This window comes from Citrobacter braakii (assembly GCF_002075345.1).
Taxonomy (GTDB): domain Bacteria; phylum Pseudomonadota; class Gammaproteobacteria; order Enterobacterales; family Enterobacteriaceae; genus Citrobacter; species Citrobacter braakii.
The window spans coordinates 1-57,671 of sequence record NZ_NAEW01000010.1 but is presented as its reverse complement, the minus strand read 5'-3'; the positions used below and the strand labels follow the sequence as shown (position 1 = coordinate 57,671).

Below are 57,671 nucleotides of genomic sequence, written 5' to 3'. Positions count from 1 at the left end.
CAGCACTTTGCGTACCGCAGGTTGATGGAGGTTTTCCGGATTTTCGCTAAACGTCGCCAGCGCCTGCTGCACAAAGCCCCATAACGCGGCTTTGTGTTGTTCTTTAACTTCCAGCGCCGACTGGTTGCGCAGCATATGCAGCACTCTTTCCGGGTTATGCAGGAAGTTGGCCTGACGGGCAATCGCCTCTTCCGAAATGACGACACCCAGAATGGTGTAATCATCCGGCGTACTCAGTTCAAACTCTGTCCCGCCAGGGCGGGTGGCAATTTCAGCGTTCCCCAGACACTGGGTGCCAATAAATCCCTGTTCGCCGCGCGTGGCCGGAATACCAAACCAGAAAGAGTTCGGCCAGACAAGACACGACTGACGTAACGCCAGTCCGGTGTATTCACGGAACACCTGAATATCGTCGAGCAGGATTTCCGTGAACTCGCCATGAAATTTTCCCGGATGCAACTGGTCGTAGATCTGCTGCCATGCGGTAATCGTCAGCGCATGCTCATACACATCCGTTGTTCGCCGCTGGTGAACGTTGTCCACCTCCACTTTCGGCGTAAGTTTAACGTCTTCGGGTAATGCTTCATGATAAAGATGGTGCAGGTTTGCAGTACGGTTCTTTTTCATGATCTTTTAAGCCGGAAGCTTCAACGAAGCCCCCGGCCCTCCGACAGGTTAATTTTTTAAGCGATAGCGACTACTGCGTTTACGCAACGCTCCGTCAGAAAAGAGCTGTTCCAGCGCCTTTCTGGCTTCATCAAGTGACCAGCCAAAGTGGGCAGCCACTTCCCCTGCCGTCATTCCTTGACGGACCGATGCCAACAGCGTCAGAAGTTGATCAGAGGATTCAGGCGTCAACGGGGCGTCCTGCGTCTTCTGCGTTTTTACATCTGTTTTCACTTCTGGCTTCTGTTCTGGTTTCTTCGGCTGGCGCTTAAAACCGCCGATCAGCCACTGGGTATCATCGTCCGGTCGGCCGATTTCCTTACGGCTGATAACACGGCCTGTACGCGCAGCAGCGGCGCTACCGGCATCCAGCGCTGCGCGGCACGCCGCCAGATCGCCTTCCACCACCAGCGTCAACCGGCCAGGATCGAGCACTTCGTGGCTAAGCAGGCGCACGTTCGCGGCTTTCAGCATGGCATCCGCCGCATCCACGGCAGCGACCATGCCATCCACTTCCAGTAATCCCAGTGCATTGATCATCACAACCTCTCTTACGCGCGCTGGATTGGGTTACGGGCAATATCCAGAACGGCATCGGCAAAGGCGTTACATGCAGCTTTACAAGCGGCCTGGCTACCGGTCATAAACGCAGCCGAATAGTTGGTTTCTGACGGCGGCGGAACGTAGGTCACCAGTTGTACATCAGCCGATTTCAGCGCAGCATCAATACCAAATGTCGCTTCCAGCGGCGGCGCCACCAGGTACGCCATCGGATCGCCAAGCCGGCATCCTGCGGTCGCCGAGAGATACGAGCCGGTACGCGAAACCACATGCGCCAGGAAGGCGGTATCTTCTGCGTCATTCGCCCACTGAAACGCCGCGCCGCTTTCAATATTGGCTACCATCGCGTCCAGACCTGCACGAACTTCTGCCGGGTTGGGTCCACCGAGCATAATCAGCACTTCACCCGAGGTTGGAGAGGGACTGTGCGCCGCGCCGGCATACAGCGAGCGGCCATAAACCACTTCCACCATTGCCTGTTTTGTCGCTTCGTCTGCGGCAATATACGCCACGTCATCAGAATCTGCTGTGATGAGTCCGAGGCTACGTATATGTGGCGGTAATTTAAGTTCACGGGCAAAACCGTCATTTACCGAGGCAATCACGCGCATTGCGGTGACTGAAGGTCTAATCAAATCTAATGCTGGCATGATGCCTCCTTAACGGGTCATATTGATGCCGGATGCTTTTTGCTCCAGCATGCGCTTGGCCAAATCCACAATGACCGCCGCCGCTTCAACCGGTGGCGTACCGCCCTGGTGAATGTTCGAGATACAGGTACGGTCAGCTTCAACGGTCGTCGCCACACGCGGCGAATAGACGGCGTAGCAAGAAAGGCTTTCCGACTGGCCCAGGCCCGGACGTTCCCCAACCAGCAGGATCACCGCTTTCGCGCCCAGCAGTTCGCCGATCTGATCTTCGATTTTCACGCGACCATAGCGAACAAAGAACGGCGTCCCGACCTTCAATCCGGCCTGTTTTAAGCCAGACAACAGCGGCGGCAGGATCTCTTCGTAGTTTGCGGTGATAGCGTCCGTAGACAGGCCATCAGAGATAATCACCTGCACATCCGGGTTCATTACACACTGTGATTTCAGCGCTTCAATGGCTTCCGCACTCAGACGGCGCCCCAGATCCGGACGCGTCAGATACAGGTTTTTGTCACTGATTTCCGAGCGCACTTCTAGCAGCCCCTGGGCTTTTACCCACTCTTCCGGCACTTCTTTCAATACCGTATCTTTCGAACGCGAGTGGTCGGCCAGGAAGCGCAGCAGCGCCTGGGTACGCGGACGTGGACCGGCTCGACCGGTACATACACGCGCCGCAGTGCTGCGACGCAGTTCAGTCAACACCTCTGCGCGGTGCGGATTCTCAACGCCAATCCACGCTTTAGCCTCGGCTGAGCCTAAATCCATCGCACAGCTTTCACCGGTCGGCGCGGCGCACTGGGTGGTGCTGCATTGCGCTTGTACTGCCGGCGCTTGCGCCTGCGGCTGCGACTCACCCATTGACGCCATCACGCTGCGTACAATTTCTTCAATCTGTTTTTGATCCATCGTGTGTCATCCCCGCGTCATCAGAAGAACAGTGACGGATCGCCCGCCCGTTTGGTCAGGCGACCGTTTGCCATAATGCCCATGGTTTCCAGCCAGCGTTCAAACTCCGGCGACGGACGCAGGTTCAGCAACTGGCGCACGGTCGCGGTGTCGTGGAAGGCGGTGGTCTGATAGTTGAGCATGATGTCGTCACCGAGCGGCATGCCCATGATGTAGTTGCAGCCAGCGGTGGCGAGCAGAATCATCAGGTTTTCGTTGAGGTTCTGGTCAGCATCAGCATGGTTGGTATAGCAGCAGTCGCAGCCCATTGAGATGCCGCTCAGCTTGCCCATAAAGTGATCTTCCAGACCCGCGCGAATAATCTGACGGTCGTTGTAGAGATACTCCGGCCCGATAAAGCCGACAACGGTGTTCACCAGGAACGGATCGTAGTGACGCGCCAGACCGTAGTTACGTGCTTCCATCGTCACCTGATCGGCACCGAAGTTAGCGCCAGCAGAAAGCGCAGACCCTTGTCCGGTTTCGAAGTACAGGCAGTTTTCCCCGGCGATACGGTTAAACTCAGCGCCCACTGCACGCGCTTCATCCAGCATGGCCAGCTCAACGCCAAACTCTTTTAAGCCTTTCTCGCTGCCGCAGATACTCTGGAAAATCAGCCCGCCCGGCGCGCCGCGACGAATGGCTTCGATCTGGGTAGTAACGTGCGCCAGGACGCAGCCCTGGGTCGGGATATTGAATTTGTCGATGACGCCGTACACGGTATCAAGTACGCGGCTTAAGTTTTCCACGTCATCGGTTACCGGGTTAACGCCAATCACCGCATCGCCCGCCCCGAAGGACAGCCCTTCGTAGATTTGTGCCGCAATACTCTGCACGTCATCACGGGTGTCGTTCGGCTGTAAACGACAGCTGAAGGTGCCCGGCAGACCAATGGTGGTGTTGGCCTTTTTGATCACCGGCATTTTCTTACCGCCGTAGATCAGGTCCGCGTTAGAGCAGATTTTTGCAACCGCTGCGACCACTTCCGACGTTAATCCTTTGCGCGTAAACGCAATGTCATCAACGGAGGTTTCATCGCTCAGCACGTACTCGCGCAGCTCGCTGATACTCCAGTTTTTGATGCGGTTATAGGCCGTTTCGTTGACGTCGTCCTGAATCAGACGCGTCACGCAGTCCTCTTCATAGGAAATCACCGGGTTGTTGCGGATATCCGCTACCGTCATTTCCGACAGCACCTGTTTGGCCGCCACTCGCTCTTGCGAACTGGTTGCAGCTACCCCTGCCAGCACATCCCCCGAACGCAGTTCGTTGGCTTTTGCCAGCACCTCTTTAACATCCTTAAACTGATAAACATTGCCGAACAATGTGGTCTTTAGTTTCATAAGTCGTTCCCTCAGGAAGGAAATGCGAGTGATTTCACCGTCACCGGCACAACCGATCCGCCAAAAAGAGGCGTACCAATGTCGATATAGTCCCCCGCCCGGACAACCACCTCATCGATGACTGCCAGCGGGTGTTGCTGTAACTGTGGGCGTAACAGCATGCCCAGGGCTTTACCAAAATCCTGCTCGGCTACCACCAGCAGGGGATGCGGATTCGGATGGCGCGCGACAAAGGCCAGTAGCGCATCAATAACCGTTAACAGCGCGGCGTAGCGCACCGGCAGCGAACCGGGTAGCGCCAGCACGTAAGCGTCTGTTTGCGGGTCCAGATCGAGCTGCATCAGCGCTTGTTGCCAGGCGGCCACCAAATCAGCCTCATCAACCGGAATCGCCACCGGCAGATTGCGCAGCGGAAGCGCCACACCTTCCAGCCAGATGGTGCTGCCCGAAAGCGACAGCGTATGCGCACCGGCGCCAATCACCGTGGCTCGCACGGTTTGCGCCGGGAACTGCACGTTCATCTCACGCAGGCGCGGATGTTCATGCAGCGCCGTCGCTAACAGCGGCCCAATATCGGAAAAACAGAATGGATCGGCAGGCTGGTTGCGGTAGCACTCACCCACCCCGCCGGACAACGTAATCACTTCCGGCTTCACACCCGTCGGCAACAGACTGGTTTGCATCAGCGCCTGCGCGAGCGGTGACAGCGTGCCGTCAATCACCTCAACGATCAGCGCCGCCATCCGTCGGGCCACCTGAACAAGCTGCGCCGCATTGAGGGTCCGGGCGTCGGTGCCTGGACCAAATACGTCATCAACAATCATCTGTCCTGGCTGATGCGCATGCACCACCCGCCCCTGACCGTCCGTTTCCAGCAGTCGTCCGCCGACGTTCAGGCAGGCCGAACCGCTGACTTTTCCGGCATCGAACAGGACGTAGTTCGACGTCCCGCCACCGATGTCGATATTCAGTACGCGGCACAACTTCTGCTCTGACAGGGTTTGAGCCCCTGCGCCGTGACCGGCAATCACTGATTCCAGATGCGGGCCGGCGCTGGCAACCACAAAGTCTCCCAGCGACTGAGAGAGCGTCATCACCGCTGGTCGCGCGTTGCGGGTTTTGGCACTTTCTCCGGTAATGATGATCGCGCCGGAATCGACGGTCTCAGGCGCAATCCCCGCCGCCTGATACTGGGCGAGGATCAGCGCCTTAAGTTCGGCCTCTTTCAGCCCGCCCTGCTTATCAACGGGGGTAAAGAACACCGGGCTTTGCCAGCTAATTTCGCGTTTGATGAATTCGTAACGCGGCACCTGCGACACTGCCGCACGGTTGACCAGCTCAAGGCGTGAGAAGATCACCTGAGTGGTGGTGGTGCCGATATCGATACCGACGCTGAGTAGCTGGCGAGTATTCACGATTGCGCCTCCGGGTTGGTTTCTGCTGGTGCCGGAACATCTTCGTCTTTCGGTACCAACAGCATAGCCACACCAATCGCCGTCACGCCGCCAATCAGCTTGCCGACAATCATTGGGAAGATCATCGCGTTCATGTTGGCCGCGGCGAAACCTAAGTGGTCACCCAGTGCGAAGGCTGCGGAGACCGCAAAAGCGCAGTTGATCACTTTGCCGCGGGTATCCATATTCTTCATCATGCCGAACATTGGGATGTTGTTCGCCAGCGTCGCCACCATGCCCGCAGCCGCGATATTATTGATTTTTAACAGGTTACCGACGCTCATCAGTGGCTTTTCAAACCAGCGGGTCAGCAGCAGTACCATTGGGTACGCACCCAGCAGCACGCAGGAGATAGAACCGATAACTTCGATGGCGCGCATCACTTCACCCGGCTTGTCACCCGGTGCCATGAAGATAGGATCAAGACCCGGAATCAGTTCCCAGCCGAGCAGGAATTTGATCACCGCTGCCGCCAGACCGATGGTGATCAGCGCCACCAGGAATTTCGCGAAGATCTGGAAGCCGTTGATCATTTTTTCCGGAATGAATTTCAGTCCCAGCGCCACCAGCACGGCAACGATCAGCACTGGGATCATGTTCATCAGGATCAGTGCGAAGGTGAACTCCACCGGCTGCCCGTTGATTTCGACACCGGAGTACATCGCGATCAAACCACCCGCAATACAGCCAATCGGAATGGTGACGATCCCAGCCAGCACGCCCAGCGCCAGATAACGACGGTCGGACGGTTCAATAATCCCCAGCGCAACCGGAATAGAGAAGACCAGCGTCGGCCCCATCATCGCCCCGAGGATCAGGCCAGAGTACAGCCACGCCGCAACGTCGCCGCCCGCCAGTTCTTTCGCCAGGAAGAAGCCGCCCATATCGCACGCCAGCAGCGTTCCGGCAAACATCGACGGGTTCGCGCCCAACATTTCGTACAGTGGAATAATCACCGGCCCGAGCACATGCGCCAGTACCGGTGCCAGCGCGGTCATACCAACCATCGCCAGACCCAGCGCGCCCATCGCCATAAAACCTTCTTCAAACTGGCCGCCCGATCCCTCAATACTCTTCCCGAACTTACCGAGGAAGCGTGCCGAACCGCCGAACTGCGACAGGATCCTGTCCACGGCGGCAATCAGCATAAAGAACATCATGATGTACATGATGATTTCGTTAATTCCCATAACCTTCACTCCCTGTCATATGTGTATTTATTGTGCCGCCGCATACAACGCGATAATGTCGGCCTGCGTGGCGGTGCGTGGGTTACTGCGAATACAAATATCCTCCAGCGCGGCGTGAGCCCATGCGCTGTAATGCTCGGGCTTTGCCCCAACGTCAGAGAGTCGTTTGGTCTGGCCCACTTCGCTAATCAGCTCGCTGACGGCGTTGATGGCATCGCGATCGTCCGACTTCTTGTTGGTTAACGCCCGTCCGATATGGCTGAAACGCTCACGACACACCATGCGGTTGAACCCCATTACTGTGGGCAGCAGCATGGCGTTAGCCTGTCCATGTGGAATGTGCAGCGTCGCACCCGGCTGGTGCGCCATCGCGTGACACAGGCCCAGCCCCGCGCTGGAAAACGCCATCCCGGCCATACAGGAAGCCAGTAGCATGCTTTCTCGCGCCGCCAGATCCTGACCATAGCCAACGGCCTTCGGCAGCGATTTACCTATCATCGCAATCGCGCCAATCGCCAGACTGTCGGTAAACGGCGTCGCGTTCAGAGCGCTATACGCTTCAACAGCGTGCGTCAGCGCATCGATCCCGGTCATCGCCGTTACGTGTGCGGGCACACCTTCCGTCAGCGCGGCGTCAAGAATCGCCACATCCGGCATCAGGGTTGCGTGGGCCAGCACTTTTTTAAGCCCGGTCGCGGCGTCGATAATCACCGTGACATTAGTGGTTTCTGAACCCGTTCCGGCGGTAGTCGGTACGGCAATCAGCGGCAGACGCGGGCGTAACGCGCTGCTCTCATCCATGTCTGCCAGCGTCTGGGTGGGATTGGTCACCAGCAACGCCACGGCTTTTGCGGCATCCAATACGGAACCGCCACCAAAGGCCACTACGCCATCGCACTTCGATTCACGCAGTTGCGCGACCGCCGCGCAGACGTCCGTAATGCACGGTTCGCCCACCGGACATGGCCACAGCGTCATCGCCACGCCTTTCATCGCCAGGCTGCGTTCCAGTGCGGCGGTCATCCCCGCCTGGTGCAGGAAACTGTCGACCATGACGAACATATGCGTCAGGCCGCGCGTTTGTGCTTCCTGTCCGCAGGTACTGAGCGCTCCCAGTCCACACAACGTAACCGGTGGAACGCTAAACGTTTTTACGCGTTGCAGATTCAGGGTATCGAATGCCTGAAAGAGCGCGGTCTGCAATTCAGCTTGCATAGATTCCTTCCGCTTTTTCTTTTCCGCTATTTGCAATCGCCAGCGGGGTCATAAACAGGCTGTGCTGGGGTAAATGCACCTGCAGTTCCGGGAAACGCTTACGAAACAGTTCATCAACGCCCGGCTGCATACAGGAACCACCGGCCAGCCATAAATCTGCCACGCCCTGTCCGGCAATATGGTGAGCCACAATTTCCGCCATTTTTTCGTAGACCGGCTTAACCACCGGCCAAATTTCTTTACCGTTGCTGCGTTTGTACTGCTCCGCCTCTTCCAACTGGATGCGACGGTTCCCGGCAAGCGTCAGAGAAATGTGGTGCCCGCCGGTCGCTTCATCGGCGGAGTAAGTCACCTTGCCTCGCTTCACAATCGCAATCCCGGTGGTACCGCCACCGATATCCACCACGCCAGCGTTATCAAGCTGCAACAGGTCTGCCACCGCGGTCGGTTCGTCGAGCACATGACTGACTTCAAGCCCGGCAGATTCCAGCACGTTGATCGAGATCCGTGGGTCAGTTCCCGGTGGAAACGAGGTTGCCGCGTGGGTAAAGCGGCAACCCAACTGTTGTTCGAGCGTATCGAGATGGCGACGAACGATGGTCACCGCACCGAAGAAATCCCAGACGATGCCATCGCGCACGACGTCGGCCCAGTCCAGGCAAACTGCAACCGGCTGTCCGTCACTGTCGACAACCATCGACACCACATCACACGTCCCCAAATCCACGCCCAGCCACAGCGGTGAATCGCTCTTTACGGGCGTCTGGTTACATAGCGTTGCCGCTTTTAGCAATCTGGGTGTCAGCCAACGTTGTTCGTCGTGCGCCATGTCGTTCACTCCTTATACAATTCTGAAGGCATCCACCAACACACAGCGACGCAGACGCACAAACGTGCGTGCGCTGGTCACCCCTTCCCCGGTTGGCGTGGTAATGGTCATCGTGGTCCAGCCTTCGCCGCCGAGTCCAAGACCGGCAATGCACGGTCCGTTCTTAACGAAAATGCTGGTATCAATGGCGTTTGCCATGCGGTTCATGTTGTCGATATTGCGCGAGTGCATCGCCGCCGTATGGTGACAGCCGCCTTCAAGCTTGACCGCCAGTTCAATGGCCTCATCGACGTTGGCGACCCGCACGACCGGCAGAACCGGCATCATCAGTTCGGTTACGGCAAACGGGTGAGTCGCAGAGGTTTCGACGAATAACAGCCGGGTTTGCTCCGGTACGTTCAGACCAATCGCCGCAGCGATTTTTCCTGCGTCGCGGCCTACCCAGTCACGACTGACCGTGCCTTTACCGCGTTCATCGACATTTTTCAGCAGCACCGGTTGCAGCTGTTCGGCCTGAGCCGTGGTCAGCTTGACTGCATGCTGGCTTTCCATCAGACGCATCAGCTCATCAGCGACGCTATCGACCACGATCAGCACTTTTTCGTCGGCGCAGATAATGTTGTTGTCAAACGAAGCGCCTTTGACGATCGACTGCGCAGCACGTGCCAGATCAGCCGTTTCATCAACCACCACCGGCGGATTTCCCGCACCGGCGGCAATCAGACGTTTGTTGGTGTGCTTACGCGCGGCATCCACTACGGCTTCACCGCCGGTCACCACCAGCAGGCCGATGCCTGGGTACTTAAACAGACGCTGGGCGGTTTCGATATCCGGATTGGCCACGGTAACCAGCAGGTTTGCCGGTCCGCCTGCAGCAACTACCGCCTGGTTAAGCAGAGTGATAGCGCGCTGAGACACGCCCTTGGCAGCCGGATGCGGTGCGAAGACCACGCTGTTGCCAGCCGCAATCAGGCTGATGGCGTTGTTAATAACGGTCGCAGCCGGGTTGGTGGACGGTGTCACCGAGGCCACCACGCCCCACGGCGCGTTTTCAATCAGCGTCAGGCCGTTATCACCGGTCAGAACCTGTGGAGACAGGCATTCCACGCCCGGCGTGGCGCGTGCCTGCGCCACGTTTTTGGCAAATTTATCTTCAACGCGTCCCATGCCGGTTTCTGTGACGGCAAGTTCCGCTAATTCTCGGGCATGTTTTTCGCCCGCCTCACGTAGAGCCGTGATAGCCAGTTGGCGCATGGCAACGCTTTTCAGCCCTTGCTGGGCCAGTTTTGCTGCCGCCACTGCGTCATCCAGGGAGGCAAAAACGCCCATTTCTTGAACGGCACTGACGGGTTGGCTGCTGTCTTTCATTTTCAGCAGCACCGCTTTCACGACCTGTTCAATATCCTGTTGATTCATGATTTTCTGCCTTATTTATGGAAGATCACCTGACCACCTGCCACCACTTCATCAACAATGCCAATCACGCACAGATCGACAGGTGATGATTCGTTACGGTGCGCCTGACGGGCTGAGCTTCCGCTGACCAGCAGCACCCACTCTCCGGTTCCCGCCCCAATGCTGTCGATAGCAACAGCACATTGCCCGTCGGGATTTCCGCAGGCATCAATCATTTCCACCATCAGCAACTTGTCGTGCGCGAGCCCCTGATGGCGTACGGTACAAACAATTTGTCCTGTGACGATTGCCAGTTTCATACGCGCCTCCGTGGCATATTTCAGGTAAAACCTCCCCCTACCCTCCGCAGAAGGTAATGTGAAAAGGAGAGAGGGTGACGCCAGCAATGAAGTCTGTGGCGTCACATGGACGACTTACATGTCGTTGCTGTCGCCTTTAAAGCTGATCGGGAACACTTCTTCCAGATCGCCATGCGGACGCGGGATTACGTGTACGGAAACCAGCTCACCAATACGCTGTGCAGCAGCAGCACCAGCATCCGTTGCGGCTTTACATGCCGCTACGTCGCCACGGACCATTGCAGTAACCAGACCGCCGCCGATCTGCTTCACGCCGACCAGTTTCACGCGTGCCGCTTTAACCATTGCGTCAGAAGCCTCAATCAGTGCAACCAGGCCCCGGGTTTCAATCATTCCTAATGCTTCCATTGTGTTTTCCTCTCATTAAGGGGTCCAGAACGGGACCTAAACAACCAGTGTGTGTGAGGCGTTTTCACGACTCATGTCAGTCTGACGCGGCACTGCTGCCACCAACGCCAGTTCGATAATTTCCTGTACGCTACAGCCGCGAGAGAGGTCATGAAGCGGTGCGGCAAGCCCTTGGATCAACGGACCTACGGCACGATACCCTCCCAGACGCTGGGCGATTTTGTAGCCAATATTGCCTGCCTCCAGCGATGGGAAGACCATCACATTGGCATTGCCCTTTAACGGACTGGCGGGCGCTTTTTGCGCGGCGACATCCGGAACAAAGGCGGCATCAAATTGCAGTTCCCCATCCACGGTAAGCTGCGGGGCGCGCTCACGAACGATCTCCGTAGCCTGCTGCACGTTAGCGACGTTAGGATGACGAGCGCTGCCTTGACTTGAAAACGACAGCATGGCCACGCGCGGTTCTTCACCGGTGATCGCCTGCCATGTCTGCGCGCTGGCAATCGCAATATCCGCCAGCTGCGCGGCTGTGGGCTGCGGCACGACGCTGCAATCGGCAAACCCTAATGCCGGCCCGAGGTACTGCGGCAGCATCAGGAAAATTGACGACAGCGTTTTACAGCCTGGCTGTAACCCAATAATGCGTAACCCAGCGCGCAGCACGTTTGCTGTCGACGACAAATTGCCCGCAATACAGACGTCAGCTTTACCCGCGCTAACCATGGCGGCGGCGAACATCAGCGGATCGTTGAGTTTTTCCAGCGCATCTGCAGGCGTTTTATCTCCCGCGCGGGCCAGCCAGCGCAGCGCAAACTCTTCACGCATGGACTGGTTGCTTTGCGGGTCGATAACCTGAATGCCATCCATCGCCACCCGATGGCTGAGGGCAAACTGGCGCAGCGCAAACGGACTGGCGACGAGAACAGGATGTGCCAGACCGTGCTGATGCAGGTAATTTGCCGCTTTCAACACCCGAACATCCAGCGCATCCGGGAACACCACCCGTGCAGGTGAGCGCTGGGCGAGTTGACGAGCACGTTCAATGATCATTGCTTCTCCCCCAGTCGCTGTTGAATTTGGCTAACCGTCAGTGGATGCTTCGCTACGCTCAGAATCATCATCACGTAGACCGTACTGGAAAGGCGATTGAGCGCCTGCATGATGTCCGGTCGCATCACGTCAAAACTACGGGTGATGAATACCTGGGCCGCCACCGTCTCCGTTTCACGGACTTTGGTACGCAGCAGATTAAGCAACGCGCAATCACGGCCATGACTGGCTTCAGGCACCAGATGGTCGTGGTCCAGATAGCGCAGCGGCTGATGCGAAAGCCGGTGTAAATCTTCGTCGCTTAAACCGACGATAGCTTGTGCTGCCAGCGGCTCGTCGATAGCGTCGGCGCGCATAATGTTGCCCAGACGCGAACGGATATCCGCCAGCCACGGCTGCCACGGTTCCGCCAGCTCTATCTGCAACCACACGGCCAGGGCGATGGTGCTGTCCAGCGCGGCGCGAAATCCCAGCCGCGGGTCACTTTTAGCGACCATCTTGTCCGCTGTCAGATGCGTCAGCGTGTCTGCTTTCTTCACCACCGGTTGATGACACAGTTCGCAACTGGCCTGTGGATGCGTATCGCTGCTGGTTAAACCATGCACCGGCTGCGGCTGCTGTGCTTCGTCATCAATAAACAGGCTGCCCTGCTCGTCGATAAACTTAATGCGCAGATGTCGGCTTTCCAGTAATTCCCGGGCAGATGGCGTCAGGCGAGCATCAGCGGGGAGATGAATTTCAGCCCCTTCGCTGAGCGTATGATTCGCTCTAAGCCATGCTTCGGTAATGAAATCCTTCATACATCCGCCTTAGCAGGACTGCCAGTTCGCAGGCCAGGCCACATACAGAAATTTCACCGTCGATGGCGTACCAAATTCGATGCTGGAGCCTTTCGGGATAAACATCACGTCCCCGGCTTTAGCAATCATGGTTTCACCTTCGTGGCGAACGTGCAGCTCGCCTTCCAGAATCATGTCGATTTCGTCGTAGTTCAGCGTCCATGGGAAAAAAGCGTTATCCCACTGCATGAACCCGGCGGCCATGCTGCTACCGTCCTGGTCGGTCACCAGATCGGTTAAACCCACGCAGTGCGGCTGTGCGCCGTCAAAACGACCAAACTTCACGCTGCTGCCGTCGATGACTTTGACGCCGCCTTTGCCGGTCACCGAGTTAAAGCTCGGCTGCATTCCGCCCTGCTCCAGCGACTGTTTCTCCTTCATGACTTTGTCCATCAGTTGGGCGACCAGGCTTTCGGTAAACTGCCCTTCCGGTAACTGCGCAATGATGGTTTCGCGAATGCGCTGGCTTTCCGTTTTGCCATCATCCACCGCAGCCGGTGCAGCAGCAGCGACGGTTGGCGCGGATTCATCGCATTCACTGATGGTGACGCCCAGCAGCTCCGCAACTTCGCGCGCCTCCGGGGTGATGATGCTGGCGCGCAGAACAACCGACATTTCCTGTTCGCCGCGTGCGTGGGCCGCACGAATATCGTTAGCTGTGATGAGTTTTTTCACCTGCCCTTTCCTCCTTTTGGCTGAGCTCAGTCAGATAATCCACCAGGTGCTGCACGCTGCGCGGGTCATGGCTGTTGAGTTCGAAAATCGGCTCCTGGAACCCTATCCCGCGAAGTAGTTGTCGCGTTGCGGCGACGTCGGCATCCGGCATGTCCGTTTTGCTGATAACGGCGATTTGTCGTTTACTGGCGCCGATATCCAACAGCCCGGCAGGTAAGCGACTTTCTTTATCATTTGCCGCGTGTATATAAATCAACGTATCAACATCCTGCAGCGTGGTAATTAAGGCGTGATACCAGCGCGGATGGCTAAAATATTCTCCTGGCGTGTCGATATCGCCATTTTCATTAAACTCCACGGCCTGTGTTTTTCTGGCGAGGGAATAATTTCCCTGTAGCGCATTAAAGAGCGTTGTTTTCCCCGCCCCCACCGTACCGACAAACGCAATACGTTTCATCGCCGCCTCTGATTAACTTTTTGTCAGGTTGCACAAAGTGAAATTTAATAACCGACCCAGACCGCTTACCGTCTGTAATAACGCTTCTTCTACCGCGCCTACCGAGCCGTAGATGACCAGCGCACCGCTGAATCGATCGAGAAAGCCGATATGTACATCTGCCGCCTTCATAGCTAAGTCACCGGCAATCATCGCGGTTTCGCCTGGCGTCAGCGTCATGATGCCGATAGCGCCCGCTTCGGGAACGCCGATCTTTTTCGCCAGTTCCTCACCAGGGTGCGCAATGAGATGCGCCAGCGTAACCTGTTTCCCCGGCACAAATTCCTGAATAATGCGTTCTTTTTCCATTGCTCACCGCCTCCGCTAAAACTGCCCTCATCGTGGCAATTTTTTGTCAGAGTAAATAACAAAATTCGGCAACCATGTTTAAAAGGTGAAGTGGATCACTAAGAAAGGGGAAATAAAAAGGCGCGGGAGAAACCCGCGCCGGAAATAAATTAAAGTGAAATTACAGCGGCTGAGTTTGGGCTTCTACGACCGCTAGCGCCACCATATTAACGATACGACGAACAGAAGCGATCGGCGTTAATACGTGAACCGGTTTCGCAACCCCCATCAGCACCGGGCCGACCGTTACGCCTTCAGAGCTGGAAACGCGTAGTAAGTTGTAACTAATACGGGCAGCTTCCATATTCGGCATCACCAGAATATTCGCTGAACCTTTCAGCGGACTGTCCGGCATGCGGTCATGACGGATGCTTTCCACCAGCGCGGCATCGCCGTGCATTTCGCCATCAATCATCAACTCTGGCGCACGCGCCTTAATCAGCTCCAGCGCTTCGCGCATTTTGCTGGCCGACGGACAGTTAGATGAACCAAAGTTGGAGTGCGACAGCAGCGCTACCTTCGGTTCGATACCAAAGCGGCGCACGGTTTCTGCCGCCATCACGGCGATTTCCGCCAGTTGCTCCGGCGTAGGATCGTCGTTAACGTAGGTATCGGCGATAAAGGTGTTACCGCTTGGCAGCAGCAAGGCGTTCATCGCCCCGGCAGTATGCACGCCATCGCGATGACCAAACACCTCTTTCACCACGCTGAAGTGCTCATGGTAGTCGCCTATCGTACCGCAGATCATTGCATCCGCTTCGCCACGCTGCACCATGATCGCGCCGATCACCGTGGTGTTGGCAATTACCGCACGCTGCGCCTGCTCCTGGGTAATACCACGACGTTTCATAATCTGGTAGTACTCGCTCCAGTACTCTTTAAAGCGCGGATCGGATTCATTGTTGACGATCTCAAAATCGACGCCTGCTTTGATCTGCAGACCCAGTTTCTGGATACGCATTTCGATAACGCTCGGACGACCGATCAGGATCGGTTTCGCCAGACCTAAAGTGATCAGCTCCTGCGTGGCATGCAGTACACGCGCCTCTTCCCCTTCAGTCAGCACCACGCGCTTCGGCGCTTTGCGTGCCAGAGAGAAAATCGGCTTCATGAACAGGTTGGTTTTGTAGACGAATTCGGTCAGCTTATCGATGTAAGCGTCAAAGTCGGCAATTGGACGCGTTGCCACACCGGAATCCATCGCCGCCTTCGCCACCGCAGGGGCAATTTTGACGATCAGACGCGGGTCGAACGGTTTCGGAATGATGTATTCCGGCCCGAAGCTCAGGTCCTGGTCGCCATAGGCGGAGGCCACCACTTCGCTCTGCTCGGCGTGCGCCAGCTCAGCAATGGCGTGTACCGCAGCCAGTTTCATCTCTTCGTTGATGGCAGTAGCGCCGACGTCCAGCGCGCCGCGGAAGATGAACGGGAAGCACAGAACGTTGTTAACCTGGTTCGGGTAGTCGGAACGGCCGGTGCAAATGATGGCGTCAGAACGCACCTCTTTCGCCAGCGGCGGCAGGATTTCCGGTTCCGGGTTGGCGAGGGCCAGGATCATTGGCGCACGCGCCATCTTCTTAACCATTTCCTGCGTCAGCACTTTCGGACCCGAGCAACCGAGGAAAATATCCGCGCCGTCAATGACATCATCCAGCGTACGCTTACCGTCATCCACCACTGCGTAAGCCGCTTTGGTTTCCGCCATGTTTGGTTCACGATCTTTGTAAATCACCCCTTTGGAGTCGCAGACCACAATGTTGTGTTTCTGCATACCCAGCGCCACCAGCAGGTTCATACAGGCAATCGCCGCCGCACCTGCACCGGACACCACCATACGCACATCAGAGATATTTTTCTCAACCACCCGTAGACCGTTAAGGATTGCGGCAGTACTGATGATTGCCGTGCCGTGCTGGTCATCATGGAATACCGGAATATTCATGCGCTCACGGAGTTTTTGCTCAATGTAGAAGCACTCCGGCGCTTTGATATCTTCGAGGTTAATGCCGCCAAACGTTGGTTCAAGCGCCGCTACCACGTTGATAAATTTATCCGGATCGAGTTCATCAACTTCGATGTCGAACACGTCAATCCCGGCGAATTTCTTAAACAGAACGCCTTTACCTTCCATCACTGGTTTACCGGCCAGCGCGCCAATATTACCCAGGCCCAGAACCGCAGTACCGTTGGAAATAACCGCAACCAGGTTGCCGCGTGCGGTGTATTTGTAGGCTGCCAGCGGGTCCTTTTCAATTTCAAGACACGGTGCAGCCACGCCCGGCGAGTAGGCCAACGCGAGGTCGCGCTGGGTTGCCAGAGGCTTGGTCGGAGAAACCTGGATTTTACCGGGTACCGGAAATTCGTGGAAATCGAGGGCGCTTTGTTTTAACTGGTCATCCATCTTGTTGTTCCTTTCACGTATCTATCAAAAAAGTGGCGCGGGTAACCATTCTACTGAGCCGCACATTATCACCTCAGTCAACGGCACAAACTTTGAAGGTCCCCATACTCTCACCATTCAAAGAAAGAATTTGTTATCAATTTATAACATCTATGTTACCTGCTTAAGCCAGCAATACCATGCTTGTCTGCTATGCTTTTTGCTGACAACGCCCGCAATTATCTCAAAAGTGTGAATCACAACAAGCATCTAACACTTTACTTTTCAAGGAGTATTTCCTATGACCCGTAAAGAGCTTGCCAATGCCATTCGTGCGCTAAGTATGGATGCCGTCCAAAAAGCTAACTCTGGCCACCCTGGAGCACCAATGGGGATGGCCGATATCGCCGAAGTACTGTGGAACGATTTCCTGCGCCATAACCCGTCCGATCCCACCTGGTACGATCGTGACCGGTTTATTTTATCCAATGGCCACGCCTCAATGCTGCTTTACAGCCTGTTGCATCTTTCCGGCTACAACCTGCCGCTCGAAGAGTTAAAGAACTTCCGCCAGCTCCATTCGAAGACACCAGGACACCCGGAAATTGGCTATACGCCGGGCGTGGAGACCACCACCGGACCGTTGGGTCAGGGTTTAGCCAACGCTGTTGGAATGGCGATTGCAGAACGCACGCTGGCGGCGCAGTTTAACCAGCCAGACCACGAGATTGTTAATCACTATACCTGGGTCTTTATGGGCGACGGCTGTCTGATGGAGGGCATTTCTCACGAAGTGTGCTCGCTGGCGGGCACCCTGGGACTTGGCAAACTCATCGGCTTTTACGATCACAACGGCATCTCAATTGATGGCGAAACCGACGGCTGGTTTACCGACGATACCGCGAAACGCTTTGAGGCCTATCACTGGCATGTAGTGCACGAGATTGACGGTCATGACCCTGAGGCGGTGAAAAAAGCGATTCAGGAAGCACAGGCCGTTACCGATAAACCGTCGCTGATTATCTGCCGCACGGTGATTGGTTTTGGTTCACCGAATAAAGCCGGGAAAGAGGAAGCGCACGGCGCTGCGCTGGGTGAAGAAGAAGTGGCGCTGACCCGGCAGAAGTTGGGGTGGCATCATCCTGCCTTTGAAATCCCCAAAGAGATTTACCGGGCGTGGGACGCTCGTGAAAAAGGCGAGAAAGCCCAACAGAGCTGGAATGAGAAGTTCGCCGCTTATCGACATGCGCATCCGGACCTGGCGGCAGAGTTTACCCGCAGGATGAGCGGTGGACTGCCGGAAGAGTGGGAAGAAACGACCCAGAAATATATCACCGAGCTGCAGGCCAATCCGGCCAAAATCGCCACCCGTAAGGCCTCGCAAAATACTCTGAACGCTTACGGGCCGATACTGCCTGAGCTACTTGGCGGTTCGGCGGATCTGGCGCCCAGCAACCTGACCATCTGGAAAGGCTCCACTTCTCTTAAAGAGGATCATGCAGGAAACTACATCCACTACGGCGTGCGGGAGTTTGGCATGACCGCGATTGCCAACGGTATCGCTCACCACGGGGGCTTCGTACCGTACACCGCAACATTCCTGATGTTTGTCGAATATGCCCGTAATGCCGCACGCATGGCGGCGCTGATGAAAGCCAGACAAATCATGGTTTATACCCACGACTCGATTGGCCTTGGGGAAGATGGTCCCACGCACCAGGCCGTCGAACAGCTCGCCAGCCTGCGTCTGACGCCTAATTTCAGCACCTGGCGACCCTGCGATCAGGTTGAAGCGGCGGTAGGCTGGAAGCTGGCGGTCGAACGCCATGACGGGCCAACGGCGCTGATCCTCTCGCGGCAAAATCTGGCGCAGGTTGAGCGGACGCCTGAGCAAGTGCAGCAGATTGCCCGCGGCGGCTATGTACTGAAGGATGGTGGCGGTAAGCCGGATGTTATCCTGATTGCTACCGGTTCAGAAATGGAAATCACGCTGCTGGCGGCGGAAAAACTGACCGGTGAAGGTCGTAACGTGCGAGTGGTTTCTCTGCCCTCAACCGATATCTTCGACGCCCAGGATGAGGCGTATAGGGAATCGGTTCTCCCCTCAAACGTCAGCGCGCGCGTGGCGGTAGAAGCAGGAATTGCCGACTACTGGTACAAATATGTTGGGCTGAAAGGGGCGATTGTCGGTATGACGGGTTATGGGGAGTCGGCTCCGGCAGACAAGCTGTTCCCGTTCTTCGGCTTTACGGTGGATAACATTGTCGACAAAGCGCATAAGGTGCTTAACGTGTGATCCACAGCGTGGGCCAGGCATCTGGCCCATGCCAGTTATCGCAGCTTGGCTCTTGGGCATAGCGCACCAGACGAAAACGCTGGCCGTCGTAGCGCCAGCGAGTCTGGATACCGCAATCAGCCAACCCTCGTCCTTTAGCGAGGGTTACCAGCTCGCGCGACTTCTCATCAAACGTGGCGTTGGTCAGCTCCATATCGCGACTTTCCGCATCCGTTTTAAAAGGCAGGCTTAGCCGTACCGCCCGTGACGTCAACGGGGTAGTACGTGAAACCACCCACGCCAGATCGATGGTGTTATATGCCCCGGCTTCACAGCCGATCATAAGCAGCGCTTTATCATCCGTTAAGGCCGTGACGCGCATCTCGCGACGCAGCGGATCGATCGAACAGCGAATACCGTTGATCCGCCAGTTACCGTAATCCAGCAATTCACTGCGCTCTTGTTGCGTGAGAGGCGTTGGCGTTGGGTTAATCACAGCCACGCCTTTTAAAGCGGGAGCGGGAGGTACGCTGAGCGGAGGCTCGTCGCCTTTTTCGATCCATGCGGTTTCGCTACCGACCCGTTTTTGCTGGGCGTCGATAAAAAGCAACGCGGCTTTTAGCCCGACCAGGGACAGGTTTTGCGTCCCTTTTTGCAGGGTTATTGCCTTCGCGTCCTGTACGGTTGTTAAAAATGCGCTGATGGTGGCCGGATCATCGGTCATCAGTTGCCAGGGGGTAATACGCCAGTGTTCGCCGCGAAGCGGGAGCGCTGAGCCATCCAGTAGCAGACGTGGCGCAATATCGCTCTCTTTGGCTGTGGGCGATTCCAGCCCACCCAGTTCAATACGCAACACGGCGTCGGTATGTGCCCCGGCACTGCGGCTCAAGGTCATGACCAGGCCGTGATGTTCCCCGGTATTGCGCGCCACGCAAAAGTTTTGGTTATTGCACGTCACCTGCCAGTCAGAAAACGTCTGTTGCGCGGGCGCGGCCCACAGCAAACGGACGGGTAACAACCCGAGCAGGAAAAGTAAAATAACGCGATAGCGCATGGACGGTACAACCCCGAAGTCAAAACACACAGCCTAAGCGGTATCTTCCTTGCGCGACTGATGTGGCTCAATAAGAATCGTCGGATTGGCCGAAAATTTGTAAAGAAATATAAATCCCGCGCATTAGTCCATGAGATGCGACGACTGCAAATAGTTCAGCAATAGCACCGTCTTACCGTCACGGATTTCACCTGTTTTAATCATTTCCAGCGCCTGGGTGAACGGCAGCTCCAGAACCTCAATATCTTCATCTTCCACCCCTCCGCCCGCATTTGCCCGCTGGCTGTCGCTGTATTGCGCAATAAAGAAATGAATTATCTCCGTCACGCCGCCCGGCGACATATAGAGCTCAAACAGCTTACGCACTTCACCCACTTCAAAGCCGGTCTCTTCAATGGCCTCTTTCCGAATGCACGCTTCCGGTTCGTCGTTATCCAGCAGCCCGGCGCAGGTTTCAATCAGTTGACCGCTTTCATTACCATTGACCCAGGTGGCGACGCGAAACTGGCGGATGAGCACCACCGTTTTCTTCTCCGGGTTATACAGCAGGATAGTGGCGCCGTTGCCGAGATCGTAAACCTCGCGTTTGTGGCGAATCACCTCACCATTGCTACGGGTCAGGTCATAGGTAATATTGCGCAGGATGAAGTAGTTATCGGAAAGGACTTTATCTTTGATGAGGGTAATTTTTTGCGACATACCGGCTCCACAGCAAGAAGTGAGAAATAATACTACGCCGTGAAACCGGGTTTGTCTTGGTGCAATGTCGGCCTGATAAGCGAAGCACCATCAGGCAATTATGCGGCACAGAGCCGGATAGCAACGCTAACGCGCCTTATCCGGCCTTCTTAGCGACTTAGTGAGATTTGACTGATTTTACGCCCAGCCAGTCGACGATCCCCTGGGCGGCATGCCGTCCTTCCGCCATGGCCGTAACCACCAGATCCGCACCGCGTACCGCATCACCACCGGCGAAGATTTTCGGGTTACTGGTTTGATAACGGTATGCGCTTTCAACATTGGCGGCTATGCGCCCCCAGTTATCGACCTTAACCCCATGCGTCTCCAGCCACGGCATGCCATGTGCGTGAAAACCAAACGCCATGATCACCGCATCTGCGGGCATGACAAACTCACTCCCGGCGAGGGGAACCGGGCGACGACGCCCCTGCGCGTCCGGCTCGCCAAGCTGGGTACGTAAAAAACGCACGCCGCTGACTCGCCCATCATCATGTAACACCAGCTCAACCGGCTGGACGTTAAACTCGAAGTTCGCCCCCTCTTCCCGGGCGTTCTTCACCTCTTTTTTCGAACCGGGCATGTTGGCTTCATCACGACGATAAGCGCAGGTCACCTGGCGTGCGCCATGACGCAGCGCGGTACGCACGCAGTCCATCGCCGTATCGCCTCCGCCCAGTACAACCACGTTCAGTCCGGCGGTATCGATGAACGGCTCTTCAGGCAGTTCATCCAGCCCCATCACCTGCTTGGTGTTGGCAATCAGGAACGGTAACGCGTCATAAACGCCAGGCGCGTCTTCATTCGGCAGATCCGCCTTCATGGAACGATAGGTTCCTACGCCCACGAACACGGCATCGTAATCCTCCAGCAGCGCCGACAGCGCCACATCCTTACCCACTTCACAGTTAAGTTCGAAATGAATACCCATGGCGCTGAAGATTTCACGGCGGCGGGCCAGCAGCGATTTGTCCAGCTTGAAGGCCGGAATGCCGAACGTCAGCAAACCGCCGATTTCAGGGTGGCGATCGTATACCGTGGCGCTGACTCCGCTGCGCGCCAGCACATCCGCGCAGGCCAGACCCGCCGGACCCGCGCCGATGATAGCAACGCGCTTATCCACTTTCTGCACGTGGCTTAAGTCCGGTCGCCATCCTTTGCTCAGGGCCCGATCAGAGATGTAACGCTCAATATTTCCGATAGTGACCGCCCCATGCTCGCTACGCACCGTACATGCCCCTTCGCAAAGTCGGTCCTGCGGACATACGCGCCCGGTCACTTCCGGCAGGCAGTTGGTCTGGTGAGAAAGCTCAACCGCCGCGTCGATATTCCCGGCTTTGACCAGTTCAATCCACTGCGGAATATGGTTATGCAATGGGCAGGTCCATTCGCAAATACTGTGGTCGCCGCATTTCAGGCAGCGGGACGCTTCCCGTTCCGCCTGCGCCGTACGAAACGGCAGATAGATCTCCTCAAAGCTGGTTTTACGGGCCTCAATTGCCAGCTTATCCGGCTCACCACGCGCAGGCGTCGCCTGCATTTGCTCACGTTTGGTAATTTTATGCGAAACGAAATCGGTGGCGTTGGCGTGCCAGGGCTGGCTTTCCAGACTGGCGGTGCGTAGTCTGCGCGCTTTTGACAGACCAGTAAGCGAATTTTCCGTCACCAGTTGTAACGCTTGCGCCGGACAGTTCTCTACGCAGGCAGGTCCTTGTTCGCGTCCCTGACACAAATCGCATTTGTGCGCAGTGGCTTTCACCTTCCCTTTAGCGACAGGAGTGAGTACGATCTGCATCGTGCCGAAAGGACAAGCAACGACGCACGATTTACAGCCAATACACTTTTTCGGGTTCACCTGAACGCTGTCGTTATCATGGCTGATTGCCCCGTTCGGGCAACTTCTGGCGCAGGGCGCATCTTCACAGTGATGGCAGGTTACCGCACTGCGCTGCTGCTGATGCTTGATGACGGTAATTCGGGGCTGGAAATGCCGTTGACTCAGGACATGCTGCTCGCCATTGTGAGCCATGACGCAGGCGACCTCACAGGCATGGCATCCCAGGCACTGCTGGCTATTAACCATAATAAAACGATTCATGGCTTCCTTCTTTTTTGGTTGCAAAAACCTTATTCTTTATATGAGTGTTGTTATTAACCGACACGGAAGGAAGCGGCAATGTTCATTTGCCCAGGAAGCACAACTATTTATCCAGAACCTGTGGCAGATCAATTTATTTCATCGCATATGAAATTGTGTTTCAGTTACCATCCAGTTTCATGGCGTTTTATTAACATTTATCAAATACACCGCATCGTTCGGGCTGTTTTAAGGCGCGACGTGTATTGTGTGAGGATGCACAAGTGACGGTAAAGCGTCCGGTCTCGGCCAGTCTGGCTAAAGCTTTTTTCTACATAGTGCTGTTGTCGATTCTCTCAACGGGTATTGCGCTGCTCACGCTGACCAGCAGCTTACGAGATGCCGAAGCCATCAACGTGGCTGGCTCATTGCGCATGCAAAGTTACCGTCTGGGTTACGATCTGCAAAGCCAAAGTCCGCAGCTTAACGCTCACCGCCAGCTTTTCCAGCAGGCGCTAAACTCGCCAGCACTCCAGAACCTGAACGCGTGGTATGTGCCTCAAGCGGTAAAAAGTCGCTATGGACGTCTACATGCAAACTGGCTGGAAATGAACGCCCGTCTGATCGATGGCGATTTAAATTGGTACCAGAGCAATATCAATAACTATGTCGATCAAATCGATCTCTTCGTGCTGGCGCTGCAGCATTATGCCGAACGCAAAGTGATGCTGGTTTTTGGTATTTCACTGGCGGGCGGGATCGGCATATTCACCCTCGTTTTCTTTACCTTACGGCGTATTCGCCAGCAGGTGGTGCGTCCGCTGAATAAGCTGGTGGTGGCCAGCCAGCACATTGAACACGGTCAGTTTGACATCCCGTCGCTGGATACTGATTTGCCCAACGAACTCGGGTTGTTGGGCAAGACCTTCAGCCAGATGTCGAGTGAATTACACAAGCTGTACCGCTCGCTGGAAGCGTCTGTCGCTGAGAAGACCCACGATCTCCACGAAGCTAATCGTCGTCTGGAAGTGTTGTATCAGTGCTCTCAGGCGTTAAATACCAGTCAGATTGATGTGTACTGCTTCCGCCATATTTTACAGATCGTCCGCGAGCATGACGCCGCCTATTTCCTGGAACTCACCGTCGGAGATAACTGGCGAATTAGCGAAGGCGCAAAAAGCCCCGAGCTGCCGATGCAGATCCTGCCGGTCACCATGCAGGAAACCGTCTACGGTGAACTGCACTGGCAAAGCCCGAACGTCAATGCTTCTACCCCGTTGCTTAACAGCGTCTCCTCGATGCTCGGTCGCGGGTTGTACTTCAACCAGGCGCAAAAACATTTTCAGCAGCTGTTGTTAATGGAGGAACGGGCGACGATTGCGCGCGAACTGCACGACTCGCTGGCGCAAGTGCTCTCTTATTTACGCATTCAGCTCACGCTGCTGAAGCGTTCGATTCCCGAAGATAACGCCCCAGCGCAAAGCATTATGGCGGATTTCTCTCAGGCGCTGAACGATGCCTACCGCCAGCTACGCGAACTGCTCACCACCTTCCGCCTGACTTTACAGCAGGCCGATCTCCCCTCCGCCCTGCATGAAATGCTGGAAACGCTGCAAAATCAGACCTCAGCTAAACTGACGCTTGATTGCCGGTTACCGACCCTGGCGCTGGACGCGCAAATGCAGGTGCATCTGCTGCAGATCGTCCGTGAAGCGGTGCTGAACGCGATTAAACATGCCAGCGCAACCGAAATTGCCGTCAGTTGCGTGACCGCGCCGGATGGTAATCACACGGTTTATATTCGCGATAACGGTATCGGCATTGGCGAGCCGCATGAGCCTTCGGGGCACTATGGATTAAATATTATGCGCGAGCGGGCGGAAAGGCTGAGCGGCACGCTGACTTTCTCTCAACCCTCCGGAGGGGGAACGCTGGTGAGCATCAGTTTTCGTTCGGCAGAATCCGACGGTGAGCTAACGTAAAGAACCGCAAAGCGCCGTCGGTTCTCGATCCAGGCCTGACGGCGTTGGCACGAAAGGTAAGCTGTAAACGGGCATGATAATTTACATTATCTTCTTTTTTTCTCCACGTTTGCCCCGTACCTTGCCGCTAAAGTGAAGCAATTCACACCCATAACGATACGCAGAAACACGAGGTCCCCTTTTAATGGCGAATTTTTTCATCGATCGCCCCATTTTTGCCTGGGTGTTAGCAATCCTGTTGTGCCTGACAGGAGCCCTGGCTATTTTTTCGCTGCCCGTTGAGCAATACCCCGATCTGGCACCGCCAAACGTGCGGGTAACCGCGAACTACCCTGGCGCGTCCGCACAAACCCTGGAAAATACCGTCACCCAGGTTATCGAGCAGAACATGACTGGTCTCGATAATCTGATGTACATGTCGTCGCAGAGCAGCGGGACAGGCCAGGCGTCGGTTACGCTGAGCTTCCTCGCGGGAACCGATCCTGATGAAGCCGTCCAGCAGGTGCAAAACCAGCTGCAATCGGCAATGCGTAAGCTGCCGCAGGCGGTACAGAATCAAGGGGTCACGGTGCGCAAGACCGGTGACACCAATATTCTGACCATCGCCTTCGTCTCCACCGATGGCTCAATGGATAAGCAGGACATCGCCGACTACGTCGCCAGTAATATCCAGGATCCGCTCAGTCGTATAAACGGCGTGGGCGATATTGACGCCTACGGTTCACAATATTCCATGCGTATCTGGCTCGACCCGGTCAAACTTAACAGCTTCCAGATGACCGCCAAAGATGTGACCGATGCTATCGAGTCACAGAATGCGCAGATTGCCGTCGGGCAACTTGGCGGCACGCCTTCGGTAGACAAACAAGCGCTGAATGCGACAATCAACGCCCAGTCGCTGCTACAGACTCCGGATGAATTCCGCGCGATTACGCTACGCGTCAACCAGGACGGCTCAGAAGTTAAACTGGGTGATGTGGCGACGGTCGAAATGGGAGCGGAAAAGTACGACTATCTCAGCCGCTTCAACGGCCACCCGGCTTCCGGTCTGGGGGTAAAACTGGCCTCCGGCGCCAATGAAATGGCAACGGCGGAGCTGGTTATCGACCGCCTGAACGAGCTCTCACAGTATTTTCCGCATGGGCTGGAATACAAGGTGGCGTATGAAACTACCTCCTTTGTCAAAGCCTCAATTATCGACGTGGTGAAAACGCTGCTGGAAGCGATCGCGCTGGTATTCCTTGTGATGTACCTGTTCCTGCAAAACTTCCGCGCCACGCTGATCCCTACAATCGCCGTTCCCGTCGTCCTGATGGGTACTTTTTCCGTGCTCTACGCCTTTGGCTACAGCGTTAACACCCTGACGATGTTTGCGATGGTGCTGGCGATCGGCCTGCTGGTCGATGATGCCATTGTGGTGGTGGAAAACGTCGAGCGTATTATGAGTGAGGAAGGCCTCTCACCGCGGGAAGCGACGCGGAAATCGATGGGGCAAATCCAGGGCGCGCTGGTCGGTATCGCCATGGTGCTGTCGGCGGTGTTTATCCCGATGGCCTTCTTCGGCGGCACTACCGGGGCTATCTACCGCCAGTTCTCGATTACCATCGTCTCCGCAATGGTTCTTTCAGTTCTGGTGGCGATGATCCTCACCCCTGCCCTGTGCGCCACTCTGCTCAAACCGCTACATAAAGGCGAGCATCACGGGCAAACCGGTTTCTTTGGCTGGTTTAACCGGATGTTTAACCGCAACGCCGAACGCTACGAAAAAGGCGTCGCCAGGATCCTGCACCGCAGCCTGCGCTGGATACTGATTTACGGCCTGCTGCTCGGCGGTATGGTTTTCCTGTTCCTGCGCCTGCCAACCTCTTTCCTGCCGCTCGAAGACCGCGGCATGTTTACCACCTCAATACAGTTGCCCAGCGGCTCGACCCAGCAGCAAACATTGAAAGTGGTTGAGGAAGTGGAGAAGTATTACTTCACCCATGAGAAAGACAACATTACGTCGGTCTTTTCCACGGTCGGTTCCGGCCCTGGCGGGAACGGTCAAAACGTGGCGCGGATGTTTGTCCGCTTAAAAGACTGGGATGATCGCGACACCACCACCGGAACCTCTTTCGCCATCATCGAGCGCGCGACTAAAGCCTTTAATAAGATTAAGGAAGCCCGCGTCTTCGCCAGCAGCCCTCCGGCGATTAGCGGTCTCGGGAGCTCTGCCGGTTTCGATATGGAGCTGCAAGATCACGCCGGTGCGGGCCATGATGCGTTAATGGCCGCGCGCGACAAGCTGATTGAGCTGGCCGGGAAAGACGCGTCTCTGACCCGTGTTCGTCATAACGGTCTGGACGACAGCCCGCAGTTGCAAATTGATATCGATCAGCGCAAAGCCCAGGCGCTGGGCGTTTCCATTGATGACATCAACGACACCTTGCAAACGGCCTGGGGCTCCAGCTACGTCAATGACTTTATGGACCGGGGTCGTGTGAAGAAGGTTTACGTACAGGCGGCAGCAAAATATCGCATGCTCCCGGACGACATCAATCTGTGGTACGTCCGCAATAATAGCGGCGGCATGGTGCCTTTCTCGGCCTTTGCCACGTCGCGCTGGGAAACGGGTTCACCGCGTCTGGAACGCTATAACGGCTACTCCGCCGTCGAGATTGTTGGCGAAGCCGCCCCAGGCGTCAGTACCGGTACGGCGATGGACATTATGGAATCGCTGGTCCACCAGTTGCCGACCGGATTCGGCCTCGAATGGACCGCAATGTCTTACCAGGAACGGCTGTCGGGCTCTCAGGCGCCAGCCCTGTACGCCATTTCTTTGCTGGTGGTGTTCCTGTGTCTGGCGGCTCTGTACGAAAGCTGGTCGGTTCCCTTCTCCGTCATGCTGGTTGTACCGCTGGGGGTCATTGGCGCGCTGCTCGCTACCTGGATGCGCGGTCTGGAAAACGACGTGTACTTTCAGGTCGGGTTACTCACCGTGATCGGGCTTTCGGCGAAGAACGCAATATTGATTGTTGAATTCGCCAATGAGATGAACGAGAAAGGTCACGACTTGCTCGACGCCACGCTGCATGCCTGTCGCCAACGCTTACGCCCAATTCTGATGACGTCACTGGCGTTTATCTTTGGGGTGTTGCCGATGACCATCAGCAGTGGCGCAGGTTCCGGCGGTCAACATGCGGTGGGGACTGGCGTAATGGGCGGGATGATTTCAGCCACTGTCCTTGCGATTTACTTCGTTCCTCTGTTCTTTGTGCTGGTACGCAGACGCTTCCCGTTGAAGCCACGCCCAGAATAATCGGACACAAAAAAGGCGACTTACGTTGAGTCGCCTTTTATTATCCTTTGCAGGATATGAATTTCTTCCAGAAAATTATTTACGAAGCATCACTTCGATAAAGTCTTTCCAGTTCCCCAGTTCACGTTCAATCATAACAACCTCTCTTATTATTATGGGCATTCTACGAAATCATCATCATAAAAAGAAGATCATTTAACCAATGGTTGCGATTACATCCTCCAGTGTTCGGGGGTATATGTAATCACTATGCGCTAACCCCATAAATTTTATGTGACTTACTGCAATATTTTGAAATATTCATACATCATCTACGACTTTGGCAATTCTGATGGAAAAACAGGCTGATGCAAACAGGCAAAATCTGATTTTCAGTTCCCCGTGAATTTTGGAACTTTCAGGAATCATTATTCACCATTCAACAACAATGTTATATTTTTCTATAACGGTTCGATGACAATATGTATTATTCATGTTTATAGAACACGAGAATAAATATTCAAATTACGTCAATAAGGATTCAAATGATCACCCTCTACGGCATTAAGAATTGCGATACGATTAAAAAAGCCAGACGCTGGCTGGAAGACAATGGGGTCGACTACCGCTTCCATGATTATCGCGTCGACGGCCTGGACAACGCGTTATTACACGCCTTTATCAGCGAATTAGGTTGGGAGGCGCTGCTCAATACACGTGGAACCACCTGGCGCAAACTGGATGAAGCCACACGTAACCAAATCACCGATGCGTCCTCTGCTGCTGCATTGATGATTGAAATGCCTGCAATTATCAAACGCCCATTGCTCTGCGCGCCGGGTAAGCCTATGCTGCTTGGCTTTAGTGAATCCAGTTATACGCAGTTTTTTAATGAGGTATAGTCTATGTCGTGCCCGGTTATTGAGCTGACACAGCAGCTTATTCGCCGTCCTTCCCTGAGCCCGGATGATGCCGGGTGCCAGGCGTTAATGATTGAACGCCTGCGCGCGGTAGGTTTTACCGTTGAGCGTATGGATTTTGGTGACACACAGAATTTTTGGGCATGGCGCGGCAAAGGTGAGACTCTGGCATTTGCCGGTCACACTGACGTAGTGCCTGTCGGCGATGTCGATCGTTGGATTAATCCACCGTTCGAACCGACCATTCGCGATGGCATGTTGTTCGGGCGTGGCGCAGCCGATATGAAAGGCTCACTGGCGGCAATGGTCGTGGCCGCAGAACGTTTTGTCGCCCAGCATCCGAACCATCAGGGTCGTCTGGCGTTTTTGATAACCTCTGACGAAGAGGCCAGCGCCCAAAACGGCACCGTAAAAGTGGTTGAAGCACTTATGGCGCGCAATGAACGACTGGATTATTGTCTGGTTGGCGAGCCGTCCAGCACGGAAATCGTTGGCGACGTGGTGAAAAATGGGCGTCGTGGTTCACTGACCTGCAATCTGACCATTCACGGCGTGCAGGGCCACGTAGCCTACCCGCATCTGGCCGATAACCCGGTACACCGCGCGGCGCCAATGCTCAATGAACTGGTGGCGATTGAGTGGGATCAGGGCAACGAATTCTTCCCGGCGACCAGCATGCAGATTGCCAATATTCAGGCAGGAACCGGCAGCAACAATGTTATTCCCGGCGAACTGTTTATCCAGTTCAACTTCCGTTTCAGCACCGAATTAAACGATGAAATGATTAAGTCCCGGGTGCTGGAGCTGCTGGAGAAACATCAGCTGCGTTATACCTTCGACTGGTGGCTTTCCGGTCAGCCGTTCCTGACCGCACGCGGTAAACTGGTGGATGCGGTGGTGAACGCCATTGAGCACTATAATGAGATTAAACCGCAGTTACTGACTACAGGCGGGACGTCCGACGGGCGTTTTATTGCCCGCATGGGGGCACAGGTAGTAGAACTGGGGCCGGTCAACGCCACCATTCATAAAATTAATGAATGTGTTAATGCCGCCGACCTGCAGCTGCTTGCCCGTATGTATCAACGTATCATGGAGCAACTCGTCGCCTGATGAGTGTTCCTGTAAGAGGAAATGAGCATGGACTGGCTGGCAAAATACTGGTGGATTCTGGTGTTGGTGTTTCTGGTAGGCGTATTGCTGAACGTGATTAAAGATCTCAAGCGCGTCGACCACAAGAAATTTCTTGCCAATAAGCCGGAGCTTCCCCCGCATCGTGATTTTAACGATAAATGGGATGACGACGACGATTGGCCAAACAAGGATCAACCGAAGAAATAAGCCAACGTAGGCCGAATGGCGGTTTCACATCGCCATTCGGCCTGCGGGTTAAATCATCTCAATCACATCATCATCGTGAGGCTTACCGCCGCTCAGCGCTTCATCAAAGTAGTGCTTCGGTACGGTAAAACGCAAGTGGTCGAGCGCAAACTGCATACTGCGTTCATCAATAGCGTGCCCCAGATTTTCGACGATATCCAGCGTCACATCCCCACCGGCGCGAATTAACGCCTCCTGCGCGGCAACGGCATGAGATAACTCAATCACCCGGTCTTCACCGCCGTGAATCAAATGCACCGTCGTCGCGGTGGTTGCAACCTCCGGCAACGTGGCATAGCGACCATTAAAGGCGATGACCCGCGACGCCAGCCCAGGCTCGGCTTTAATACTCTCAAGCGACATAATCGAGCCCTGAGAAAAACCAATCAGCGCGGTCGCCTGAGGCGAAACGCCGCTTTGCTTCTGCCAGTAGCGAACGGTTTCGATAAAGACCGGCATAATCGCGTCAATACGCGCCTGGCGGTTCTCTTCCGTTATCCCCTGTACCGAAAACCACTGACGCCCGGAAGTCGTACCATAAGGCTCTGCCCCGCCAATGCTGACGATTAGCGCATTCGGAAACAGCGGCGCAAACCAGGAGCCAATTTCGCCCATGGCAACCGGGTTATCGCCGACGCCATGAAACAGCAACAAGAGCTGTTGAGCGGGTTTATCGGGACTTTGAACAACAAAATGGTCATGTTTCATGGCGATCTCCTTAACTGATGAGAATCATTCTACGCCGCTTAACCGCAATGACCATGCCAGGAAATTGAAGAAGTTAGTGAAAAAATTGCCATTGCATAATGCGATTATGTAGCCGTTGTTCACGCTCAGCATCCAGCTGTTTTAAGGCCTGCGCCGCCTCGGCGCGCTGAACTGCCAACAGCGCTTTGCGACCCGATATTTTCAGCTGTTGGCACAATTCAGCATCGCTGCGTTGAGCCTGTATACGCCCGCGCAATGCCGGAAGAGGCAACTCGCTGCGCTCAAGCAAACGACTCAGACAACCTAATGATGTCAGTAATGGTCGATGCGCGAAAGCAAACCCAGCCAGCTCACCCCAGTCATCCTCATTAAGCGTAGTCTCTTTCAGTGGTACCAGCGGAATGCGCTCTGCGTTCCACTGAGCAAGAATCTCCGCATCCCGTCGCAGGCGCTGGTGCGCCCGCCAGGCAAGGCGTTTTCCCGCTTCGCTGATGGGCAGCACCGCCATAGCGGTATAACAGCCGCTGCTGGCTTCCCGATGATTACCCATCCGTACCAGGACAAAACCGCAGCGCTGCCAGAAACGCCATAATTCAGCCGTATAACCAAAGCTGACGGACAGATAGTCGCACTGCGTGCAATAGTGCCGGGCCTGCAGAATCAGCTGTTGCCCAATACCTTCCCTTTGACGCGCGGGATGAACCGCAATTCGACTGACCCGCCGCCCGACGAGCGTCGCCGCCAATGGGTCTCCGCCGTGCGCCGCCAGTGACTGCGCAACCAGATTTCCTCTTGGTCGGCGATATCCGGCCCAGACGGCCTGGCTTAATTCTGCGGATAATCCCCCCTCGTCGACCAGCCAGACGGCTCCCGCCACCGAGTCAGCAGCCGAAGCCTGAAGAAAATGCTGACCCGGCGCGTCCATCATTCGCCGCAGATCCAGTGGCGAGGTGCGATAATGCGCACCGGAAAGTAGCTGATATACCGCTAACGGCAGCGCCGGGTTTGTCTGCCATGAGAGTTGCTCAAATGCCGAGAAGTTAAGCTCCCCCAAGGGGGCATGCGCAAAGGTTTCGTCGTCAAACACCAGCGCATCGCTGACGATTTTCTCCAGCGGACATCTCTGCGCCCAGCGTACGGGTTGTTGCAACTCATAGCGTCGAAGATGAGGAAAGCGGGCGCAGAATTTCAGCAAAAAGCCTCTGCCGGTTCCCTCGTAGCCCTGTACGGTGGTGGTTAACAGCGTACGAGGGAAACGCGCAACCAGTTGGTGTAGCAGCGGCGCGGGGATCGCGGCGGCTTCATCCACAACCAGCCAGTCTGCGGTTGCAGAACTGCTTAACAGCGCATCCGGGGCCATAAACCGGTATCGCTCTGCGGCAAATTGCGCCAGCACATCCGTTGCCGCTTTAGCAGGCGCGGTGACAATCGCGGTCCCGTTGATACGTGCTATCAGTTGCCCTGCCAGAGCCGATTTACCCCGGCCACGTGCAGCTGTGACCGCAGCCACGCCGGGAGGCATATCCAGCAACTGGGTTAAAATCATCGCCTGTTCAGGCTGAGGGTAACCGGTTGCCGCGTGCCAGACTGCACGAACAGGAAAACGCGGGCTGGAAACTGCGTGATGCTGCTGCCAGTGCAGCGCCTGTCCGTCACGGGAAATCACCCGTTTGACATGTTCAACAAAGTGCGGCGTTGGGATAGGTTCAGCACAGTCGCTCCAGCGCAGTGAATCCACGTCCGGATGCGTGTGCCAGGTATGCCAGGGGGGAGTCAGCAAAACCAGCCAGCTCCCGGCGATCAGCGTTCCGCTTAAGGCGGCAAATGCCGCAGCGTCAAATCCCTGCCCGGCGTCAAAAACCGCATGACGAAACTCGCGTCCTAATAACGTTTGCAGCGCCTGTGGCGTACAGTTCGGCTCAGCAGGGGCGGGTGCGCCCACCCATAACCAGTCGCCGGGTAACGTGTCGCGTAGCGCTAAAGCCCGCTCCTGACACCAGTTCCCCTCGCCACTGATAATCAGCAGACGACGGATCCCTTCGTGGGCCATCTGTTCGGTTAACGCGCTCAGCGCCGTATTATCAGACATCCCTGCCTCAGTAGCTTAAATGCCTTTACCAAAAGTATTACATTGTCCCGGATCGCCGCTGTCAAAACCGCGTTTGAACCAGCTAAGCCGCTGCTCAGAAGTGCCGTGGGTAAAGCTGTCCGGCACAACGCGTCCTTGTCCCTGCTGCTGCAGGCGATCGTCGCCAATGGCCTGAGCGGCGTTCAGCGCTTCTGCCAGGTCGCCGGACTCCAGCACGCCCTGCTGCTGCATACTGTTGCCCCAGACGCCGGCAAAGCAGTCCGCCTGCAGTTCCATACGTACGGAAAGACGGTTCACCTCAGCCTGTGAGGCATTCTGCTGCATCTGGCGAACTTTCGGTTCAATACCCAGCAGTTTCTGCACGTGGTGACCCACTTCATGGGCGATAACATAGCCCTGAGCAAAATCACCATCGGCGCCCAGCTTATTTTTCATGTCATCATAAAATGAGAGGTCGATATACACCGTACCATCCGCCGGGCAGTAAAACGGCCCCATCACCGACTGACCTGCGCCACAGCCGGTACGCGTCGCTCCGCGATACATTACCAGCTTCGGCTGTTGGTAGGTCCGGCCCATTTTTTCAAACTGCTGCCCCCAGGTATCTTCCGTGGTGGCCAGAATCACCGAGGTAAATTTTGCTGCTTCATCATCATTTGGGCTGATGGAGTGTGATGATTGCTGTTGGGAAACTGGCTGGCCGGTCATTAATCCGGTGAGATCCACGCCATAATATCCCGCCACCAGCACCACAATCAGCAGGATGATGCCGCCTTTACCACTGGGCAAACGAAAACCAGGGCCGCCTATAGAAGGGCCGCCACCGGAGCTATTTCGTCTGTCTTCCACATTGTCACTTTCACGACGCCCTTGCCAGCGCATAATCACCTCAACTTTTTATTCATTATGATGATGATCGTAGGCGGTTCGGAACAGGATTACCATAAGAAACAGTAATCAAAATCGGCGGGATTGATGAGCCGGAGAGCGATCGCCGGCTCAGGGGAGGATTAGTCTAACTTCACACCCAGACGATGCGCGACGGCTTCATAGGCTTCGATCAGGCCGCCCAGGCTCTGGCGGAAGCGATCTTTGTCCATTTTATCCAGCGTTTCTTTGTCCCACAGACGGCTGCCGTCCGGTGAGAACTCATCGCCCAGGACAACTTCACCTTTATACAAACCAAACTCAAGTTTGAAGTCGACCAGAATCAGACCGGCATCATCAAACATCTTTTTCAGCACGTCGTTGGCTTTGTAGGTCAGCTCTTTCATACGCGCCAGATTCTCTTTGCTCACCCAACCAAAAGTTTCGCAATAGGAATCGTTAATCATTGGATCGTGCATAGCATCGTTTTTCAGGAACAGATCAAACAGCGGCGGATTCAGTTCAATACCTTCTTCAACGCCTAAACGCTTAACCAGGGAACCTGCTGCGCGGTTACGAACCACACATTCAACCGGTACCATCTCCAGTTTTTTCACCAGACATTCAGTATCGGAAAGCAGTCGCTCCATCTGGGTAGGAATGCCCGCTTCTTGCAGTTTAGTCATAATGAAATGGTTGAACTTGTTGTTCACCATGCCTTTACGGTCAAACTGTTCAATGCGCGCGCCATCCCCTGCTGACGTATCATTGCGGAATTCGAGCACCAACAGGTCCGGGTTTTCCGTGCTGTATACGGTCTTCGCTTTACCACGATACAACTCAGCTTGCTTTTGCATCTTTATTACTCCTGGGTGTGAATTAACGATAAATATTGCGTTTTTCTGCCGACGCACACGTTTGCGTATCATATCAGAAAAAAAGGGCTGGAGTTATCCAGCCCTTTATTTTTACTTACTGAACGCTGCCTGGAAGACGGCGACCAGCGCGTCGTTCTGGCTTTGCGTCAGGGTATGCCCCTTCGGATCGATAAACTGCAAGCTACTGCGGTTGTCTAAATCACCGACCTGCAGTTTATAGTCGCCGGATACCAGACCCGGATCGCTTGCGCCCAGCTCCTGCCAGTTGCTTTCAGACAGTGGTTTGTAGGTCACGGCGATGCTGCCCTGAGAACGGGTGCTGTCGGTCACTTTCATTCCCACTTTCTCAAGCGCTGCCGGCAGACGCTGCCATACCACGTTGAACGGCCCACGTACCACCAGCATCGGTAAACCGGTGTCATCGGCAGCACTCTGAACATCCATGGTGGCGGCAGAGCGGTTCTGCGCGGCATTCGCGGCATCAGTGGCGTTCTTATCCAGACCTGCGGAGATAACGTTCATCATCTCAGCGCTGTAACGCTGCATTGATGCTGGATCAGCTACGGGTTTACCGGCCTGCTCGAGGTTAATCAGTTTCACCGTTACCGCTTGCTGATAACCCTGCGGTTTAACCGAGATTTGATAACGTCCACGGTACTGCTCGTCTTCATCCAGACGGTTCCAGTTAACCCAGTCGGTGGTTAACGTCTGGCTGGCATCATCACGTTTGGTGATCGTGTAGTTTTTAGACTGAATGACGCTAACGACCTGTGGCCACAGCGTGTTGCCACGACCATTTTCCACCAGCAATGTCGACGTATCACCCGCGATCTGAGTGCGAGCGCCGGTGACTAATGCTAACGGCTGAGCCGGCGGGCGAATGTCCAGCGCTTTACCAACGGCACCGCTGCCGTTGGTGACCGGGATATTATAGTCACCCGACATAACCGGCAGAATCATCCCAGCTGGAGCGTGAAGCTCAGCAAGCGGTGCGGCCTCCAGATAGGATTCATCACCGCTCACCTGGCGCTTATAACGCGAGTCAGAACTACAGGCCGCGAGCAACATAACAAGCGAAACACCCGCAACCTTGGCCAGGCGCGACTTTTGTACTGAGTAAGCCATCAAATCTCCCTAAACTTTACAGCAAACCGGCATGCTTAAGCGCCGCTTTGACGATTTCACGAGCATTATCCGTGATTGGCGTCATCGGCAGACGTAGCGTATCGGTCGCCACAAGTCCCAACTCCTTACACGCCCATTTCACTGGGATAGGATTGGGTTCGACAAATAGTTTGTTGTGTAACGGCATCAGACGCTGGTTAATCACCCGCGCCTCGGCAAAGTTCCCGGCTGCCGCCAGTTTGCACATTTCGGCCATATCGCGTGCCGCAACGTTAGACGTCACGGAAATCACGCCATGACCACCGAGCTGCATAAAATCCAGTCCGGTCGCGTCATCACCGCTGAGCAGAATAAAGTCGTCTGAAACCAGCTCTTTGATCTGGTGAACGCGACTTAAGTTCCCCGTGGCCTCTTTAATAGCGATAATATTTTTTACTTTCGCCAGGCGACCAACGGTTTCCGGCAACATATCGCAGCCGGTACGGGACGGTACATTATACAGAATTTGCGGCAGGTCAGTATGTTCAGCGATGGCTTTGAAATGCTGGAACAAACCTTCCTGGGTTGGGCGGTTGTAGTAAGGCGTCACCGTCAGGCAGCCGACAACACCACTGTCGTTGAAACGCTGCGTCAGACTAATGGCTTCCGCGGTCGCATTAGCGCCGGTTCCGGCAATCACCGGAATACGCCCGTCGGCCAGCTCCAGGGTCATCATCACCACATCGCCATGCTCATCATGACTCAGGGTGGCAGACTCACCGGTGGTGCCAACCGAAACGATCGCCGAGGTGCCGCTGGCGACATGATAATCAATCAGTTTTTTCAGGCTCGACCGGCAGACTTTACCTTTCTCATCCATCGGCGTAACAAGCGCGACAATACTTCCCGTGAACATGGGCCATCCTCTGTGCAAACAAGTGTCTCAATGGTACGTTTGGTACGACAATAAAAGCAAGCGACCAGAGCCGTTCTGATTGTTGTATGCATGTTTTTTTTATGCTTTCCTTATGATTACCTCACCGCTCAAAGGAAGAACAGGTTTGACATCGTCATCGCAACACTATCTGGTCATTACTGCGCTGGGTGCTGACCGCCCGGGAATTGTGAACACCATCACACGTCATGTCAGCAGTTGCGGCTGTAATATCGAAGACAGCCGACTGGCCATGCTGGGTGACGAGTTCACGTTTATCATGTTGCTGTCGGGCACCTGGAATGCCATTACCCTAATTGAATCAACCTTGCCGTTGAAAGGTGCAGAGCTGGATTTACTGATTGTGATGAAGCGCACGACCGCACGCCCCCGTCCGGCGATGCCCGCTACGGTATGGGTGCAGGTCGATGTTCCTGATTCTCCGCATTTGATTGAACGCTTTACCGCCCTGTTTGACAGCCACCAAATGAATATTGCGGAACTGGTTTCACGCACGCAACCGGCTGAGAACGAAAAGGCGGCACAGCTGTTTATTCAAATTACCGCACATAGTCCTGCGTCACATGATTCGGCAAATATTGAAGATGCGTTTAAAGCACTCTGTACAGAACTCAATGCGCAAGGCAGTATTAACGTCGTCAATTACTCACAGCATGATGAACAGGATGGAGTTAAGTAATGAACCCACTGAAAGCCGGTGATATCGCACCGAAATTTAGCTTGCCGGATCAAGACGGAGAACAAGTAAATTTAACCGACTTCCAGGGACAGCGTGTTCTGGTTTATTTTTACCCGAAAGCCATGACACCCGGCTGTACCGTACAGGCCTGCGGCCTGCGCGATAACATGGATGAGTTAAAAAAAGCAGGTGTTGAAGTGCTGGGAATCAGCACCGATAAACCAGAGAAGCTTTCCCGATTCGCGGAGAAAGAAGTCCTTAACTTCACGCTCCTGTCCGACGAAGATCACCAGGTTTGCGAGCAGTTCGGCGTCTGGGGTGAGAAGTCATTTATGGGCAAAACCTATGATGGCATCCACCGCATCAGCTTCCTGATTGATGCTGAAGGGAAAATTGAGCATGTGTTTGATGACTTCAAAACCAGCAACCACCACGACGTGGTAATGAACTGGCTGAAAGAGAACGCCTGATTTACATTTTGCCAGATAGCGCCTGATGGTGACGCCACGCGTCTTATCAGGCCGCCATCCGCATAACTCCGTAGCCGGATAAGGCGTCTACGCCGCCATCCGGCATCAACGTCGTTTATTCAAACGTCCCTTTTACACAGGCTTTTTTCTCTCTGACGACGGCTTTTCCCTTCGCCCACAGGTGATGAACTTCAAGCGCATCATTGAGCACCAGAATGTCGGCATCGCATCCCACCGCCAGACGCCCTTTATGTTCCAGTCCCAAAAATTCTGCGACCGTTCGCGTCAGCGGACACAGCGCCAGTTCCAGCGGTATGGCATGAACCTTCACCAACTGGCGCACTGTTTCAGCCAGTGATTCAAACCCTGCGACACCGATGCCGATAAGATTACCGTAGTCATCAAATTCCGGCTGGCTACCGTTGCCGTCTGAACTCAAGGTAATACGCGACAGCGGCACGTTCTGGCGTAGTGCCGTGGCGATGGCCGTGGCCGGGTCGACGGGTTCATCAATGCTGCTGGTAATGTCGATATAACCGCCTTTGCGGGCATACTCCAGCGCCGACTGAAACAACGGTTCCGCACGATTGACGTGTGTGGGCAGCAGCTTGGTAATCGGTACATCGCAACTGTCGAGGATCTGGTACAACGGCTCCAGCATGCGCGGGCTGTCGCCCATATGGAAGACGCTAATCCCCGGCTTGCGCCCTAACAATCCGCCAACGCGCGACTGCGCCGCCATGTTTGCCAGCGCCGAGGTGTCCGGGGCTGAAGAACGATGGTCCGAAACAGCACATTTCACGCCAATAATTTTATCGATCAGCGCCACATCGCGATCGATACTGCCGGTGATGGTCGGGGAAGGCAGAGAATACGCCCCGGTCAGCATCCATGCGCTAATGCCTTCAAATTCCAGCGCGCGGGTTTTCGCCAGCAGCGATTCAGGGTGACGGGTAATACCATCTGTCCCCAGCAATCCCACCACCGAGGTGACGCCAGCTTCAACCAGCCGCGACAAGCGTACTTCCGGCGTGCGGGTGTGCGGCCCCGCTTCTCCACCGCCGCCAATCAGATGGACGTGTTGATCGATAAATCCTGGGCACACAATCGCACCGTCAAGATTGATACACTCGCAGCCAGGAAAATCGTCAGGGGAAATCGACGGCGCGATGGCAACAATTTTGCTGTCAGACACCAGTATATCCTGGCGTCCTAAGTCTTCCGGCGCGTACACGTGTCCCTGCTGGAACAACGTCAAATTAAGAATGGAACAGTTCATAACCTTCCTTGTCAGGCAATAACCTGCATAACCCAAATAGAGAGCAGCGCATTAATTACGCATACCGCAATAATAAGCGGGTAATAACGGGGATGGACCCCCGCGGTACCCAGACAGCGTCCCACATTTTGCACCGGATTGCCCATCAGGTAGATAGCCGGTAACAGCACCGTAGCATCATGTCCCGAAAGCGTACCGGCGACAACCAGGCTGGCGCAAACACCGACGCCGCCTCCCATACTCATCACCGCCGCCAGCAGTACGGTAGCAGATTCCCCCGGCAGTCCCCACAGCGCCATTACCGGCTCACATACCCGCCCGACAATCTCGAGCAGTCCCGTCACCTTCAGCGCCTGAATAATCACAAACGCCATTACCACGTTAGGCAACAGGCTGGTTGTTGCAATAGTGAATCCGCGCCGTGCGCCATCGATAAACATATCCATGACGTTTTTACGTACTTGCGTTGTCATCTCACGCCTCCTGCTGCGTACGGCGATTTTCCAGCTGCGCAATCCACAAACGCAGCAGGTTCGCACCCACAAATTTGAAGACAAGGATCACCGCCAGCGGCGTAATCACCGGAACGGTAACCATCGTAAACAGCGCAGCACCCGAGGAAAAATAGTTGGTAATACACGCACTGCCGCTGGTTTGCCAGCAGGCAAAAATGGCACGTTCCTGTTCAGTGATAATGCCCTCTTCCGCCATTTCTTTAGTCATCCCTGCCGCAGCATCGGTATTTTGCATATTCGCAATCAGCGCCAGCGAACAAATACCCGGAATACCGAGTAACGGGCGCAGGACTGGCGTCATCAGTTGCTGTGCCGCACGCAACCCTCCCAGCCCTTCGGTGACGGAAATTATCCCGAGTGAAAGAATGACGGAAGGCGCCAGCTCAAGCGCGAATAAGAAGCCGTCTTTTGCGCCCATACCGCCCGTGCCGCGAAAAGAGACCGCTGAGTCCCCCGCCGCATTAATCTGCCCAAACGCACCGTTGAGAACGGTGAAATCAAAGACTCGCCACCATTCGGTACTTTTCGCAAACATACCGGAAAAAAGAATAATCGTAATAAAAAAAGCGAGATAACCGCCCCATCCCACCTTCTGCTGCGTGTGTGTGTTGTGACCCATTTTGTTCTCCTGTTGGCCTTATTCCTTGCGTGACTTAAAGACATCACGCGGGTCAAGTTAAAGACAAACGCAGAGAAAAACGACACCAGAAGAGATTATTCAGAATGTGTGGATAGAGGTCAGACAAGTTCGGCTCCGGCGACATTGCATCGCCGGAGCAAACAGATTAGGGTTCATCAACGACCTGACCATCCGGCCAGGCATGCATTACCGCTTTGATTAACGTCGCCAGAGGAATCGCAAAGAATACGCCCCAGAATCCCCACAGGCCGCCGAATATCACCACTGAGAGAATAATCACCAGCGGATGCAGATTTACCGCCTCGGAGAACAGCACCGGCACCAGCAAATTACCGTCCAGCGCCTGGATTATCAGGTATACGGCAAAACAGCTCCAGAACTCGGTGCCAAGCCCGAACTGGAACAATGCCACACCGACCACCGGAATAGTGACCACGAAAGCGCCGATGTACGGGATCAGCACGGAGAAGCCTACCAGCACCGCCAGCAGCAGCGAATAGTTGAGGCCAAACAGCAGGAAGCCGAGCCAGGTCGCCACGCCAACCACCACCATTTCCAGCACCTTGCCGCGGATATAGTTGGTGATTTGCTGGTTCATCTCTTTCCACACCTGCCCCGCCAGTCCGCGATTACGCGGCAGCACCCGACGCACAGCGTTCAGCATTTGTCCTTTATCTTTGATCAGGAAGAACACCATCAACGGGACGAGAATCAGATACACCGCCAGCGTCAGCAATCCGACCAGTGAAGCCAGCGAATATTTCACCACCGAATCGCCCATGGTGAGCATTCGCGAGCGCATATTCTCCGCCATCGCATCAATAATGCCCGCATCCATCAGCGCCGGATAACGCCGCGGTAAGGTGGCGGCAAAATCAGACAATTTATTGAGCATGCCGGGCATATCGCGGATCAGGTAGATCCCCTGTTGCCATGCAACGGGCATTACCACAAACGCCATCAGCAGCAAAATACCGACAAACACCACCAACACAATCGATGTTGCCCAACGCCGTGAACAACCAATATGTTCCAGCCGTACTGTCGGCCATTCGAGCAGGTACGCCAGCACAATGGCGACCAGCAGCGGCGCCAAAAGACCGCTAAAAAAGAACAGGATGCCAAAACCGGCAACCAGAATAATCAGCAAGGCGATGGCTTCGGGGTCGCTAAAGCGGCGGCGATACCATTGCATCAACATTTCGAGCATAAAACCCTTCCATGAATCCAATAGCGGGATTGCGATCCCGAATTGTATCGAAATGTCACAAAAAAGACTTCGCTTTTTATAGCGGATTACGCAAAGTGAAAAGACATTTTTCCTGGGTGTTCATCGTCAGGTTTCGCAGTTACACTCCCTAAGCTTGCGGAGTGTGAACGATACTTCACGGCATTGGTCAAATGGCTATCTCAAAAAAGAATACAGGACAGAGGTTATGTTCAGGCAGTTGAAAAAAAACCTGGTTGCTACCCTCATTGCTGCACTGACCATCGGTCAGGTTGCGCCCGCATTTGCAGAAACCGCGGACACCCTGCCTGATATGGGAACCTCGGCAGGGAGTACGCTTTCCATAGGACAGGAAATGCAGATGGGCGATTATTATGTACGCCAACTGCGCGGCAGTGCGCCATTAATTAACGATCCGTTGCTGACGCAATACATTAATGCGCTGGGGATGCGTCTGGTCTCGCACGCCGACTCGGTAAAAACGCCCTTCACCTTCTTTTTGATTAACAACGATGAAATCAACGCCTTTGCTTTCTTTGGCGGCAACGTTGTTTTGCACTCCGCACTGTTCCGCTATTCCGATAACGAAAGCCAACTGGCATCGGTTATGGCGCACGAAATTTCCCACGTTACGCAGCGTCACCTGGCGCGCGCAATGGAAGACCAGAAACGCAGCGCGCCGCTAACGTGGGTGGGTGCGTTAGGGTCAATTTTATTGGCGATGGCCAGCCCGCAAGCAGGTATGGCGGCGCTGACCGGTACGCTGGCGGGTACACGTCAGGGGATGATTAGCTTTACGCAGCAAAACGAACAGGAAGCAGACCGCATAGGTATTCAGGTACTGCAACGCTCGGGATTCGATCCCCAGGCCATGCCGACGTTTCTGGAAAAATTGCTCGATCAGGCCCGTTACTCTTCGCGTCCACCAGAAATTTTGCTGACTCACCCCCTGCCAGAAAGCCGTCTGTCGGATGCCCGTAACCGCGCCAACCAAATGCGTCCGGCTGTCGTCCAGTCTTCAGAAGATTTTTATCTGGCCAAGGCACGCACCTTAGGCATGTACAACTCTGGTCGCAACCAGCTGACCGATGACCTGCTGAGTAACTGGTCGAAAGGCAACATACGTGAGCAACGTGCGGCGCAGTATGGCCGGGCATTGCAGGCAATGGAGGCCAGTAAATATGACGAGGCACGTAAAGCACTGCAACCGCTGCTGGCGGCAGATGCTAACAATGCCTGGTATCTCGACCTGGCAACGGATATCGATCTCGGCCAGAAGAAAACCAGCGATGCCATTAATCGGTTGAAAAACGCCCGCGACCTGCGCACCAACCCGGTACTGCAGCTCAACCTGGCAAATGCGTATTTACAGGCCGGGCAAGCCAAAGAGGCAGCGACCATCCTGAATCGCTATACGTTTAACCATAAGAACGACCCTAACGGCTGGGATCTGTTAGCGCAAACGGAAGCCAACCTGAACAACCGCGATCAAGAGCTGGCGGCCCGCGCGGAAGGGTATGCCCTCGCAGGACGTCTGGATCAGGCGATTTCGATGCTCAGCAGCGCAAGCTCACAGGTCAAGCTGGGTAGCCAGCAGCAGGCCAGATACGATGCCCGTATCGACCAGCTACGCCAACTGCAAGAGCGCTTTAAACCGTATACGAAAATGTAATTATCGAACCCTTGCCGGATGGCGATATGTAGGCCGGATAAGGCCTTTGGTCGCCATCCGGCAGGATTGTTATGCAAGGAGAAGTCATGTCAGACGCGATTAAAATCTACCATAACCCACGCTGCTCCAAGAGCCGTGAAACGCTGGAGTTACTGAAGTCCAACGGCGTGGACCCGGAAGTGGTGTTGTATCTGGAAACCCCGGCTGACGCCACAACCCTGCGTGAATTGTTGCAGATGCTGGGCATGTCCAGCGCGCGCGAGCTGATGCGCCAGAAAGAAGATCTCTATAAGTCACTTAATCTGGCGGACGTAAATCTGAGTGAAGATGCGCTGATTCAGGCAATGGTGGAAAACCCGAAATTGATGGAGCGCCCGATTGTGGTTGCCAAAGGCCAGGCGAGAATTGGACGCCCGCCGGAGCAGGTACTGGAAATCATCGGTTAACCTGAAACCTGCCGCAGTCTCTTCGGCTGCGGCGCTTACAGCTTCAGTATCTCTTTTACGAATGGAATGGTCAGCTTACGCTGGGCGGTGATCGATGCATGATCAAGCTGATCCAACGTCATAAACAGCGTACGCATTTCTCGATCCAGACGCTTGAGCAGGAAGCGTCCCACATCTTCCGGCAGTTCAAACCCACGAAGTCTGGCGCGTAATTGCAACGCCTGCAGCTTATCTTCATCGGAAAGCGGCTGCAGCTTGTAGATTTGTCCCCAGTCCAGGCGCGAGGCGAGATCCGGCAACCCCAGATTCAGCTGTCTTGGCGGGCGATCGCCGGTGATCAGCAGACGCGTTTTCCCCGACTCCAGGATGCGGTTGTAGAGATCAAAGATCGCCATTTCCCACAGCGAATCCCCGGCCACACATTCGATGTTATCGATGCATACCAGCGATAAATGCTCCATACCGTCGAGCACCTCGGGGACGAACCAGGTACGCTTGTCGAGCGGCACATAGCCTACCGCATCGCCGCGCGCGGACAGTTCCGCACAAGCTGCATGCAGCAAATGACTACGGCCAGCGCCTTCACGCGACCAGAGATAAATATACCCGCTATGGTCCTGACGCAGCACGTTTTGCAGTGCAGCCAGTAAAGAGGAGTTATCCCCCGGCCAGAAACTTGCGAAAGTTTCGTCGTCAGGAAGATAAAGTGGCAAAGAGAGCTGTGCCGGTGTGTTCAGAGATACCTCAACCCAGGATTTCATAAAATCGCGTTGAGTTTAACACAGAAATACGTCGTGATAGAACCGGGCAGCATCGCCACCCGGTAAGAGATTTACTGTTGCGGACTGTCGGCATCTTCCGCGTCAAGCACGACTTCTTCCGGACGCAGCAGGCTGATAACTTTGAAAATCAGGCTCAGACAAACGCCAACAATGGTCGCCAGCGCCATGCCTTTCAGCTCAGCGGCACCAATGTGAACTTTCGCACCACTCACGCCGATGATCAAAATAACCGAGGTCAGGATCAGGTTTTGCGCCTTGTTGTAATCAACTTTTGACTCGATCAGTACGCGAATACCGGAAGCACCAATCACGCCGTACAGCAGCAGCGATACGCCCCCCATGACCGGCAGCGGAATGATTTGGATCGCCGCCGCCAGTTTGCCCACGCAGGAGAGCAGAATGGCAAAAATTGCCGCGCCGCCGATAACCCAGGTACTGTAAACACGAGTAATCGCCATTACGCCAATGTTTTCGCCGTACGTGGTGTTCGGCGTAGAGCCGAAGAAACCAGAGATAACCGTAGACAGGCCGTTGGCAAACATAGAACGATGCAGGCCAGGATCGCGAATCAAATCTTTTTTCACGATATTCGCCGTCACCACCAGGTGTCCAACGTGTTCAGCGATGACCACCAGCGCCGCCGGCAGGATGGTCAGAATGGCAACCCATTCAAAGCGCGGCGTGTAGAACGTTGGCAGAGCAAACCAGTGGGCCTGCGCAATCGGCGTGGTGTCCACGACCCCCATCACGAAGGAGAGCGCGTAGCCGGCCAGCACCCCAATCAGAATCGGGATAATCGCCATAAAACCGCGGAACAGTACAGAGCCAAATACCGTAACCGCCAGCGTCACCATTGAGATGATGATGGTTTTTGAATCCGGTAATTGCCCCTCTGCTGGCAGTAACCCCGCCATGCCCGCAGCGACGCCAGCCAGCTCCAGACCGATGACGGCAACGATTGCGCCCATCGCCGCAGGAGGGAACATGACATCCAGCCAGCCGGTTCCTGCTTTCTTAACGATGAAAGAAACCAGGCAGAACAGAACGCCGCACATAATGAAACCACCCAGCGCCACTTCATACCCTAACGGCAGCAACAGAAGTACCGGGGAAATGAATGCGAAGCTGGAACCCAAATACGCAGGAATTTTACCTTTACAGATAAAGAGATACAGCAACGTACCAATGCCGTTAAACAGCAGAACGGTAGCCGGGTTGATGTGGAACAGGACTGGCACCAGAACCGTTGCGCCAAACATAGCGAACAGGTGCTGCAAACTAAGCGGGATTGTCTGTAAAAGCGGCGGTCTTTCACTCACCCCGATAGCACGGCGCGTCATAGTGTTTTCCTCTGAGTGTTGTTTGTTATTAGCCTTGGGTTGTTATATTCAAAAAAAAGCCGACTCTTAAAGTCGGCTTCTTTTCACTTATTCGTTTACTTGGTACCAAAAATCTTATCGCCGGCATCGCCGAGCCCCGGAATAATGTATCCGTGCTCGTTCAACCCCTGATCGATGGAGGCCGTGTACAGCTCAACATCCGGGTGCGCTTTTTCCAGTGCCGCGATACCTTCCGGTGCCGCAACCAGGACCAGCACTTTAATGCTGGTGCAGCCTGCATTTTTCAGCAGGTCGATGGTGGCGATAACGGAACCGCCGGTTGCCAGCATCGGGTCAACGATCAGCGCCATACGCTCATCGATGTTAGATACCAGCTTCTGGAAGTACGGAACCGGCTCCAGCGTTTCTTCGTTACGGTACATACCAACCACGCTGATACGCGCGCTCGGAACGTTTTCCAGTACGCCTTCCATCATGCCCAGGCCCGCACGCAGGATTGGCACAACGGTGATTTTTTTACCTTTGATTTGGTCAACTTCAACCGGACCATTCCAGCCTTCAATGGTCACCTTTTCGGTTTCCAGACCAGCGGTTGCTTCATAAGTCAGCAGGCTGCCAACTTCCGAGGCGAGTTCACGAAAGCGTTTAGTGCTGATGTCGTTTTCACGCATCAGTCCCAGCTTGTGTTTGACGAGTGGGTGTTTGACTTCCACGATCTTCATACTCTTCTCCTTTCCTCAGACGAGTGGCAACCACAAAAAAAATCGCCGGATTATACCGCTTTTCGTCTCTGGCGCAACACTGGATACGCTTGATATGGATCAACCAAAGTCGTTTGCGTCTGGATGATGAGTATAAAACAAGCCCCGCATTATTGGCGGGGCTGGCTGTCAATGCTATGAATTTTATAGATATTCAGCATTGGTCTGGATAACGTTTTGATACCATGAAAAAGATTTCTTCGGCGAGCGTGCTAACGTTCCGCTTCCGTCATTATTTTTATCAACATAGATAAAGCCGTAGCGTTTTTTCATCTCCCCCGTCCCGGCTGAGACTAAGTCAATACAACCCCACGGGGTATAACCCATCAGGTCCACACCATCTTCCACTACCGCTTTTTTCATTTCACTGATATGTGCGGCCATATAGTCAATACGATAGGAATCATCTACCGATCCGTCGGCCTGCTGCACGTCAATCGCACCAAAGCCGTTTTCGACGATAAACAGCGGCAGTTGGTAATGATCCCAGAACCAGTTCAGCGAATAGCGCAGACCGACGGGATCAATCTGCCAGCCCCAGTCCGATTTCTGCACGTACGGGTTGGAAACCAGACTTTTCGACTCGTCATAATCCAGCTGTGGGTTGTCTGCCGTGGCCTGCGTTGCGAAAGACATATAGTAGCTAAAGCCGATGTAATCGACACAACCCTCAGTCAGCGCCTGACGGTCTTCCTCGGTGATATCAAGATCAAAGCCACGCCGGGCAAAGTAGTTGAGAAGATGCTGCGGGTATTTGCCGCGCACATGGACATCGGTAAACCAGTAACGCCGGTGCATGGCGTTCATCGCCATCATCATATCGTCCGGCGCGCAGGTCAGTGGATAGATAGGACACATGGCAATCATGCACCCTATCTGCAATGCCGGGTTAATCTCACGCGCAGCCTTTACCGCCAGCGCGCTTGCCACCAGTTCATAGTGCGCCGCCTGGTACATAACCGGCTCGCGGTCTTCACCGGGCTGATATTTCAGGCCAGAGTTAGTAAAAGGCGCGAAGTCTTCGTGATAATTTGCCTGGTTGTTAATTTCATTAAACGTCATCCAGTACTTCACTTTGTGCTGGTAACGGGTAAAAACCACTGCGGCAAAACGGACAAAGAAATCGATAAGTTTGCGGTTGCGCCAGCCGCCATATTCCGTCACCAGATGGTATGGCATCTCGAAATGCGACAACGTAATCACCGGTTCAATGCCATATTTCAGGCATTCGTCAAACAGGTCATCATAGAACTGCAGGCCAGCCTCATTGGGTTGCGCTTCGTCGCCTAAGGGGAAAATACGCGTCCAGGCAATCGAAGTGCGAAAACATTTAAACCCCATTTCGGCAAACAGTTTAATGTCGTCTTTATAGCGGTGATAAAAATCGATGGCGTCGTGGTTAGGGTAGTTTTTACCGGCAATCACACCGTCAGTGATTTCACGCGCCACGCCATGCGCCCCCGCCGTCATGACATCGGCAACGCTAATTCCTTTTCCACCTTCCTGCCAGCCACCTTCCAGTTGATGAGCGGCTACGGCACCACCCCACATGAAATCTGCTTTAAATCCTGACATACCCTTCCCCTCTCGTGATTACTCTGTGCAAAACGCTGTTGATGAGGTCCGCAACAGAAAACAGAAACCGGTTTCAGTACGATACTGTGTATTCAGCAGGCAGGTTTCAAGCACAAGACTGTACCCGGTTTCATTTTCGTGGCGCAGTTCAAACAAATAGATAAATGATTGTAAAATGCTGAAAAAATCAGCACATAAAACTTGATGCAGAGCAGGCTCGCAAACGTTTGCTTTCCCTGTTAGAATTGCGCCGAATTTAACTTTTACTGCAAGTAAACATGTGGGGAAGCAGGCAGTGACCGATAAAACCTCTCTTAGCTACAAAGATGCCGGTGTTGATATTGATGCAGGTAATGCTCTGGTTGATCGAATCAAAGGCGTAGTAAAGAAAACTCGTCGTCCGGAAGTTATGGGTGGTCTGGGTGGCTTCGGTGCGCTGTGCGCATTGCCGCAAAAATATCGTGAACCGGTACTGGTTTCCGGCACTGATGGCGTCGGCACAAAACTGCGCCTGGCGATGGATCTGAAACGCCATGACACTATCGGCATTGACCTCGTCGCAATGTGCGTCAACGATCTCGTGGTTCAGGGCGCTGAGCCGCTGTTTTTCCTCGACTACTATGCTACCGGCAAACTGGATGTGGATACCGCAGCCAGCGTCATTAACGGTATTGCCGAAGGCTGTCTGCAGTCTGGCTGTGCGCTTGTCGGCGGTGAAACGGCTGAAATGCCGGGGATGTACCACGGCGAAGATTACGACGTGGCAGGCTTCTGCGTTGGCGTCGTCGAAAAATCTGAGATCATCGACGGTTCAAAAGTGGCTGACGGCGACGTACTGATTGCACTCGGCTCCAGCGGTCCGCACTCCAACGGCTACTCTCTGGTGCGCAAAATTGTTGAAGTTAGCGGTTGTGACCCGGAAACCACCGAGCTTGAAGGCAAGCCGCTGGCCGATCACTTACTGGCCCCGACCCGCATTTATGTCAAATCCATTCTGGAACTGATTGAGAAGGTTGATGTTCATGCCATTGCCCACCTGACCGGCGGTGGTTTCTGGGAAAATATTCCACGCGTTCTGCCAGACAACACGCAGGCTGTGATCGACGAATCTTCATGGCAGTGGCCAGCCGTCTTCAACTGGCTGCAAACGGCGGGTAACGTCAGCCAGCATGAGATGTATCGCACCTTTAACTGCGGCGTAGGCATGGTTATCGCCCTGCCAGCTTCTGAAGTGGACAACGCCCTTGCTTTGCTCAATGAGAAAGGTGAAAACGCATGGAAAATCGGTATCATCAAAGCTTCTGATTCCGAACAGCGTGTGGTCATTGAATGAAAAACATTGTGGTGCTCATTTCCGGCAACGGAAGCAATTTGCAGGCGATAATCGATGCCTGCGAACAGAATAAAATCAATGGCACCATACGTGCAGTATTCAGTAACAAGGCCGATGCGTTCGGCCTTGAGCGCGCACGCGAAGCGAATATTCCTGCACACTCGCTGGAAGCCGCCCAGTTTGCCAGTCGCGAAGCATTCGACCAGCAACTGATACAAGAGATCGACGCTTATGCCCCCGATGTCGTGGTGCTGGCCGGTTATATGCGCATTCTAAGTCCGACGTTTGTTGCTCACTATTCTGAACGATTGCTGAATATCCACCCGTCTTTATTGCCGAAGTATCCTGGCCTGCACACGCACCGTCAGGTTCTGGAAAACGGCGATGAAGAGCATGGCACCTCCGTCCATTTCGTCACCGATGAACTGGACGGCGGACCGGTTATTCTCCAGGCCAAGGTTCCGGTATTTGAAGGCGACAGCGAAGATGATGTCACGGCACGAGTCCAGGCCCAGGAACATACCATTTACCCGCTGGTGGTAAGCTGGTTTACTGATGGTCGCCTGAAGATGCGTGATAACGCAGCATGGCTGGACGGCGTTTGTCTGCCGCCACAAGGCTACGCCGCCGACGAAGAATAAAATCAACCTGTAAACCGGATCTCATCATCCGGTTTACAGGCATAAATACCTTTTCCGGTTAACATCTCCGGTATTCATCTACGCTCCCCCTTTCTCTTTGCTATCAGACGGTTTATTGTCATATTTTTCTGGCACTGTTGGACATCTGAGAGCAATGCTCGCCATAATAAATCGGTAGTGTCCCGTGAATGAAACGGAGTAAAAGTGGTAATGGGTCAGGAAAAGCTATACATCGAGAAAGAACTCAGCTGGTTAGCGTTCAACGAACGTGTACTCCAGGAAGCTGCTGATAAGTCAAACCCGTTGATCGAACGGATGCGTTTCTTAGGCATCTATTCCAATAATCTCGACGAGTTTTATAAGGTTCGTTTCGCCGAACTGAAGCGCCGAATCATTATTAGCGAAGAACAGGGTTCAAACTCTCACTCCCGCCATCTGTTAGGTAAAATCCAGGCCCGCGTATTAAAAGCCGATCAGGAATTTGACGGCCTGTACAACGAGTTGCTGCTGGAGATGGCGCGCAACCAGATTTTCCTTATCAATGAACGTCAGTTGTCGGCCAATCAACAGAGCTGGTTACGCCACTACTTCAAACAATATCTTCGCCAGCACATTACACCGATCCTGATCAACCGCGAGACGGATTTAGTTCAGTTTCTGAAAGATGACTACACCTATCTGGCGGTGGAAATTATCCGCGGCGATACGATCCGCTACGCGCTGCTGGAAATCCCTTCCGACAAGGTTCCCCGTTTTGTGAATCTACCGCCGGAAACCCCGCGCCGTCGCAAACCGATGATCCTGCTGGACAACATCTTACGCTACTGCCTTGACGACATTTTCAAAGGGTTCTTTGATTACGATGCGCTGAACGCCTATTCGATGAAAATGACTCGCGACGCCGAATACGATTTGGTGCACGAGATGGAATCGAGCCTGATGGAGCTGATGTCGTCCAGTCTGAAACAGCGTCTGACCGCAGAGCCTGTACGTTTTGTCTATCAGCGCGACATGCCCAATGCGCTGGTCGAGGTACTGCGTGAAAAGCTGACGATTTCTCGCTACGACTCGATTGTTCCTGGCGGGCGTTACCATAACTTCAAAGACTTTATTAATTTCCCCAACGTTGGCAAAGCTAACCTGGTGAACAAACCGCTACCGCGTTTGCGCCATATCTGGTTCGATAACGAGAAGTTTCGTAACGGCTTTGACGCCGTTCGCGAACGCGACGTGCTGCTATATTATCCGTATCACACTTTTGAGCACGTTCTTGAACTGTTGCGCCAGGCCTCTTTCGACCCGAGCGTGCTGGCGATAAAAATCAACATCTACCGTGTGGCCAAAGACTCGCGCATCATTGATTCGATGATCCATGCCGCGCACAACGGTAAGAAAGTCACCGTGGTGGTGGAGTTGCAGGCTCGCTTTGATGAAGAAGCCAACATTCATTGGGCCAAGCGTCTTACCGAGGCTGGCGTTCACGTCATCTTCTCCGCGCCGGGCCTGAAAATTCACGCCAAATTGTTCCTTATCTCGCGTAAAGAAGGTGATGAAGTTGTGCGCTATGCACATATCGGGACGGGGAACTTCAACGAAAAAACGGCGCGTCTCTATACCGACTACTCGTTACTTACCGCCGACTCACGCATTACCAACGAGGTTCGTCGGGTGTTCAACTTCATCGAGAACCCGTATCGTCCGGTGACGTTCGATTATCTGCTGGTTTCTCCGCAGAACTCGCGCCGTTTGCTGTACGCGATGATTGACAAAGAAATCGCCAACGCGCAGCAAGGACAGCCTTCCGGTATCACCCTAAAACTGAATAACCTGGTCGATAAAGGCCTGGTTGATCGTCTCTATGCGGCCTCAAGCTCAGGCGTGCCAGTCAATTTATTGATTCGCGGTATGTGCTCTTTGATTCCGAATCTGGAAGGCATTAGCGACAATATTCGCGTGATAAGCATAGTTGACCGCTACCTTGAACACGACCGGGTTTATATCTTCGAAAACGGTGGCGACAAGCAGGTATACCTCTCCTCCGCAGACTGGATGACCAGGAATATCGACTATCGCATCGAAGTCGCCACACCGCTGCTGGACCCGCGTCTTAAGCAACGGGTGCTGGATATTATCGATATCCTGTTCAGCGACACGGTGAAGGCTCGCTTCATCGATAAAGAACTCAGTAATCGCTACGTACCGCGCGGAAACCGCCGTAAGGTTCAGTCACAATTGGCGATATACGACTACATCAAATCACTCGAGCAACCTGACTAACGCTATGCCAATACACGACAAGACTCCACGACCGCAGGAATTTGCTGCGGTCGACCTTGGTTCAAACAGTTTCCATATGGTCATTGCCCGCGTGGTTGATGGCGCAATGCAGATTATCGGGCGACTGAAACAGCGCGTTCATCTGGCGGATGGCCTCGGCGAAGATAACAAGCTGAGCGAAGAGGCAATGGAGCGCGGATTAAGCTGCCTGTCGCTGTTCGCCGAACGTCTGCAGGGCTTTCCCCCATCAAGCGTATGCATCGTGGGAACCCATACTTTGCGTCAGGCGCTAAATGCGACCGAGTTTCTCAAGCGAGCAGAAAAAGTTATCCCCTACCCGATTGAGATTATTTCCGGTAATGAAGAAGCCCGACTGATTTTTATGGGCGTGGAGCACACCCAGCCGGAAAAGGGTCGTAAGCTGGTTATTGATATCGGCGGTGGTTCAACAGAACTGGTGATCGGCGAAGATTTCGAGCCCAAATTGGTGGAAAGTCGTCGTATGGGCTGCGTCAGTTTTGCTCAGATGTATTTCCCGGGCGGCGCTATTAGTCGGGAAAACTTCCAGCGTGCGCGCATGGCGGCAGCGCAAAAGCTTGAAACCTTAACCTGGCAGTTTCGCATTCAGGGCTGGAACGTTGCGCTGGGCGCGTCGGGCACGATTAAAGCGGCACACGAAGTGCTGCTGGAGATGGGTGAGAAAGATGGTTTTATCACCCCCGAACGCCTGGACAAACTGCGAACCGAAGTGCTGAAGCATGCGTCATTCGATGCGCTCAGCCTGCCGGGGCTGTCTGAAGAACGAAAAGCGGTGTTTGTGCCGGGACTCGCGATTCTGTGCGGCGTTTTTGACGCACTGGCTATCCGCGAACTCCGCCTTTCTGATGGTGCACTACGCGAAGGCGTGCTGTATGAGATGGAAGGTCGTTTTCGCCACCAGGACGTTCGCAGCCGTACTGCGAGCAGCCTGGCGAACCAGTACAACATCGACAGCGAACAGGCCCGGCGCGTACTGGAAACGACGATGCAAATGTACGATCAGTGGCATACGCAGCAGCCAAAGCTGGCCAATCCACAACTGGAAGCGTTGCTGCGCTGGGCGGCGATGCTGCATGAGGTTGGGCTGAACATCAACCACAGCGGTTTACATCGCCACTCGGCGTATATCCTCCAAAACAGCGATTTACCGGGTTTCAATCAGGAACAACAGCTGATGATGGCAACCCTGGTTCGATATCATCGCAAAGCGGTGAAACTGGATGATTTGCCCCGCTTTACGCTGTTCAAGAAAAAACAGTTTCTGCCGTTAATTCAGCTGTTGCGCCTGGGCGTGCTGCTGAATAATCAGCGACAGGCGACCACCACGCCACCGACGCTGACCCTAATTACCGACGACAACCACTGGACCTTACGCTTTCCGCATGACTGGTTTAGCCAGAATGCGCTGGTGCTGCTCGATCTGGAAAAAGAGCAGCAATACTGGGAAGCCGTTACCGGCTGGCGTCTCAAAATTGAAGAAGAGAGTTCACCCGATATCGCCGCATAAGCTCTCAGCAGGTGCCAGTTCTTCTGGCACCTGTTCTTCCAGCATTTCATGCAACGGCTGTGGTTTACCAATCAGATACCCCTGCATGTAATCAATCCCCAGCGAAATTACCGCACTGCGTATTTCTTCGCTTTCGACGTACTCCGCGACCACCAGCATTCTTTTCATCCGCGCCAGATGGCAAATAGAGGCCACGATTTGATAGTCGAGGCTATTCGAAACGATGTTGCGAATAAAGCTGCCATCAATTTTCAGGATATCGGCATTCACATTCTTCAGCCGCGCATAGCTGGCATATCCGGTACCAAAATCATCAATCGCAATCTGACAGCCCAATGATTGCAGCTGCAGTAACGTTGCCTGCGCCTGTTCCGCATTGGTTAAGGCATTGCTTTCCGTTACTTCAAAAATCAGCTGCCACGGTTCAACTTTGTACTTAATCAGTAGCTGGTTGATGTCATGCGGAAGCCGGGCCCGGCATACCGATGTGGGAGATAAGTTAATAGCAAACCGACGGGCGGGCATTTTTTCCCGATTCTGCGCCATAAACTTCATCGTATTTTCAATCACCCACAGATCGATGCTGGATGACAATCCAAACTCATGCGCTACCGGTAAGAAGCTGTCAGGACCGATGGTTTTACCATCATCTCCCTCTAGCCGCAGCAGAATTTCGTGATAAACATCGCCGCGCACACCTGAAATCGGCTGCGCCATCAGGAAAAAGCGATTGTGCTCCAGCGCCAGTTGCAGACGATTCATCATCGCAACCTTATCTTTCAGGTCACGTTGCAGGTGCATCACGCCTCGGCGCTGCAAATTCTCTGGCGCATTGGTCGCCAGAGAAAGCTCGGCGATGGTGCTTAACTCCCCCAGTAACAAGTAGATGTGATTAACCGGAGAACGGACATAGCAAAAACTAATCCCCACCTGCGGCTGTAAAGGCATGCCATCCCAGATAAAACGAAACTGCTTGATATGCCTGTCCAGCGCTTCAATACGCTCCTGATGCGACTCGGTGTTAAAACGCAGAACTAAATCATTACCCGATAACTGATAGACATGCTCATCTTGTTTCAGCAATGGCTTTACCCACTGGGCAAGTTTTTGCTTGTACTGGATACGTAGCATAATGCCGTAATTTTTCACCAGCAGTTCCATACCCGGAACACTCAAAAAGCAAAGCACTGACCATGGCGCCTTTCTCAAATCCCGGTTCAAAGCGCGCAAATTCGGAATATGCACCATGGGGTCAAAGAAGGCCAGACGATGAGAATGTCTGGCGACAATTCTCTGGCGCGTTGCCAGTACGGCAATAAAATTCACGATGAAGGAGAAAACCAGGTAACTCGATGAGGTAATGGCAAGTTGCACATCGTAACCCGAATACCAAGGCATATAGCGTTGATAATAATGAATTGCTGTAATGAGTACGAGCATCCATATTAACGAAATAAATTTATAACCGTAACGCATAGCTCCCCATAGCATGACGGGCAGCATCAGTGACAAGGTATAATTCGTGCTAAATATCGAGCTTTTCTCATCTAGCGGCATACACAACAATGTCATTAGTATGGTCAATATAATCAACCAGACCGCAAACTCTGTTTTGGTAACTTTGGTATCAAACTGCTGCTTTAATTGAGATAAATAGCCTCTGATATACAAAGGATTACGAATCGTGCGAATTATAAAGTAGCACAGTGGAACCCCAACCAGATTCCCGGCCAGCATGGCCTGATAGTTGATCAACGTGCCGGTATTAAGGGGCATAACGCCCACCATACCGGATTTGCTCTCATAGACGCCCACAAACGCAGCGAAATGGAAGAATAGCAGAAACAGCGTTGCCGGGCAGAAAACCTGCCAAAACATGTGCTGAAACATCAGGTGGGAGTCACCGTAAGAAACGTTATTCCGCCGGGGAGCAAAAACTTTATACCCTCCCCAACTGAGCACTATCGTAACTATAAAGTGCGAAATTATTGAGAGCATTTCAAATAACCCAACCTGCGGATATTTGTACCAGATGATGGAAATGATAATTCCTGGTAATGCCGCCCAGCCAAAAAACAACATCAGGCTAATCATCAGCGCTAAAGGCAGGTAGAAAAGAATTACGTTCCCGGTACTAATATGGGCATAGGTGTTAGCAGTGCTCAATATAGGCAACAGCAAGGAAGGCAAGATGAGAGGTAACGCCCACCATCTATCTCTAATACCAATATAATTTTTATTGAGTTTCATAGATGCTCAGTAGAATCCCGCACATCCTGCAGGGGGTATTCGGACAGGCATCCCACCTGACGTTAAAACGATAAAGTTAAATACATTAAAATGACTCATCAATTTTAGTTGTCAGCAAAGGGTGATGCTTGATACACATCAATAAATAAGTCCCTCATTAATCAATTATTACTCTTTTCATGGTTTTTTATCGTTATCCCATTATTAATGCAAATAATAATATTAATTTCCATAACATAAATAGATAAAACAACTGAAGCAATTTTACATAACGAAAAATTGACCATTCCCTCACAGTATGCCTTAATGTGACTATCGCCCTCAGTTGGGTACACTACAAGGAACCTTTTGTGAGCCAGGTTACCAGCCTACGCAAACGACACCGATTTAACAGTCGCATGATCCGGATCGTACTGCTTATCAGCTTTCTTTTCTTCTTCGGACGCTTCGTCTACTCCGCCATAGGTGCGTGGCACCACCACCAGAACAAAAAAGAAACTCAGCAGATCACCCTGCCGCAACAGGCATCTCCTGCACAAACTGACGTACGCTGATCGCTCGCGCCGAGGATACCCCCAGCATTAAGATTCCTTACCGGATGGCTAATCGCCTGACATTTAACCATCCGGTAAGGGATTTGAGTGATGAAACTTCACGTAGTCTTGCCCGCCCACACGTGCTGATATATCGGATAATCAACCGTGTTTTTCGCACAAATACACCATCTTTTAATCCCACTTCACCGCGCCATTCGCGCTGATTTTTTTACGTTCCAGTGTACTGGATATAAAAAAGATACACTGCGCTCAAATAGACGCTAATTAATATCGCTAGAAAATATCACTGACTAAAACATTCATATTTAGCATGAAATTAAATGCTTATCTGAATTGTTACCATTATTAAATTCCACAGGGTAATACCATGAGTACTTTTTATTATTTCCGTAAATAAGAAGCGGTGTTGAATGGATCGCAGACGTTAAGTGTGTGATTAACCCTACTATCGAGCAGGACTGTCGCATCGATAAAATTCGCGCAATAAATATCCTCCGGCATAGCCGGAGGTTTTTCGGATGCGCCTATAAGGCTCTGTTACCAGCCGCGCCCTAACAGGCGCATACGATCTGACATTTGCATCAGACTTCGTTACTTACGGCCCGTAAA

The 57,671-nt window shown here is 53.9% G+C and carries 52 protein-coding genes (1 of these 52 running past the window's edge); 15 read left to right on the top strand and 37 right to left on the bottom strand.

Annotation, left to right across the window (positions count from 1 at the left end):
• The 18 genes from eutR to maeB form a co-directional block, all read right to left on the bottom strand.
• A protein-coding gene (gene eutR / locus BZK42_RS19300; protein WP_019077354.1) for an HTH-type transcriptional regulator EutR crosses the window boundary here: on the bottom strand, positions 1–627 show its 5' portion. It extends 426 nt beyond the left edge of the window; 627 of the gene's 1,053 nt are visible here — the first part of the coding sequence; its start codon is at positions 625–627; its stop codon lies off the left edge, out of view.
• A gap of 48 nt (positions 628–675) precedes the next feature.
• Positions 676–1,206 carry an ethanolamine utilization microcompartment protein EutK gene (gene eutK / locus BZK42_RS19295; protein ID WP_016157100.1) on the bottom strand — a complete coding sequence of 177 codons (531 nt, stop codon included), beginning with the start codon at positions 1,204–1,206 and terminating at the stop codon, positions 676–678.
• 11 nt (positions 1,207–1,217) lie between these two features.
• Positions 1,218–1,877 carry an ethanolamine utilization microcompartment protein EutL gene (gene eutL, locus BZK42_RS19290; protein WP_016153946.1) on the bottom strand — a complete coding sequence of 220 codons (660 nt, stop codon included), beginning with the start codon at positions 1,875–1,877 and terminating at the stop codon, positions 1,218–1,220.
• Positions 1,878–1,886: 9 nt separating this feature from the next.
• Positions 1,887–2,783: an ethanolamine ammonia-lyase subunit EutC gene (gene eutC, locus BZK42_RS19285; RefSeq protein ID WP_016153947.1), complete on the bottom strand. Its 897-nt coding sequence runs from the start codon at positions 2,781–2,783 to the stop codon at positions 1,887–1,889.
• A gap of 20 nt (positions 2,784–2,803) precedes the next feature.
• Positions 2,804–4,165: an ethanolamine ammonia-lyase subunit alpha gene (gene eutB / locus BZK42_RS19280; RefSeq protein ID WP_003038029.1), complete on the bottom strand. Its 1,362-nt coding sequence runs from the start codon at positions 4,163–4,165 to the stop codon at positions 2,804–2,806.
• An 11-nt stretch (positions 4,166–4,176) separates the two neighbouring features.
• Positions 4,177–5,580 carry an ethanolamine ammonia-lyase reactivating factor EutA gene (eutA, locus tag BZK42_RS19275; protein ID WP_046275198.1) on the bottom strand — a complete coding sequence of 468 codons (1,404 nt, stop codon included), beginning with the start codon at positions 5,578–5,580 and terminating at the stop codon, positions 4,177–4,179.
• Positions 5,577–6,809 carry an ethanolamine utilization protein EutH gene (gene eutH, locus BZK42_RS19270; protein WP_016153950.1) on the bottom strand — a complete coding sequence of 411 codons (1,233 nt, stop codon included), beginning with the start codon at positions 6,807–6,809 and terminating at the stop codon, positions 5,577–5,579. The genes eutA and eutH overlap by 4 nt, the downstream gene beginning before the upstream one ends.
• A 27-nt stretch (positions 6,810–6,836) precedes the next feature.
• On the bottom strand, positions 6,837–8,024 hold the full coding sequence (gene eutG / locus BZK42_RS19265; protein WP_016153951.1) for an ethanolamine utilization ethanol dehydrogenase EutG: 1,188 nt from the start codon (positions 8,022–8,024) through the stop codon (positions 6,837–6,839).
• Entirely contained in the window at positions 8,014–8,853 is an 840-nt protein-coding gene (gene eutJ / locus BZK42_RS19260; protein WP_016153952.1) for an ethanolamine utilization protein EutJ, read from the bottom strand. The genes eutG and eutJ overlap by 11 nt, the downstream gene beginning before the upstream one ends.
• Positions 8,854–8,865: 12 nt before the next feature.
• On the bottom strand, positions 8,866–10,269 hold the full coding sequence (locus BZK42_RS19255) for an aldehyde dehydrogenase family protein (RefSeq protein WP_016153953.1): 1,404 nt from the start codon (positions 10,267–10,269) through the stop codon (positions 8,866–8,868).
• An 11-nt stretch (positions 10,270–10,280) separates the two neighbouring features.
• Positions 10,281–10,568 carry an ethanolamine utilization microcompartment protein EutN gene (gene eutN, locus BZK42_RS19250; RefSeq protein ID WP_016153954.1) on the bottom strand — a complete coding sequence of 96 codons (288 nt, stop codon included), beginning with the start codon at positions 10,566–10,568 and terminating at the stop codon, positions 10,281–10,283.
• Between the two features lie 114 nt (positions 10,569–10,682).
• The gene (gene eutM, locus BZK42_RS19245) at positions 10,683–10,976 is read right to left on the bottom strand and encodes an ethanolamine utilization microcompartment protein EutM (protein WP_003835054.1); all 294 of its coding nucleotides are present in this window, start codon (positions 10,974–10,976) and stop codon (positions 10,683–10,685) included.
• A 36-nt stretch (positions 10,977–11,012) separates the two neighbouring features.
• Positions 11,013–12,029 carry a phosphate acetyltransferase gene (gene pta, locus BZK42_RS19240; RefSeq protein WP_016153955.1) on the bottom strand — a complete coding sequence of 339 codons (1,017 nt, stop codon included), beginning with the start codon at positions 12,027–12,029 and terminating at the stop codon, positions 11,013–11,015.
• A complete protein-coding gene (gene eutT, locus BZK42_RS19235) occupies positions 12,026–12,829 on the bottom strand; it encodes an ethanolamine utilization cob(I)yrinic acid a,c-diamide adenosyltransferase EutT (RefSeq protein WP_080859843.1) in 804 nt (267 codons plus the stop codon). Before eutT ends, pta begins: the two co-directional genes overlap by 4 nt.
• Positions 12,830–12,838: 9 nt before the next feature.
• Entirely contained in the window at positions 12,839–13,543 is a 705-nt protein-coding gene (gene eutQ / locus BZK42_RS19230; RefSeq protein WP_049270083.1) for an ethanolamine utilization acetate kinase EutQ, read from the bottom strand.
• Positions 13,521–14,000, bottom strand: a complete 480-nt coding sequence (gene eutP, locus BZK42_RS19225; RefSeq protein ID WP_016153958.1) for an ethanolamine utilization acetate kinase EutP — start codon at positions 13,998–14,000, stop codon at positions 13,521–13,523. The genes eutQ and eutP overlap by 23 nt, the downstream gene beginning before the upstream one ends.
• 12 nt (positions 14,001–14,012) lie before the next feature.
• The gene (gene eutS / locus BZK42_RS19220) at positions 14,013–14,348 is read right to left on the bottom strand and encodes an ethanolamine utilization microcompartment protein EutS (protein WP_003037995.1); all 336 of its coding nucleotides are present in this window, start codon (positions 14,346–14,348) and stop codon (positions 14,013–14,015) included.
• A 160-nt stretch (positions 14,349–14,508) separates the two neighbouring features.
• Positions 14,509–16,788 (bottom strand): NADP-dependent oxaloacetate-decarboxylating malate dehydrogenase, encoded by a 2,280-nt coding sequence (gene maeB, locus BZK42_RS19215; RefSeq protein ID WP_016153959.1) that lies wholly within the window; start codon positions 16,786–16,788, stop codon positions 14,509–14,511.
• A gap of 280 nt (positions 16,789–17,068) precedes the next feature.
• Here maeB and tkt point away from each other — a divergent pair, with 280 nt between their 5' ends.
• Complete coding sequence (tkt, locus tag BZK42_RS19205) at positions 17,069–19,063, top strand: transketolase (RefSeq protein WP_016157105.1); 1,995 nt, start codon at positions 17,069–17,071, stop codon at positions 19,061–19,063.
• Here tkt and BZK42_RS19200 read toward each other — a convergent pair.
• From BZK42_RS19200 to aegA, 3 genes are all read right to left on the bottom strand, one after another.
• On the bottom strand, positions 19,053–20,096 hold the full coding sequence (locus BZK42_RS19200) for a DUF1176 domain-containing protein (RefSeq protein ID WP_047358261.1): 1,044 nt from the start codon (positions 20,094–20,096) through the stop codon (positions 19,053–19,055). The two genes, tkt and BZK42_RS19200, sit on opposite strands and share 11 nt — an antisense overlap.
• A gap of 123 nt (positions 20,097–20,219) precedes the next feature.
• Positions 20,220–20,795, bottom strand: coding sequence for a GDP-mannose pyrophosphatase NudK (nudK, locus tag BZK42_RS19195; protein WP_080859841.1), 576 nt, complete (start codon positions 20,793–20,795; stop codon positions 20,220–20,222).
• A gap of 157 nt (positions 20,796–20,952) precedes the next feature.
• On the bottom strand, positions 20,953–22,932 hold the full coding sequence (aegA, locus tag BZK42_RS19190; RefSeq protein WP_080859839.1) for a formate-dependent uric acid utilization protein AegA: 1,980 nt from the start codon (positions 22,930–22,932) through the stop codon (positions 20,953–20,955).
• A 263-nt stretch (positions 22,933–23,195) separates the two neighbouring features.
• Here aegA and narQ point away from each other — a divergent pair, with 263 nt between their 5' ends.
• The gene (narQ, locus tag BZK42_RS19185) at positions 23,196–24,893 is read left to right on the top strand and encodes a nitrate/nitrite two-component system sensor histidine kinase NarQ (protein ID WP_016157109.1); all 1,698 of its coding nucleotides are present in this window, start codon (positions 23,196–23,198) and stop codon (positions 24,891–24,893) included.
• 184 nt (positions 24,894–25,077) lie between these two features.
• Positions 25,078–28,191 carry a multidrug efflux RND transporter permease AcrD gene (gene acrD / locus BZK42_RS19180; protein ID WP_016153965.1) on the top strand — a complete coding sequence of 1,038 codons (3,114 nt, stop codon included), beginning with the start codon at positions 25,078–25,080 and terminating at the stop codon, positions 28,189–28,191.
• Positions 28,192–28,266: 75 nt separating this feature from the next.
• Here the strand turns inward: acrD and ypfM are convergent, their stop codons facing one another.
• Entirely contained in the window at positions 28,267–28,326 is a 60-nt protein-coding gene (gene ypfM / locus BZK42_RS28405) for a protein YpfM (RefSeq protein WP_001386977.1), read from the bottom strand.
• A gap of 389 nt (positions 28,327–28,715) precedes the next feature.
• Between ypfM and BZK42_RS19175 the strand changes: the two genes are divergently transcribed.
• Genes BZK42_RS19175 through BZK42_RS19165 form a run of 3 tightly spaced genes read left to right on the top strand, consistent with a single transcriptional unit; the run spans position 28,716 to position 30,431 of the window.
• Entirely contained in the window at positions 28,716–29,072 is a 357-nt protein-coding gene (locus BZK42_RS19175) for an ArsC family reductase (protein ID WP_016153966.1), read from the top strand.
• A gap of 3 nt (positions 29,073–29,075) precedes the next feature.
• Positions 29,076–30,203, top strand: a complete 1,128-nt coding sequence (dapE, locus tag BZK42_RS19170; protein ID WP_080859837.1) for a succinyl-diaminopimelate desuccinylase — start codon at positions 29,076–29,078, stop codon at positions 30,201–30,203.
• A gap of 27 nt (positions 30,204–30,230) precedes the next feature.
• Positions 30,231–30,431, top strand: a complete 201-nt coding sequence (locus tag BZK42_RS19165; RefSeq protein WP_003835080.1) for a YpfN family protein — start codon at positions 30,231–30,233, stop codon at positions 30,429–30,431.
• Positions 30,432–30,479: 48 nt separating this feature from the next.
• On the opposite strand, the gene ypfH is transcribed toward BZK42_RS19165, so the two are convergent.
• The 6 genes from ypfH to dapA all read right to left on the bottom strand — a co-directional run bounded on the left by ypfH (position 30,480) and on the right by dapA (position 37,032).
• Positions 30,480–31,178 (bottom strand): esterase, encoded by a 699-nt coding sequence (ypfH, locus tag BZK42_RS19160; RefSeq protein ID WP_080859835.1) that lies wholly within the window; start codon positions 31,176–31,178, stop codon positions 30,480–30,482.
• Positions 31,179–31,251: 73 nt separating this feature from the next.
• Positions 31,252–33,267: a tRNA(Met) cytidine acetyltransferase TmcA gene (locus tag BZK42_RS19155; RefSeq protein WP_080859833.1), complete on the bottom strand. Its 2,016-nt coding sequence runs from the start codon at positions 33,265–33,267 to the stop codon at positions 31,252–31,254.
• A 15-nt stretch (positions 33,268–33,282) separates the two neighbouring features.
• Positions 33,283–34,149 (bottom strand): KPN_02809 family neutral zinc metallopeptidase, encoded by an 867-nt coding sequence (gene ypfJ / locus BZK42_RS19150; protein ID WP_016153970.1) that lies wholly within the window; start codon positions 34,147–34,149, stop codon positions 33,283–33,285.
• Positions 34,150–34,277: 128 nt separating this feature from the next.
• Positions 34,278–34,991, bottom strand: a complete 714-nt coding sequence (gene purC, locus BZK42_RS19145; protein ID WP_003835086.1) for a phosphoribosylaminoimidazolesuccinocarboxamide synthase — start codon at positions 34,989–34,991, stop codon at positions 34,278–34,280.
• Between the two features lie 111 nt (positions 34,992–35,102).
• Positions 35,103–36,137 (bottom strand): outer membrane protein assembly factor BamC, encoded by a 1,035-nt coding sequence (bamC, locus tag BZK42_RS19140; protein ID WP_080859830.1) that lies wholly within the window; start codon positions 36,135–36,137, stop codon positions 35,103–35,105.
• A gap of 16 nt (positions 36,138–36,153) precedes the next feature.
• On the bottom strand, positions 36,154–37,032 hold the full coding sequence (dapA, locus tag BZK42_RS19135) for a 4-hydroxy-tetrahydrodipicolinate synthase (protein WP_016153972.1): 879 nt from the start codon (positions 37,030–37,032) through the stop codon (positions 36,154–36,156).
• A gap of 145 nt (positions 37,033–37,177) precedes the next feature.
• Here dapA and BZK42_RS19130 point away from each other — a divergent pair, with 145 nt between their 5' ends.
• Both BZK42_RS19130 and bcp read left to right on the top strand, forming a co-directional pair.
• A complete protein-coding gene (locus BZK42_RS19130) occupies positions 37,178–37,750 on the top strand; it encodes a glycine cleavage system transcriptional repressor (protein WP_019077363.1) in 573 nt (190 codons plus the stop codon).
• Positions 37,750–38,220 carry a thioredoxin-dependent thiol peroxidase gene (bcp, locus tag BZK42_RS19125; RefSeq protein ID WP_003835095.1) on the top strand — a complete coding sequence of 157 codons (471 nt, stop codon included), beginning with the start codon at positions 37,750–37,752 and terminating at the stop codon, positions 38,218–38,220. Before BZK42_RS19130 ends, bcp begins: the two co-directional genes overlap by 1 nt.
• Before the next feature lie 115 nt (positions 38,221–38,335).
• On the opposite strand, the gene iadA is transcribed toward bcp, so the two are convergent.
• From iadA to BZK42_RS19105, 4 genes are all read right to left on the bottom strand, one after another.
• Positions 38,336–39,499 (bottom strand): beta-aspartyl-peptidase, encoded by a 1,164-nt coding sequence (gene iadA, locus BZK42_RS19120; protein ID WP_049270067.1) that lies wholly within the window; start codon positions 39,497–39,499, stop codon positions 38,336–38,338.
• Between the two features lie 11 nt (positions 39,500–39,510).
• Positions 39,511–39,972 carry a YjiG family protein gene (locus BZK42_RS19115; RefSeq protein ID WP_003037948.1) on the bottom strand — a complete coding sequence of 154 codons (462 nt, stop codon included), beginning with the start codon at positions 39,970–39,972 and terminating at the stop codon, positions 39,511–39,513.
• A 1-nt stretch (position 39,973) separates the two neighbouring features.
• Positions 39,974–40,633: a nucleoside recognition domain-containing protein gene (locus BZK42_RS19110; RefSeq protein WP_080859827.1), complete on the bottom strand. Its 660-nt coding sequence runs from the start codon at positions 40,631–40,633 to the stop codon at positions 39,974–39,976.
• Positions 40,634–40,799: 166 nt separating this feature from the next.
• Positions 40,800–41,864: an AI-2E family transporter gene (locus tag BZK42_RS19105; protein ID WP_016153975.1), complete on the bottom strand. Its 1,065-nt coding sequence runs from the start codon at positions 41,862–41,864 to the stop codon at positions 40,800–40,802.
• A 226-nt stretch (positions 41,865–42,090) separates the two neighbouring features.
• Here BZK42_RS19105 and bepA point away from each other — a divergent pair, with 226 nt between their 5' ends.
• Positions 42,091–43,554 carry a beta-barrel assembly-enhancing protease gene (gene bepA, locus BZK42_RS19100; protein ID WP_047501595.1) on the top strand — a complete coding sequence of 488 codons (1,464 nt, stop codon included), beginning with the start codon at positions 42,091–42,093 and terminating at the stop codon, positions 43,552–43,554.
• A gap of 86 nt (positions 43,555–43,640) precedes the next feature.
• Entirely contained in the window at positions 43,641–44,000 is a 360-nt protein-coding gene (gene arsC / locus BZK42_RS19095) for an arsenate reductase (glutaredoxin) (protein ID WP_046275209.1), read from the top strand.
• A gap of 35 nt (positions 44,001–44,035) precedes the next feature.
• Here arsC and BZK42_RS19090 read toward each other — a convergent pair whose 3' ends face one another.
• The 4 genes from BZK42_RS19090 to BZK42_RS19075 form a co-directional block, all read right to left on the bottom strand.
• A complete protein-coding gene (locus BZK42_RS19090) occupies positions 44,036–44,737 on the bottom strand; it encodes a DnaA inactivator Hda (protein ID WP_200049399.1) in 702 nt (233 codons plus the stop codon).
• A 95-nt stretch (positions 44,738–44,832) separates the two neighbouring features.
• Positions 44,833–46,122 carry a uracil permease gene (gene uraA / locus BZK42_RS19085; protein ID WP_016157119.1) on the bottom strand — a complete coding sequence of 430 codons (1,290 nt, stop codon included), beginning with the start codon at positions 46,120–46,122 and terminating at the stop codon, positions 44,833–44,835.
• 95 nt (positions 46,123–46,217) lie between these two features.
• On the bottom strand, positions 46,218–46,844 hold the full coding sequence (upp, locus tag BZK42_RS19080) for a uracil phosphoribosyltransferase (protein ID WP_003835110.1): 627 nt from the start codon (positions 46,842–46,844) through the stop codon (positions 46,218–46,220).
• A gap of 183 nt (positions 46,845–47,027) precedes the next feature.
• Complete coding sequence (locus BZK42_RS19075; RefSeq protein WP_047358229.1) at positions 47,028–48,458, bottom strand: 6-phospho-beta-glucosidase; 1,431 nt, start codon at positions 48,456–48,458, stop codon at positions 47,028–47,030.
• Positions 48,459–48,753: 295 nt separating this feature from the next.
• Between BZK42_RS19075 and purM the strand changes: the two genes are divergently transcribed.
• The 4 genes from purM to ppx all read left to right on the top strand — a co-directional run bounded on the left by purM (position 48,754) and on the right by ppx (position 54,255).
• On the top strand, positions 48,754–49,791 hold the full coding sequence (gene purM, locus BZK42_RS19070; protein WP_016157121.1) for a phosphoribosylformylglycinamidine cyclo-ligase: 1,038 nt from the start codon (positions 48,754–48,756) through the stop codon (positions 49,789–49,791).
• On the top strand, positions 49,788–50,432 hold the full coding sequence (purN, locus tag BZK42_RS19065; protein ID WP_080859824.1) for a phosphoribosylglycinamide formyltransferase: 645 nt from the start codon (positions 49,788–49,790) through the stop codon (positions 50,430–50,432). The genes purM and purN overlap by 4 nt, the downstream gene beginning before the upstream one ends.
• Before the next feature lie 210 nt (positions 50,433–50,642).
• The gene (gene ppk1, locus BZK42_RS19060; protein ID WP_080859821.1) at positions 50,643–52,709 is read left to right on the top strand and encodes a polyphosphate kinase 1; all 2,067 of its coding nucleotides are present in this window, start codon (positions 50,643–50,645) and stop codon (positions 52,707–52,709) included.
• A 4-nt stretch (positions 52,710–52,713) separates the two neighbouring features.
• Positions 52,714–54,255: an exopolyphosphatase gene (gene ppx / locus BZK42_RS19055; protein WP_046275211.1), complete on the top strand. Its 1,542-nt coding sequence runs from the start codon at positions 52,714–52,716 to the stop codon at positions 54,253–54,255.
• Here the strand turns inward: ppx and BZK42_RS19050 are convergent.
• Entirely contained in the window at positions 54,235–56,505 is a 2,271-nt protein-coding gene (locus BZK42_RS19050) for a sensor domain-containing phosphodiesterase (protein ID WP_080859819.1), read from the bottom strand. The genes ppx and BZK42_RS19050 overlap by 21 nt on opposite strands.
• 350 nt (positions 56,506–56,855) lie before the next feature.
• Between BZK42_RS19050 and BZK42_RS19045 the strand changes: the two genes are divergently transcribed.
• Positions 56,856–57,059 (top strand): YfgG family protein, encoded by a 204-nt coding sequence (locus tag BZK42_RS19045; protein ID WP_049041558.1) that lies wholly within the window; start codon positions 56,856–56,858, stop codon positions 57,057–57,059.
• Positions 57,060–57,671: the final 612 nt, after the last annotated feature.

Coding starts and splice junctions, on each gene's coding strand:
- maeB (WP_016153959.1), bottom strand. CDS start 16,788: ATGGATGACCAGTTAAAACAAAGCGCCCTCGATTTCCACGAATTTCCG.
- purN (WP_080859824.1), top strand. CDS start 49,788: ATGAAAAACATTGTGGTGCTCATTTCCGGCAACGGAAGCAATTTGCAG.
- eutJ (WP_016153952.1), bottom strand. CDS start 8,853: ATGGCGCACGACGAACAACGTTGGCTGACACCCAGATTGCTAAAAGCG.
- dapE (WP_080859837.1), top strand. CDS start 29,076: ATGTCGTGCCCGGTTATTGAGCTGACACAGCAGCTTATTCGCCGTCCT.
- ypfH (WP_080859835.1), bottom strand. CDS start 31,178: ATGAAACATGACCATTTTGTTGTTCAAAGTCCCGATAAACCCGCTCAA.
- uraA (WP_016157119.1), bottom strand. CDS start 46,122: ATGACGCGCCGTGCTATCGGGGTGAGTGAAAGACCGCCGCTTTTACAG.
- nudK (WP_080859841.1), bottom strand. CDS start 20,795: ATGTCGCAAAAAATTACCCTCATCAAAGATAAAGTCCTTTCCGATAAC.
- eutC (WP_016153947.1), bottom strand. CDS start 2,783: ATGGATCAAAAACAGATTGAAGAAATTGTACGCAGCGTGATGGCGTCA.
- bepA (WP_047501595.1), top strand. CDS start 42,091: ATGTTCAGGCAGTTGAAAAAAAACCTGGTTGCTACCCTCATTGCTGCA.
- arsC (WP_046275209.1), top strand. CDS start 43,641: ATGTCAGACGCGATTAAAATCTACCATAACCCACGCTGCTCCAAGAGC.
- ypfJ (WP_016153970.1), bottom strand. CDS start 34,149: ATGCGCTGGCAAGGGCGTCGTGAAAGTGACAATGTGGAAGACAGACGA.
- dapA (WP_016153972.1), bottom strand. CDS start 37,032: ATGTTCACGGGAAGTATTGTCGCGCTTGTTACGCCGATGGATGAGAAA.
- ppk1 (WP_080859821.1), top strand. CDS start 50,643: ATGGGTCAGGAAAAGCTATACATCGAGAAAGAACTCAGCTGGTTAGCG.
- eutT (WP_080859843.1), bottom strand. CDS start 12,829: ATGAAGGATTTCATTACCGAAGCATGGCTTAGAGCGAATCATACGCTC.
- BZK42_RS19075 (WP_047358229.1), bottom strand. CDS start 48,458: ATGTCAGGATTTAAAGCAGATTTCATGTGGGGTGGTGCCGTAGCCGCT.
- acrD (WP_016153965.1), top strand. CDS start 25,078: ATGGCGAATTTTTTCATCGATCGCCCCATTTTTGCCTGGGTGTTAGCA.
- BZK42_RS19155 (WP_080859833.1), bottom strand. CDS start 33,267: ATGTCTGATAATACGGCGCTGAGCGCGTTAACCGAACAGATGGCCCAC.
- eutS (WP_003037995.1), bottom strand. CDS start 14,348: ATGGAAAAAGAACGCATTATTCAGGAATTTGTGCCGGGGAAACAGGTT.
- eutN (WP_016153954.1), bottom strand. CDS start 10,568: ATGAAACTGGCAATCGTCACAGGACAAATTGTTTGTACCGTACGCCAT.
- bcp (WP_003835095.1), top strand. CDS start 37,750: ATGAACCCACTGAAAGCCGGTGATATCGCACCGAAATTTAGCTTGCCG.
- BZK42_RS19200 (WP_047358261.1), bottom strand. CDS start 20,096: ATGCGCTATCGCGTTATTTTACTTTTCCTGCTCGGGTTGTTACCCGTC.
- BZK42_RS19105 (WP_016153975.1), bottom strand. CDS start 41,864: ATGCTCGAAATGTTGATGCAATGGTATCGCCGCCGCTTTAGCGACCCC.
- BZK42_RS19165 (WP_003835080.1), top strand. CDS start 30,231: ATGGACTGGCTGGCAAAATACTGGTGGATTCTGGTGTTGGTGTTTCTG.
- pta (WP_016153955.1), bottom strand. CDS start 12,029: ATGATCATTGAACGTGCTCGTCAACTCGCCCAGCGCTCACCTGCACGG.
- BZK42_RS19110 (WP_080859827.1), bottom strand. CDS start 40,633: ATGGGTCACAACACACACACGCAGCAGAAGGTGGGATGGGGCGGTTAT.
- bamC (WP_080859830.1), bottom strand. CDS start 36,137: ATGGCTTACTCAGTACAAAAGTCGCGCCTGGCCAAGGTTGCGGGTGTT.
- upp (WP_003835110.1), bottom strand. CDS start 46,844: ATGAAGATCGTGGAAGTCAAACACCCACTCGTCAAACACAAGCTGGGA.
- tkt (WP_016157105.1), top strand. CDS start 17,069: ATGACCCGTAAAGAGCTTGCCAATGCCATTCGTGCGCTAAGTATGGAT.
- aegA (WP_080859839.1), bottom strand. CDS start 22,932: ATGAATCGTTTTATTATGGTTAATAGCCAGCAGTGCCTGGGATGCCAT.
- eutH (WP_016153950.1), bottom strand. CDS start 6,809: ATGGGAATTAACGAAATCATCATGTACATCATGATGTTCTTTATGCTG.
- BZK42_RS19050 (WP_080859819.1), bottom strand. CDS start 56,505: ATGAAACTCAATAAAAATTATATTGGTATTAGAGATAGATGGTGGGCG.
- eutK (WP_016157100.1), bottom strand. CDS start 1,206: ATGATCAATGCACTGGGATTACTGGAAGTGGATGGCATGGTCGCTGCC.
- eutG (WP_016153951.1), bottom strand. CDS start 8,024: ATGCAAGCTGAATTGCAGACCGCGCTCTTTCAGGCATTCGATACCCTG.
- eutB (WP_003038029.1), bottom strand. CDS start 4,165: ATGAAACTAAAGACCACATTGTTCGGCAATGTTTATCAGTTTAAGGAT.
- eutM (WP_003835054.1), bottom strand. CDS start 10,976: ATGGAAGCATTAGGAATGATTGAAACCCGGGGCCTGGTTGCACTGATT.
- iadA (WP_049270067.1), bottom strand. CDS start 39,499: ATGAACTGTTCCATTCTTAATTTGACGTTGTTCCAGCAGGGACACGTG.
- ppx (WP_046275211.1), top strand. CDS start 52,714: ATGCCAATACACGACAAGACTCCACGACCGCAGGAATTTGCTGCGGTC.
- eutP (WP_016153958.1), bottom strand. CDS start 14,000: ATGAAACGTATTGCGTTTGTCGGTACGGTGGGGGCGGGGAAAACAACG.
- BZK42_RS19255 (WP_016153953.1), bottom strand. CDS start 10,269: ATGAATCAACAGGATATTGAACAGGTCGTGAAAGCGGTGCTGCTGAAA.
- BZK42_RS19175 (WP_016153966.1), top strand. CDS start 28,716: ATGATCACCCTCTACGGCATTAAGAATTGCGATACGATTAAAAAAGCC.
- eutL (WP_016153946.1), bottom strand. CDS start 1,877: ATGCCAGCATTAGATTTGATTAGACCTTCAGTCACCGCAATGCGCGTG.
- purC (WP_003835086.1), bottom strand. CDS start 34,991: ATGCAAAAGCAAGCTGAGTTGTATCGTGGTAAAGCGAAGACCGTATAC.
- BZK42_RS19115 (WP_003037948.1), bottom strand. CDS start 39,972: ATGACAACGCAAGTACGTAAAAACGTCATGGATATGTTTATCGATGGC.